Consider the following 47,960-nt stretch of genomic DNA (forward strand, 5'->3'; position numbering starts at 1 on the left):
GTGCCAACACCCCTTCCCGGGCCAGTCTACCGCCTCTTCCTTTGGCATGGCAATCGGCGCCGGCCGGCACGGCGCGCGGGCGCGTCAGGCGCAGACGCGGTCGCGGCCCTGGGCCTTGGCCCGGTACATCGCGTCATCGGCGCGCCGAATGAGGTCGGCGACCTGGTCGCTGTCGGTCAGTTCCGCCACGCCGAAGCTGATGGTGACGGGCACCTCCTGGCCGTTGCAGCCGATCGGGTGCTCCGAGATCGTGCGCCGGATCTTCTCCGCTACATCTACGGCGCCGTCGCGATCAGTGTCGGGCAGCAGCAGCAGGAACTCCTCGCCGCCCCAGCGCACCGCCAGGTCCTCGCTGCGAAGGTTGCGACGCATGCGCACGCCGACGGCGCGCAGCACGTCGTCGCCCACGCCATGCCCGTATTCGTCGTTGACGCGCTTGAAGTGATCGAGGTCGCCGATGACCACCGAAAGCGGTTGGGCGTGGCGCCGGCTTCGCGACATTTCCGCAGCAATGCGACGTTCCAGGTCGCGTCGGTTGTGCAGGCCGGTCAGCGCATCGGTGCTGGCCAGTTGTCGCAACTGGCGCTGGAGGGCGAACTGCTGGCCTCGGATCCGGTAGAACAGCTCCGAGGCGATCATGGCGATGACGAGCATCATCACCGGGTCGACCAATTGCGTGGTGGTTTCCAGCAGGTCGGCGCCACGGAAGGCAAGCCAGGCCAGGCTGCCGGCCAGCGGCAACGCGAAATGAAGCAATACCTCCCAGCCGCCCCGGAGCGAGAGCAGGGAGACCGCAAACGTGGCCATGATGATGCCCCGTGCCATGGGCTCCGGGTTGCCCTGGGCATGGAGCATGTTGGTGGTGAACAGCCCGAACATCATGATCATCACGCTGGCGGCGATCAGGCGAAGCAGCAACTTCGGCGCGCCCGAACCCGGCTGGAGCATGCACACGAGTAGGCTGGCCAGCGCCACCAGGAAGACCGGCGCTCGCCAGGCGGCGTGCAGCCACAGCAGGTCGCTCGGCGTCTGGTGCTCGAAGATCTCGATCAGCTGGTAGAGGGGCAGGACAAGCATCGCCAGAGCCGCCGCGGCGCAGGTCGTGGCGCGCGTGACCAAAAGGCTGACGTCGTTTGCGCAGTCCGTTCCATCGTGCGGCACATCGAACAACTTGATTGGAGCCACTGGCGGGGTCCCCCTGACGGCTGTCTTCGATTCAGTCTAGCGCCCTGCCCGGATGGCCGCATTGGTCAGGGTCAATATCCGGCCTGTTTATGCGATCCTCTGGGTCGGTAAAAACGCGGACTCAACGATGACGGATCGGGCAGAACTGGGCAGCCGGGCGCTCTTCGAGCTGCTCGAGACGGATGTCTACGTCAATCACGCCTCCCTGTCGCCGCCTTCAAGGCCCGTGCGCGATGCGGTGGCGGCAACGCTGGGCGGCTATGCGAGCCAGGGCATGGCCTGGTACGTCAAGGAGGTCGAGCGACGCGAAAGGCTGCGCGATCGGCTCGCGCGCCTGATCGGTGCCCCGCAGGGCAGCGTGGGGCTGGTGGCCAATACCTCGGCCGGCATCATCGACATCGCCCTGGGCCTGCCGTGGCAGCGCGGCGAGCGGGTGCTGCTCTTCGACGGCGAGTTTCCGACCAATGTCACGCCCTGGCAGCAGGCCGCCCGCCGCCACGACCTGGAACTGGTCTGGATGAGTGCCGACGATTTCCGCACCGAGCGTGAAGCGGCGCTGGCGCGCCTGGAGGCCGAGCTGGTGCGCGGCATCCGGCTGGTTGCGGTGAGCGCGGTCCAGTTCACGTCCGGACAGCGCATGCCCCTGGAAGCGATGGGCGAGTTGTGCCGCGCCCACGGCGCCGAACTGTTCGTCGACGCCATTCAGGCCGTCGGGATCGTGCCCCTGGATGTGGCGGCCATGGGCATCGACTACCTGGCCTGCGGTTCCCACAAATGGCTGATGGCGCCGGAGGGCGTCGGCTTTCTTTACGTGGCGCCGGCGCGCGCGGATGCCCTCGAGCCTTACATGGCCGGCTGGCTCAGCCACGAAGACGCCTTCGCTTTCCTCACCCGCGCGCCGGGCGAACTGCGTTACGACCGTCCGTTCCGAACCGGGGCACTGATGGCCGAGGCCGGCACGCCCAACACGATCGGCGCCGCCGGACTCGATGCGAGCCTGGACCTGATCGAGCAGATCGGCGTGGCGGCGATTCTGGAACACGTCCAGGCCTGGCACGATGCGCTCGAGCCCGCTCTCGTCGAGCGCGGTTTCGAAAGCGCACGGATGGACACGCCGTCGGGCCGTTCCGGCATTCTCAGCGTGCGCCCCGAGGACCCTTCGCAATCACCGGCCTGGGTGCAGGCGCTGGCCGCACGCGGCGTGGCCTGCGCCAGCCCCGACGGCTGGATTCGCTTTTCCCCCCACTGGCCCAATGCGCTCGACGAGACGCCCCGCGTGCTCTCGGCGATCGACGCGATTCTCGCAGACGGCGGGCCGTCGCAGGAGTGAGCGGCGGCCGGCCTTGACGGCCGTCAACGACATCGCGGCCTTCGCCGGCCATGCTGATGCGCTTTCGAACCGGACCGAAAGCGCTCGCCCATGTCCATCAAGCTCGTTTGCCCGGCCGGCTCCCTGCCGGCCCTGACCGAGGCCGTCAACAACGGTGCCGATGCCGTCTACCTGGGTTTCCGCGACGAAACCAACGCGCGCGCTTTCCCGGGGCTGAACTTCTCCGACCGCGACATCGAGCGGGCCCTGGCGCATGCGCGCGCCAGGGGCTGCCAGGTCTACGTGGCGCTCAATACCTACCCGACCTCGGACAAACTGTCGCAGTGGTACTCGGCGGTGGACCGCGCCGCCGACCTGGGCGTGGATGCGCTGATCATCGCCGAAATGGCGGTCATGGACTACGCCTTGCGCAAGCACCCGAACATCCGGCGGCACCTGTCGGTGCAAGGGTCGGCGACGACGGCCGCGGCGCTCGGTTTCTATCGTGAGTGTTTTGGCATTTCGCGGGCCGTGCTGCCGAGGGTCCTGGCCATCCAGCAGGTCGAGCACCTGGCCGAACGCTCGCCCGTGGAGCTCGAGGTCTTCGCCTTCGGCAGCCTGTGCATCATGGTCGAGGGCCGCTGCCAGCTGTCGAGCTACGTCACCGGCCGCTCGCCCAACCTGGCCGGGGTGTGTTCGCCCGCCGAGTTCGTCGCCTGGGAGGACACGGCCGAAGGCAAGACGGCCCGGCTCAACGGCGTGCTGATCGATCGCTTTGCCGACGGTGAGCCGGCCGGCTATCCGGTGGTCTGCAAGGGGCGATACCAGGTGGACGATCGGACATTTCACGCGCTCGAGGAGCCGACCAGCCTCAACACGCTCGAGTTGCTGCCCAGGCTCGCGGCTGCCGGCGTCTCGGCGGTCAAGATCGAGGGCCGGCAGCGCAGCGCGGCCTACGTGGGCACGGTCACGCGGATCTGGCGCGCGGCCATCGATCGGCTCGAGGCGAGTCCGGACAACTTCACGACCGAGGACGAATGGCGGCGGGAGCTGACCCGCCTGTCGGAAGGCAGCCAGGTCACCCTCGGTCCCTACCAGAGGGCATGGCAATGAAACTGTCGCTGGGACCGTTGCAGTACTTCTGGCCGCGCGCGAAGACGCTGGCCTTCTACGAAACGATGGCGGGGCAGCCGGTCGATATCGTCTATCTCGGCGAGACCGTTTGTTCCAAGCGACGTGAGCTCAGGCTGCCCGACTGGTTGGCACTGGGCCGTGAGCTCAAGGCCGCCGGCCACGAGGTGGTGTTGTCGACCCTGACCCTGATCGAGGCGGCCTCGGAGTTATCGGCCTGCAAGCGCATGGTCGACAACGGCGAGTTTCCGATCGAGGCAGGCGATCTCTCGGCCGTCGAGCTGTGCCGCGAGCGCGGCCTGCCATTCGTGTCCGGGCCCGGCGTGAATATCTACAACAACCGGGCCCTTGCCCTGCTGCGCGACGCGGGCCTGATCCGCATGGTCGCGCCGGTCGAGCTCGGGCGCGAGCACCTCGTCTCCCTGCGTGCGGAAGACGAGGCATCGCCCGAAATCGAGCTGCTGGCCTGGGGGCGGATTCCGCTTTCGTATTCCGCCCGCTGCTTCACGGCCCGCGCGGTCGGTCGCGGCAAGGATCAGTGCGGGTTCGAATGCATCCACTATCCCGAAGGTCAGCTGGTTCGAACGCGTGAAGACCAACCCTTCCTGAACATGAACGGCATCCAGGTGCAGTCCGGCGCCGTGCAGGATCTGAGCCCGCTCGTGGGCGAACTGGATTCCGCCGGGGTCGACGTATTGCGCCTGTCGCCCGGGGCCGGAGACATGCCGGCGGTGGTCGCGCGCTTCCGCGGCGCCCTGGCGGGCCGGCCGGTTGCGACCGCCCGGGACACGATCAGTGGTTACTGGCAGGGACGGCCCGGGATGGACTGAACCGGGCGTTCGCCGCTCGTTGTCAGGGAATGTCGAGCTTCTCGCGCACGGCCGACTCTAGGCTGGTCAGCCCGTGCGCCTTGCCGATCTCGATGGCGCGCTCCGGGCCTTCGCCCTCGATCCATGCCGCTCGCAGGGCATAGAGCGCACCGATTCGATTGCCCGATTTGCAGTGTAGCAGCGCGGGATCATCGCCGATCTCGGCCAGGATGCGGTCGAAGGCCTCGACGGCGTCGCGGTCGAGGTCGTCCGTGCTGCCGATCGGGACGCGGTGATAGGTCATGGCCAGCGAATCGACGAGCTCGCCTTCGTCCCAGGCATCGAACTCGCCGATGTCGCGGGCGTTGACCACGTGCTGCACGCCGGCTCGCTCGGCGGCGACCAGTTCGGCCGGCGTGGGTTGGCCGGAAACCATCCGGTTGGGCTCGGGCGTCATCGACCCGGTGATATCCGGCCAGCGCGTGGGCTCCGGCGTGGTCGCGCAGGCGCCGACCAGCAGGGCGAGTGTCAGCACGGCGATCAGTCGATGGCGGAATTCAATCATGGCGCTCTTCCTCGGTTCGGTTTCGGTTGGATTCCCCTTGCGCTTCGGTTTCGGCGTCGGGCCACTCCATGCCCAGCTTGCGGGCCCGGGCCTTCCACTTTTCGCGGGCGGCGTGGCGCAGGTCCTCGACCGTGTCGCTCTCGTCGACGATCTCCATGCCCAGCAGGGTCTCGAGCACGTCTTCCATGGTGACCACGCCGGCCAGCCCGCCGTATTCGTCGACCACCACGGCGAAGTGCTCCTGGCGCGCGAGCAGCTGGCTGAACAGGTTCTGCAGCGAAACGAACTCGGGCACGAACAGGACTTCGCGCCTGAGCTCGTCCAGTTCGGTCTCACCTCGCCCTTGCGCCTGGGCCAGCATGATGTCGGTCTTGAGGACGTAGCCGCGAATGTCCTCGTCTGATTCCCCGTAGACCGGGAAGCGCGAGAAGCTCATGCCGCGTTTGGAATCCATGGTCTCGGCGACTGTCTGGTCGCAGCGCATCATCACCACGGCCACGCGCGGGGTCATGATGTCCTCGACGCGGATGGCGCTGAAGCGGATCAGATTGAGAAAGATGTTCGATTCTTCCTCTTCGAACACACCCTCGCGCGTGCCGGCCTGGGCGAGCACGCGGAATTCCTCGCGGCTTACGGTCGGCGCCGACTTGTCGTGGGCCAGCCAGCGGGTGATCTGTTTCGATAGCTGCACCAGCGGCCAGGTCAGGTAGATGAGCACGATGCAGGCGCTGGCGGTGAAACCGGCCAGGGCCTTGGCGTGCGTCGCTCCGAGCGTCTTGGGGATGATCTCGGAGAAGACCAGGATCAGCAGGGTAACGATGGCCGATGTCAGGGCGAGCCAGGCCTGGCCGAAGACGATCTGCGCCTGGGCGCCGACGCCGGCCGCGCCGAAAGTGTGGGCGACGGTGTTTAGGCTGAGGATCGCCGACAGCGGCTGGTCGATGTCGCGCTTGAGGCGCCTCAAGCGCTTGCCGGTGCGGCTGCCGCGTTCGTTGAGCACGGCGATGTGGGCCGGCGTGATGCTCAGAAGCGCCGCCTCGAGAATCGAACACAGGAAGGAAACGCCGACGGCGAGGAAAAGATAGAACGCCAGTAGGGCCATGCAGGTTCGGTCCGTGAACGGAACCCGCATTGTATCGAACCCGGCGCATTGGCTTGTGCAGGACCGCCCGATCCGCTGGCGGCGTCAGAACCCGAAGATGCTGAAGCCGCCGTCGACGGCTAGCGTCTGGCCGGTAATGTAGCCGGCCGCCGGCAGGCAGAGGAAGGCAACGGTCGCGGCCACTTCCTCCGGGCGCCCGATGCGCTTCAGCGGCGTGCGCGCGAGCACTTCGGCCAGGAACTCGGGGTCGTCGAGCACCTGTCGGGCCAGGGGGGTCTCGATATACCAGGGCGCGACGGCGTTGACCCGGATGCCGTCGGCGGCCCATTCGGCGGCGAGGTTGCGCGTCATCTGGTGCATGGCCGCCTTGCTCATTGCATACGGCGCGCCGGTGCGCAGGTGCGTCAGCCCGGCCACCGAGGAGATGTTGACCAGGCTGGCCGATCCGGCCGCCTTCAGGCGCGGGTGGGCGGCGCGCGCCAGTTCGAAGGCGGCGACCAGGTTGGTGTCGAGAATGCCGCGAAGTTCCTCCTCGGTGTAGGCGAGGGCGGGCTTTCGGATGTTGTAGCCGGCGTTGTTGACGAGGATGTCGAGCGCGCCATCCACCGCCGTCAGCATCCTGCGACGCGACTCAGGGTCGGTCACGTCGGCGCTGACCGCATGGACCCGGTATCCGGCCGAAGCCAGTTCGTCGGCGGACTCGGCCAGGCGCTCCTGCCCGCGGGCGGCCATCCAGACTTCGGCGCCGCGCTGGCACAGTGCATGGGTGATCGCCAGGCCGATGCCGCGGCTCGCCCCGGTAACCAGGGCGTGCTTGCCGGCTAATGACCAGAGGTTGTCGGTTGGCTTGTGCATGGCCCCATTATTGTCGCGTGAAGCAGCCCGCTCAACATGGCGCGGTACCATGAGGTCGAGCCGTTACGTCGGAGTTGTGAATGGAAATTGAACAGATCGAGATTCGCGAGCACCTGCGCGACCACGAACCGTTCAGCTTCCTGACCGACGAAGAGCTCGAAGAAGTGGCGCGCTCGGTGGAGGTCAGCTACTTCCGGGCTGGCGCCGACATCGTCAGCCTCGGCGACGAGATTCGCGACCTGCACTACATCCGCAGTGGATCGGTCGAGTTGTTCCGGCGCAGCGGCGATCTATACAACCGCCTCGGTGAGGGCGATCTGTTCGGCCAGCTCGGACTGCTCAGCGGCCGGCCGGCGCGGTTTCCTGCACGTGCGCTCGAAGACACCCTGATCTATTTCATCCCGGGCGAGCTGTTCAAGCGCCTGTTCGACAGCAATGTCGCCTTCGCCGACTACGTCGAGGTCGAAGACCGCACGCGGCTGCGCCAGGCTGCCAAACAGCATGCCGGCGACAACCCGCTTCTGACCCTGCGTACCGGCAAGCTGGTCCGACAATCCCCGGTGACCGTCTCCGTTTCGACCGCCGTCGAGGATGCGGCCCGGCTGATGACCGAAGAGCGGGTCACTTCGGTGCTGGTGCTCGAGGACGGCGATGGCGGGGAAACGGCGGCAGCGCCCGTGCTGGCGGGGATTCTCACCGACAGCGACCTGCGGCGCAGGATCGTGGCCGAGGGCTTGCCGCCCTCGACGCCGGTCGGGGAGGTCATGTCGGGCAACGTGTCCAGCGTCCAGCGCGACCAGTTCCTGTTCGAAGCGCTTCTGGTGATGCTGCGCCAGAACGTGCACCACCTGCCCGTGCTGGATCACCGCCGCCCGGTCGGCGTGCTCGACATGGCCGATATCATCCACCACGAGACGCAGAACAGCCTGTTCGTGGTGCGCAACATCTTTCACTGCGGCAGCCACGAAGAACTGGAGGCGCTCAAGCCGTCGGTCGCTGCGAGTTTCGTCCGGATGGTCAACGAGGATGCCAACTCGCACATGATCGGCTCGGCGATGGCGACCATCGGCAGGGCCTTCAAGCAGCGCCTGCTGGAACTCGGCGAAGAGAAGCTCGGGCCGCCGCCGGTGCCGTACTGCTTCCTTGCGCTGGGCTCCATGGCTCGCGACGAGCAGTTCCTCTACACCGACCAGGACAATGCCATGATCCTGGATGACGCCTTCGATCCGAAGGTGCACGACGAGTACTTCCGCGAGTTGGCGCAGTTCGTCAGCGACGGCCTGCACCGGGCCGGCTACGTCTACTGCAGCGGTGACATCATGGCGACCAACAAGAAGTGGCGCCAGCCGCTTGCCGCCTGGAAGCAGCAGTTCACCGAGTGGATTCGCAAGCCCAGCGCCGAGCGACTCCTGCACAGTTCGATCTTCTTCGATCTCGACGGCGTGGCCGGCGTCACGAGCATGGCCGACGAGCTCAAGAGCCTGATCGCGCAGGAGGCGAGCGTCCAGCCGATCTTCCTGGGCTGCCTGGCGATCAACGCCAACAACCGCACGCCGCCGCTGGGCTTCTTTCGCGATTTCGTGCTCGAGCACGGCGGGCGCCACGAGAACTCGATCAACCTCAAGCGTCGCGGCACCGCGCCGCTGGTCGACGTTATCCGGGTGCACGCGCTGGCGGCCGGTTCCCAGTCGCAGAATTCCTTTCGCCGGCTCGAGGATACGGTGGCCGCCGGCTTCCTGACCGCCAGCATGGCCGCCGACTTGCGCGACTCCCTGGAGTTCATCGCCATGGTGCGCGCCCGGCACCAGGCCTGGGACGCCGAGCGCGGCGGCGAGGCCAACAACAACATCGACCCCGAAGTTCTATCCGCGTTCGAGCGGCGCAGCCTCAAGGATGCCTTCAAGGTGCTGGCCAACGCCCAGAAATTCATCCGTTTCCGTTACCGACCGGTTCGTGGTCGCCAGTAGATGTTTTCGCCGGATCGAAAGGAAACGCCCCCGACGCGCGACTGGCGGGAGCGCTTCGCGGAACTGGCCGCCGGGAGCCGGCAGGCGCCGCTGCGCGATTTCTACGCCCGCGGGGCGCCGAAGGCCGACACGAGCCTGTCCGAAGCGCCGCTGGTGGCGCTCGACCTGGAGACGACCGGCCTCGACCCGAAGCGGCACGGCATCGTCAGCATCGGCATGGTGCCGTTCTCGCTCCAACGCATTCGCCCGGCACAGGGCTATTACCGCGTCATCCGGCCGCGTCGGGAGATCGACGAGCACTCCATCACCATCCACCGGATCACGCACGAGGAAGTCGACGGCGCGCCGGACCTGGAGGACATCGTCGATGGCTTTCTCGAGGCGCTGTCGGGTCGCGTGGCTGTCGTTCACTATCACGCCATCGAGCGGCGGTTTCTCTACCAGGCCTTTCTCAGGCGCTTCGGCGAGGGCGTGCTGTTCCCGCTCATCGATACCCTCCAGATCGAAAAGCGGGTCAGCCAGCAACGCACGCTCAATCCGCTGACCTGGTTCGGTCGCCGGCGGGTGTCGCTGCGCCTGGCCGACGCCAGGCGCCGCTACGGCTTGCCGGAGTATTCACCACACCACGCCCTGACCGACGCGCTGGCCACGGCGGAGCTCTTCCAGGCGCAGGTCGCCCATCACGGCAGTCCCGACGACCAGCTCTCGCAATGGTGGCTGTAGGCTGCTGCGGGTTCCGGGTTCCGGGTTCCGAACCCTGAAACCTGAAACCAGGTTCCGCCCCGCCCGCGCCCTACCAGTTTCCGTTCAGCGTCAACCAGATCTTCTGCACGTCGGTGCGGCCGTCGTCGCCGTCGAATTGCGCCGCCTTGACCTCGAATGACAGGCCTGCGGGCAGCGGTCGCTTGACCATGACGCCGTACTCTCGGCCGTAGTTGATCGAGCCGCGGTCGCTGCGGAAGTCGTGCAGCTTGACCAGGCCGGTCCACCGGCCGAGTTTCGTGCCGGCGGCCGCGTAGGTGTCGACCAGGCCGTCCGCCGGCGTGGACAGGAACTGATCGGTCCAGCCGTTGTGCGCGTGCAGGGTGGCCAGCGGGGTTTGGAAAGCGTATGTCCCATCGCCGCCGAGCCGCTCGTGGCCGGCGAACCAGTGCCATGCTTCCAGCTTTTGCGCGATGCGCGCATGCAGGTAGTTCTGTCCGTCGACGTCGTCGAGCTCACGGATGCCGTCCTGGCGCGCGAATTCGAGTCGATAGCTGAAGTCCTCGCGGCCCGGAATCGTGCCGGTCAGGCGGGCACCGAGGTTGCGGTGAGAAGCCGGCCGGTCCTCGAAGGCGATGCGGTGGGCATAGAACGCCAGGGTGCTTTGGCCGATCGCGCGGGAGAAGGTCCCCATCCAGGTGTCGAGGTCGGCTTCGGCGAGCCGGTCGTTGGGGTTCGACGGCCCGAAGACGCGATGCGCCTTGTCCAGCCAGCGCAGGTCGATGCGCCACTCGGCCGCTTCCAGGCCGACCGTCACGGCGTCGAAGGTCTGCTCGAGCTGGCGAAAGCCGACGTTGCCGAGGAAGCGAACGTTGTCTTCCAGCAGGCGCTGTCGGCCCGCACGCAGGCTGAAGCGGTCGGGGCGCGAGTAGCCGATCCATGCCTCGGAGATGTTCTCGTCGTCGGGATCGGCGACCACCGGGTAGGCGGTACGGCCGTTGGCCGTGGAATTGAAGTCCTCGCTGCCGATATGACGGTTGGCGTGGGCGGTCAGGCCGAACCGCCAGCCGGACCACTCGGGGCTGATGATGCCGACGCGGGCGCGCAGGGTCGATGCGGTGGCATCGTTCACGAAGCGGTCGTCGTCCACCAGTTCGAGACGATAGCGGAGGTCGAGCGTCGGCTGCCAGGTATTGCCTTCATCGGCGATGGCGGTGGACAGGGGCAGGGCGAGGGCCAGGGCGAAGCCGAGACGGGTAAGCGTGCGCATAGGTGACTCCACAATGCATCAATTGTGGCGCCAGTATGAAGGCTGCCCGAGGTGGGCTATTTGACCCGAATCAAAGCGGGTCGATCAGCATTCGCCGATGGACTTGAGCCCTTCTCGGTCGAGGATCTTGACTTCGCGGCGGCGGACTTCAATGACGCCCATTTCCTGCAGGCGGCCGAACAGGCGGCTGACGGTCTCCAGTACCAGGCCCAGGTAGTTGGCCAGGTCGGCGCGCGACATGGTCAAGGTCAGCTGGTCGGCGCTGCGGCCCAGACGCGCCTGTCGCTTGCTCATGCTGTGCAGGAACAGGGCCAGTCGGCTGATCGCCTGGTTGCGTCCCATCATGGCCATGTGGTCGTGATCGTCGCCCATCTCGCGGCTGACCAGGCGCATGAACTGGCGCTGCAGTCCGGGAACGGACGCACTGATGCGTTCGAGTTCGGCGTACGGCAGCCGGCACACGCTGGAGGCCTCCAGGGCCTCGGCGCTGCACTGGTGGCGTTCGCCGGCCAGGGCGTCGAATCCCATGATCTCGCCGGGCAGGTGGAAGCCCAGTATCTGCAGCTCGCCGCCCTCGGACACCGCCTGCGTCTTGAGCGAGCCGGACTTGATGACGTACAGCGCGCGGAAAGGGGAGCCGGCGTGATAGAGCGTGTCGCCCGATGCCAGGCTGGTGCGGTCGGCCACCATCTGGTCGACTCGATCGACGTCGGCGCTGTCGAGTCCGGCCGGCAGGCAGAGTTCGCGCAGGTCGCAGCGCGCGCACTGGCGGCGGACCTGATCGAGATCGATGGCCGGATTATTGGCTGGCATGAAACCCCCGCAAAGCACGTCGTCGGCAACTTTCGAACTCTAGCATATGCGAGCGGCTGCTCGGCTTCGTCAACGCGCGCGTCTTCAGGGCAATCAGGGCAGGCCGAGCAGCTTGTGCGTCTGTACGCTCAGGCGCCATTTCGGGTGCTGCATGCAGTACTCGATCGATCGCCGGGTGTTGCCTTCGAGTTCGGGGCCGTCCATGGGCTGGAGCAGGAAGTGACGGAAGTCGAGCCCTTCGAAGTCGGCCGGGTCGATACCCGCCTGCGGATAGACGAGCTTGAGTTCGTCGCCGTGCTCGACCACGAGCTCGGCGCCCGCCTTCGGGCTGACGCAGAGCCAGTCGATGCCGGAGGGAGCGGGGATGGTGCCGTTGGTTTCGACGGCGATCTCGAAGCCGCGTTCGTGCAAGGCATCGATCGCGGCTCGGTCGAGCTGCAGCAGGGGTTCGCCGCCGGTGCAGACCACCAGTTTCGGACCTTGCGCGTCGTGCGGCCAGCGCCGGCTGACGGCGGCCGCCAGCGACTCACCGTCCTCGAACTTGCCGCCGCCCGGACCGCCCGTACCGACGAACTGGGTGTCGCAGAACTTGCAGATCGCCAGATGCCGGTGCTGCTCCCGTCCGGACCAGAGGTTGCAGCCGGCAAAACGCAGGAAGACTGCCGGCCGGCCGGCGTTGAGCCCCTCGCCCTGCAGCGTGTGAAAGATCTCGCGGACGGTGTAGGTCATGGCACGAGCAGGCCCCGGGTGCTTCCGCCGCGCAGTAGAAGGGCGCCGTGCCCGGGTTTTTCGAGCACATCGATACGGCTCAGCCCCGGGAGTTCGGCGGCCATCCGCGCCTCGATGTGGCGCGCGATGGCAGCCGGGTCGTTGTCCTCGAGCCCGGCCTTCTGGTGGAGCGGCTGATGGTCGAGTTCCCGGAACAGCGGATCGAAACGCTGTTTGACGTCGCCGTAGTCGTGGACCCAGCCCATCACCTCGTCGAGCCCGCCGGCCAGGTGCAGGCGCGTGGTGAACGTGTGCCCGTGGAGCAGCCTGCGGGGATCGCCCTGCGGCGCCCGCGCAAGCCGGACGGCGCTGTCGAAGGACATCGCTTTCCAGATTCGCCAGGTGCGGCCGTCGTAGTGGCAGCCGGCCGAAGCGGTTTCCAGCACCGAGATGCCGGTCAGGCCGGGCAGAACATCGGTAAGGTTCTGCCAGAGCCAGCGGGCCAGGACTTCGCTGGTGGGGTTGTCGAGGCCGGGCAGGTCGTTCAGGCAGGCGAAGTGGATCTGCTCGTGCACCGGCTGCCAGGCTTCGGCGATCCGATCCTGCGTGCGCCAGGCATCCTGCCCGGCATCGACGCGAGCATGGATGACCGCCTCGAAACCGTGACCGTGCATCCGGCCGCACTTGTGCCCCCGAGGAACGCTGGGCAGCCGGTGCGCGGACTCGAAGCGGAAGCGGCGCCAGGCCAGCGGGTGTTTTCCCGGCTCCACGACCGCGCCACGATCCGGCGCGCTCCTCAGGACGATGGCGTGCGGTTGGGCCGAAGCGGCGCGCTCCAGCAGCCATTCGGCGATGCGGGCGTCGTCCGGTGCGCCGATGAGCTCGTTGACGAGCGCGTAGTCGAGTGGCGCGACGGCCTCGTCCAGGATTGCTCCCAGCGCACGCGTTTCATCGCCGGGGAAGTCGCCGGGACAGGAGGCGGCGGCTGCGAAGATGCGGGCCTCGAAGCCGTGGCCGTGCAGGCGCTCGCCGTCGGCAACGGCCAGGCGCCGCGCCGCCTCGAAGGGCCGCAGCGCAGTCAGAAAAAGCGAGTGGGCGTTCATGCCTGGGCTTTGCCGGAAAGGAGCACGCCGGGGTCCTGGGGCGACCCCGGCGCCTGAAACGGTGGTGGCTACGGGTGGACTCGAACCACCGACCCCAGCATTATGAGTGCTGTGCTCTAACCGGCTGAGCTACGTAGCCTCAAGCGAGCCGGCTATTTTTTCCATTTTTTCCGGGGAAGTCAAGCAATTCGTGGCGTTTCGGGCGGAAATTGATCTAATGCAAGTTTGCCGGCCCCGAGTCGGGCTAGATTGCCGTCCCGAAAGTCGAATCCGTCCAGCAAGGGGAGCCCACGATGACGCGTTGCACGTTCCTGTTGATCACACTCCTGGCCGCTCCGGCGGTACTCGCCCAGTACGGCCTCGACGAGTTGCCCGATGATCTGGTCTCCGATTTCCGGGCACTGCGCGAAGAAATCGAATCCGATCCCCAAGCGCTCGAAGACGTCATCAAGGCGGGCCGGGAGCGCGCGATCTTCTGCAATACCTGTCACGGCGACGACGGCAACGCCGAACGGCCGACTTATCCCGCCCTGGCGGGTCAGAACGCCGCCTACCTGCTCGACCAGATCGAGCAGTTTGCGGCCGGTACGCGCGAGAAGAAAGTGATGAACGTTCTCGCGGCGACCTTCAGCAACGAGGAAAAAGTCACCCTGGCGCTCTACTACACGAACATGGAGCGCGAGCGGCCGGTGCTCGATGCCGATCTGGCGCAACAGGGCGCCGCCGAGTACCAGCTACGCTGCGCGCAGTGCCACGGCGCCGATGGGCGCGGCCAGCAGGGCTACGCCCGGATTGCCGGTCAGCAGCCCGGCTACATCGCCAAGGTGTTGCGCGAGTACCGCAGCGGCGAGAGTCCGCGGCGGCTCAGCCCCATGTACGGGGTCGCTGCCGCGCTCGATGAATCGGTGATCGACGCCATTGCCCACTACGCCGCGAGCCTGCGCTGAAGCCGCGGCAGTCTGTCACGGCAGCGCGCCGAAGCCGTCTCCGAAGATGAGATCGGCGTTGGGTGTGGTCACCAGGCAGGAAGCGGCGGCCACTGCGGGTTGCATCTGCTCCAGGCTGCATTGCGAGAACTCCTGGGAGCCGTTGATCGACGGATTCATGATGCCCCGGAAGGTCTCGTCGGCGCACTCGTTCTGGCCGTCGTGCGGGGCGTCGAAGTTGTGCCCCAGTTCGTGCGCGAAGACCAGGCCGTTGGTCGTTTCGTTGCCGGCGTCCCAGTCCACGCCGTAGCCGGCGAAGGAGCTGCAGAGAACGCCCAGGTAGGCAATGCCGGCGATTCCGCCGTCGCGTGAGCGACTCGTCACCAGGTGCGCCAGCCCGGCGAAGGGGATTGCGCTGCCGTCACCGCCATCCATGAAGTCACGAAACTCGCCGAGAAGGGTCGAGGCTTCGGTTGCCGTCAGTGGTCCGTCGTCGCTCAGTGCTTCGAGATGGTGGAGCACGATTCCGGTGCCGAGCTGGGAAGTGTAGATGCCGTCGACGAAGTTGATGCGTCCGGCCACGATGGCAGCGGCATTACCGCCATGGGTGGCCTGGAAGGCCGTATCGGCCACGATCGTGACCGGGAGAGACTGCGCGCCGGATGTCGATCCGCGATCGGCAGTCGACTGAGGGCGGTTCGGGACGGGTGGCACGATGGGATCGTGCCCGATGACGCCCTCCAGGCTCAAGTCCTGGCGCCGAAACACGATGTCCTGCCCGGCAGCCGGCTCGGCCCGGCCTGTCCAGTCGAAGCCGGCGGCGCGGTCGATCAGGTACAGCGCACGGCCATCGTGGAACGCGCCCCACCAGCGATGACCGGTCCAGTTGAGGCGAACCCAGCTGCCGGGTCGACCGACGACTTCTCCGCTCATGTAGCGGTGGCCTCCCCGGCTGATGCGCTCGCGAAGGTCGGCGCTGAGTTGCGCAAACGGCGCCGTATTGTCGCGAAGCGAGAGCTGCCAGCGCTGGCCGAATGCATTGACCGTCATGTGCGTCTCGACGCGGTGCGCGGGCGAGGGCAGGTCGAGAAGGGCGTAGTCGTTCAGCTTCGCGGCCGGGGCGGCGACAGCGCTCGCACAACCGGCGCAGAGCAGGAATATGAGGCAGATCAGTCGGATGGGCATGACGGCAAACCGCTGTGCGTTCGACTCCCGATCATAGGCCGGCGCCGCGGAAATTGCCGTGACCGGTTTCTCTTTTTGGAAAATTTGCTTGCTTGTCCGCCGTCACAGGCAGGTTGCGTTGGCCTGGAACGGCGATCCGGCCGGACCCGGGCGGGTCGGGCCGGATGGAGGCTTCAGCCCGGCATGGCCTTTCCGAATTCGGCCTCGAAGCGCTTACCGATTTCCGCGGGCGTGAAGTCGTGGTGCTGCGGGCCGGCTTCGGCGATCTTCATCGAGCCCAGGATCGATCCCAGGCGGCAGGCGTCGGCAGGGTCCCAGCCCTTCTCCAGGCCGAACAGCAGGCCGGCGCGGTAGGCGTCGCCGCAGCCGGTGGGGTCGGTCACTCTTTCAGGTTTGACGGCGGGGATGTGCGTGCGGCCTTCGCCGTTCCAGAGTTCCGAGCCTTCCCCGCCGTGGGTGATCACCAGCCCGCCGGACAGGCGCGAAGTGATGTCGCCGTGCTCCCAGCCGGTCTTGTTCTTGAGCATCTCCCACTCGTAGGAGTTGACCGCCAGCCAGTCGGCGTTGGTGATCATGCGCTGCAGCTCCTCGCCGGAGAAAAGCGGCAGGCCCTGGCCGGGATCGAAGATGTGCGGGATGCCGGCGGCCTTGAACTGCTCGGAATGATCGAGCATGGCCTGCTTGCCGTCCGGCGAGACGATGCCGAAGCGAATCTCGCGGTCTTCCGGGACGGGTTGGCAGTGGGCCTCGTTCATCGCGCCTGGGTGGAAGGCCGTGATCTGGTTGTCGTCGAGATCGGTCGTGATATAGGCCTGGGCCGTCCAGTGATCGCCGAGCGTGCGCACGAAATCCTGGTTGATGTCCAGCCGCTCGAGATGGCGGGCGTAGTCGTCGAAATCCGGGCCCACGGTGGCCATGGGCAGCGGGTCGCCGCCGAGCTTGCGCAGGTTGTAGGCGATGTTGCCGGCGGTGCCGCCGAAATTGCGGTGCAGTTCGGGGACCAGGAAGGCGACATTGATCATGTGGGTCTTGTCGGGAAGGATGTGATCCTTGAAGCGCTCCGGGAAGACCATGATGTTGTCGTAGGCCAGCGAGCCGCAGATGAGCACGGACATGGGGGTTCCTTGGGTTCGAGTGACAAACGGCCGCTCATTGTAATGGACCCGTGGCGGGATTCCGACCGGCCTCCAGGCCTTGAAGAAGGCGCGGTCGCGCAAACCGGGGCTTGATCACTTTTTGAACATCGTTCAAAATACGCGTTCTATTCACGCCTGCCGGGCTATCTTCGCCACCCATGGGAACCCAGGAACGCAAGGCGCGCGAGTTCGCGGCCCGGGAAGATCTCTTCCTGGACACGGCACGCCAGCTGATTCTCTCCGACGGCCTGCTCAGCCTCACCATGGCGCGCGTCGCGGCGGCCTGCGACTACGCGACCGGCACGCTCTACCAACACTTCTCTTCCAAGGAAGACCTGCTGCTGGCCCTGTCGACGCGCATGGCCGGTGACCGGGTCGCATTGTTCTGCCGCGCGGCGGCTTTCGACGGCGCGACGCGTGACCGGATGTTTGCGCTGTCGGTGGCCGATGTCCTGTTCGCAAAACAGTGTCCGGAGCATTTCCGCCTGGCCCAGTACGTCTTTACCGAAGCGGTCTGGTCGGCGACCAGTGATGCTCGGCGCCAGGCCGCACTGGAAGGCAGCCAGCCGATGTGCGAGGAGGTGCGTTCGATTATCCGCCAGGCCGTTGCCGACGGCGACCTGCCGGATCGCGGGCTGCGCAACCTCGATCTGGGCGTCGGGCCGTGGACGCTCTGCCTGGGCATGCACACCCTGGTGCACGCCGACGGGTTGCTGTCGTTTTATGACGTGAACCGCCCGTACGGCCTGTTGCTGCAGCACATCGAGTTCCTGCTCAACGGCCTGGGCTGGAAGCCGCTGGTCGATGACATCAGCGCGTCGCACGTCGCTGCCAAGGTCGAGCGGCTGTGCCGCGAAGTCTTTTCCGACGTTTGCGACCACCAGGGCCTGGAAGACCTGCTTTCCGACCCCGGGCACATCTCCCAATCCCCGATCTGATCGAGACTGACCTATGGCCAATCAACAACAAGGCGCACAGCGCAAGAAACCCTCGGTGACCAAGCGCATGATCGTGATGCTGATCGTCGTCGCCGTGGTGTTCGGTGGTGTGTTCGGATGGATCTGGTTCTCCGGCATGATGATGAACCAGTATTTCGACAGCATGCCGGCGCCGACCGCCACGGTCACCGCGACCGAAGCCAGGCAGGACACCTGGCCGCGGGAGATTCGTGCGGTGGGCAGCTTCAAGGCCACCAACGGCGTCAACCTCACGACCGAGCTCGGCGGCATCGTGCGCTCGCTCGAGTTCGATAACGGTGCCTTCGTGGAGGCCGGCGACGTGCTGGCCCGCCTGGACGTCGATGCCGATCAGGCGCAGTTGGCCGCCCTGCGCGCCGCTCGCGACCTGGCCGAATCCGAACGCGACCGCCTGCGCCGCCTGCGCGCGCAGAACAGCGTGTCGGAATCCGATCTGGACGAAGCCGAGTCCCGCTACCGGCAGGCGGTTGCCGAAGTCGAGGCCCAGCAGGCGCGCATCGAGCAGAAGGTCCTGCGCGCGCCATTCAATGGTTACCTGGGCATTCGCCGCGTCGATCTGGGCGAATACATCGCGCCGGGCACCCCGATCGTGCCGTTGCGCGCGCTCCAGCCGATATTCCTCGACTTCTCGTTGCCCGAGCGCCATCTCTCGCACATCGAAATCGGCGCCGATGTGACCGTGACCACCGACGCCTGGCCCGGGCGGACCTTCAACGGCCGCGTCACTTCGGTCGAGGGCTCGATCGACGAGCGCACGCGCAGTTTCCTGGCCCAGGCGACCTTCGAAAACGCCGACATGTCGCTTCGGCCGGGCATGTTCGCCAACGTGACCATTCGCTGGGGTGAGCCGCGCGAGGTGCTGATGGTTCCCCAGACCGCCGTGAGCTTCAATCCTTACGGCAACTCGGTCTACGTGATCCAGGGGCAGGGAGACGCCGACCTCACCGTGGAACGCCGCATCGTCCAGACGGGCGAGCGGCGGGGCGACCTCGTCGAGATCACCGAGGGCCTGGAAGCCGGCGCGCGCGTGGCGACCAGCGGCCTGCTGAAGCTTCGCAACGGCTCGAAGGTCACCATCAACAACGAGATTCGGCCCGAGGCCGACCCCGACCCGCAGCCCGCCAACGGCTGATCGACGACTGTCATGAAATTCACCGACATCTTCATCACCAAGCCGGTGCTGGCCACCGTGGTCAGCCTGTTCATCCTGTTGCTGGGCCTGCGTGCCGCCGGCGACCTCAACGTCCGACAGTACCCGGAACTGCAGAACGCGGTGATCAGCGTCTCGACCGCCTATATCGGCGCCGATGCCGACCTCGTCCAGGGTTTCATCACCACGCCCATGGAGCGCGAGGTGGCCACGGCCGAGGGCATCGACTACATCGTTTCGACAACGGTGCCGGGCGCATCCAACATCCAGGCCTACCTCGACATCGAAACCGATCCCAACGAGGCGCTCACCCAGGTTGCGGCCAAGGTCAACAAGCTCAGAGGCGAGCTGCCGGATGCCGCCGAGGATCCGATCGTCGACCTCGCCGAAGGCCAGTCCACGGCCGCGATGTACCTGAGCTTCTACAGCGAGCTGCTCGATAACAACCAGATCACCGACTACCTGGTGCGGGTGGTCGAGCCCAAGCTGTCGACCATTCCGGGCGTGCAGCGCGCGCAGATCCTGGGCGCGGAAACCTTCGCCATGCGCATCTGGCTGGACCCCGCCCGGATGACTTCCCTGGAAGTCACCGCCAGCGACGTCTACGCCGCACTGGCCAGCAACAACGTGCTCTCGGCGGTCGGCTCGACCAAGGGCCAGATGATCTCCATCGGCCTGACGGCCGAGACCGACCTGCAGACCGCCGAGCAGTTCCAGGACCTGGTCGTCAAGTCCACGCAGGACACGGTGGTGCGGCTCGAAGACATCGCCCAAGTGGAACTGGGTTCGGAAAGCTACAACTCCTCGGTGAGCTTCAACGGCGAGGAGGCGACCTTCATCGGCGTGCAGGTCTCGCCGGACGCCAATTCCCTGGACGTCATCGCCGACGTCCGCGAGGTCTGGGACAACGAAATCCTGCCGGAACTGCCGACGGGCCTGGAAGCCGACATTCCCTACGACAGCACCGAGTACATCAACAACGCCATCGACGAGGTCATCACCACGATCATCGAGGCGCTGATCATCGTCGTCATCGTCATCTTCCTGTTCCTGGGCTCCTTGCGCACGGTCATCATTCCGGCCGTCGCGGTGCCGCTGTCGCTCATCGGCGCGATGTTCCTGATGCTGTTGATGGGCTTTTCGATCAACCTGCTGACCCTGCTCGCGATGGTGCTCGCGATCGGCATCGTCGTCGACGACGCCATCATCGTGCTCGAAAACATCCACCGTCACATCGAGGAGGGCATGACGCCCAAGGATGCGGCCATCAAGGGTGCGCGCGAGCTCGCCTGGCCGGTCGTGGCGATGACCACGACCCTGGTCGCCGTCTACATTCCCATCGGTTTCATCGGCGGCCTGACGGGCACCCTGTTCGTCGAATTCGCGTTTACCCTGGCCGGCGCCGTGCTGCTGTCAGGGCTGGTGGCCCTGACGCTCTCGCCGATGATGTGCGCCAAACTGCTCAAGGCCAATGATGGCGAAAACGGCGACAGTCGCCTGGCCCACTGGCTCGACGAACGCTTCGACAGCCTGCGCCGCGCCTACCGTCGGCGCCTGCACGGTGCGCTCGAGACCAAGTCGGTCATCGCGGTGTTCGGCCTGATCGTGCTGGTCTCCTGCGGTTTCCTGTTCGTCTCGGCCCAGTCCGAACTGGCTCCCGAGGAAGACCAGGGCTTCGTGATCGCGCAGTCGACGAGCGATCCGTATTCCACGATCGAGTATCTGGAACGCTACACGCGCAGCTACGTGGACCTGATCGACGAGATCCCCGAGCTCGAGAACGTGTTCATCATCAACGGCGCCAGCGGCGGCGGGGGCGGCATGACCGAGTCGACCAACTCGGCGATTACCGGTTTCGTGCTCAAGCCCTGGAACCAGCGCGAGCGCGGCACGCGCGAGGTCATGACCGAGGCCATCCAGCCGGCCGCCCAGAACGTGGCCGGTCTCGATGTCGCCACCTTCATGCCGCCGGCCCTGCCCAGCGGCGGCTCCGGCTTCCCGGTCGAATTCGTCATCGGCTCGACCGAGCCGCTCAGCAATATCCAGGAGTTATCGGAACAGGTGATGCAGGCCGCGCGCGAGAGCGGCAAGTTCATCTTCGTCAATTCCGACCTCAATATCGACAAGCCCCGGGTGCGGATCCAGGTCGACCGCGACAAAGCCGCACTGCTGGGCGTGGACATGGCCACGCTGGGCAACGACCTGTCGGCGATGCTTGCCGGCGGTTACGTCAATCGCTTTGCGATGGACAACCGGAGCTACCGGGTGGTCCCGCAGGTGGCGCGCGAGTGGCGCCTCAATCCCGAACAGCTCGAGAACTACTACACGCGCTCGAGAAGCGGCGAGCTGATTCCGCTGTCGACCCTGGTCAGCCTCGAAGACACCGTCGAGCCGCGCCAGCTCAAGCGTTTCCAGCAGCTCAACGCCGTCACCATCTCCGGCGTGCCCCGGCCGGGTGTGCCGCTGGGTGATGCCCTGGCGGTGCTCGACGAGGCCGCGGCCGAGGTTCTGCCCCCCGGCTACAACGTCGACTACGCCGGACAGTCGCGCCAGTTCAAGACCGAGGGGTCGGCGCTCTTGCTGACCTTCGCCTTTGCGCTGACCGTGATCTTCCTGGTGCTTTCGGCCCAGTTCGAGTCCTTTCGCGATCCGCTGATCATGCTGGTCACGGTGCCGATGTCGATCTGCGGAGCGATGATCTTCGTGTCCCTGGGCCTGACCACGCTCAACATCTACACCCAGGTCGGCCTGGTCACGCTCATCGGCGTGATTTCCAAGCACGGCATCCTGATCGTCGAGTTCGCCAACAAGCTCCAGGAAGAAGGCATGAGCAAGCGCAAGGCCATCGAAGAGGCGACTTCGATTCGCCTGCGCCCGATCCTGATGACCACCGCAGCCCTGGTGCTGGCGATGGTGCCGCTGCTGATCGCTACCGGCGCCGGCGCGGCCTCGCGCTTCTCGATGGGCCTGGTGATCGCCACCGGCATGACCATCGGCACGGCTTTCACCCTGTTCGTGGTGCCGGCGATGTATCTCTATTTGGCTCGGGATCATGGGCATTCTGACGAAGCCGTTGCCTGACTCCGGGCGCCGGGGCCAGGTTCTGAGTTTTGGAGATGAGGGGTTCCGGGTTCGGGGTTCGGGGTTCCGGGGCTCCGGTGGTTGATCGGAGCGATGGGGGCTGAAGTTCGATCTCTAGGTTTCAGGGTTCAGGTTTCAGGGGCGTGGGAGGAGGCGGAGTGCGCTGCAGCGACAACCTGGGCGCAGGACACACCGCGAGCGAGAATGCCCTGCGAGCAACGGCTCAGAACGCGTTCGGCCTTCTCAAGGCCAGCCCGGCGAAGCCGGCCCCCAATGCGTCCCGCGCCGCCTGAAACCTGAAATCCTGAAACCTGAAACCCAACGCGCGAGCATTAGCCCCCACCGCTCCGATGCACCACCCAGGCCCCGGAACCCCGAACCCGGAACCCGGAACCCCAACCAGGTTCCGGGGAAACCCGGTTTTCCGCTTGCCGCTTCGGGCTGGCGTTGCTACATTAGGCGGTCTTTTCTCAACCAGCTTCCGCAGCTCCTTCTTTCATCATGTTCAAGCGCTTACGCGGCATTTTCTCGAATGACCTGTCCATCGACCTGGGCACGGCCAATACCCTGATCTTCGTGCGCGGCCAGGGCATCGTGCTCAACGAGCCCTCGGTCGTGGCCGTTCGCATGGAGCGCGGCCCCGGCGGGCCGCAGGAAGTCGCTGCCGTCGGCGCGGAGGCCAAGCAGATGCTGGGCCGCACGCCCGGCAATATCCGCACCACGCGCCCGCTCAAGGACGGCGTGATCGCGGACTTCAACATGACCGAGCAGATGCTGCAGCACTTCATCAAGAAGGTGCACTCCTCGCGATTCCTGCGACCGAGCCCGCGCGTGCTGGTCTGCGTGCCCTGTTCGTCGACCCAGGTCGAGCGCCGCGCCATCAAGGAGTCGGCCGAGGGCGCCGGTGCCCGGGAAGTGTTTCTGATCGAGGAACCGATGGCCGCCGCGATCGGCGCGGGCATCCCGATTCACGAGGCCCGCGGCTCGATGGTGCTCGACATCGGCGGCGGCACCACCGAGGTGGCCGTGCTCTCGCTCAACGGCATCGTCTACTCGAATTCCGTGCGCGTCGGCGGCGACCACTTCGACGAGGCCATCACCAACTACGTGCGCCGCTCGTACGGCACCCTGATCGGCGAGTCCACGGCCGAACGCATCAAGATGGAGATCGGCTGCGCCCACCAGCAGGACGAGCTCAACGAGATCCAGGTCTCGGGCCGCAACCTCGCCGAGGGCGTGCCCAAGATGATCACGCTCAACAACAACGAGGTGCTCGAGGCGCTTAACGAGGCGCTTTCGAGCATCGTGGGCGCGGTCAAGACTGCGCTCGAGCAGACGCCGCCCGAACTGTGTGCCGACGTGGCCGAGACGGGCATCGTCCTGACCGGCGGCGGTGCGCTGCTGCGCGGCCTCGACAAGCTGCTGATGGAAGAGACCGGCCTGCCGGTGATCATCGCCGACGACCCGCTGACCTGCGTGGCGCGCGGTGGCGGCCGGGCCCTCGAATTGATGGATGAGAACAAGGGCGACTTCTTTTTCGCGAGTTGATCGGCGCCGGCGGGTCGAGAAGTGACTCCCTCCGGCGGTTCATGGCCTGCGGCGATCGACGGCGAGGCGGCCGCGCGCATCGCCCGCCTGATGTTCTACGGTCTGCTGGCGATCGTGCTCATGACCCTCGACTATCGGGGACATTACGTGGAGTCGCTCAGGGGCCTGGCATGGCGTGCCCTGGAGCCGGTGTTCGTCGCCGTCGAAGCGCCGTTCGACCTTGGGCAGCGCCTGGGCGAGGAAATGCGCGATCGTCACGAGTTGATGGACCGCCTGGCCGTGCTGGAGCGCGAACGCCGCGAACGCGAGGCCGAGCTGGTCCTGCTCGAGGAGTTGCGCGAGGACAACCGCGAGCTCCGCGCTCTGCTGGCGGCCTCGCAGCGTATCGCACCGTCGTTCCAGTCCGCCGAGCTGATGAGCATCGATCTCAATCCCTGGTCGCACCGGGTGCTCATCAATCGCGGAAGCCGCGACGGCCTGAGTCCGGGGCAGCCGGTCATGGACATCCACGGCGTCATGGGCCAGGTCGACGAGGTCGCGCTCAATACCGCCCAGATCATCCTCATTTCCGATCCGGATCATGCGTTGCCGGTGCGGGTGCAGCGCACCGGGCTTCGCACCGTCGCCTACGGCTCGGGCCGGATCAACCAGCTGCGGCTGACCGACCTGCCGATGAATGTTGACCTTCAGCCCGGAGACATGCTCGTGACGTCCGGTCTCGGCGGCGCCTTCCCGGCGGGTCTGCCGGTGGCCGAGGTTGAATCCCTTTCCCGGCCCGTCGGCGAGGCCTTTGCGCGTGCCACCGTGCGTCCGGTCGCCCGACTGGACCGCGCCCGGCACGTGCTGGTGGTGGATTCGCCGGGCGCCTCGGCCGAGCCGGAGGAAACCGGAACGGAAGGATCCGGGCCGGATTCCGAGCAGCCGGCCGACAATGCCGCAACGGAGTCGACGCCGTGAGCAAGCGCGGCGTTGCCAACTGGACCATGGCGCTCTCGCTGATCGCGGTGCTGCCCCTGACGCTGATGCCGCTGCCCGATGCGTTCTCCGACGCGCGCCCCTACTGGGCCGCGCTGGTGATGATTTACTGGAACCTCGAAGCCGGGCGCCTGCGTCATCTGGGGCAGGCCTTCCTCGGCGGCCTGGTGCTCGACGTGCTCACTGCCTCCCTGCTCGGGCAGCACGCCCTCAGCCTCGTCATCATCAGCTATCTGGTCGAGCGATTTCGTTACCGTATCCGCTTCTTTCCGCCCTGGCAGCAGGCTGCTGTCGTCATGCTGCTGCTGTTCAACGACCGGATCGTCCAGCTCTGGATCATCGGACTGGTCGGCGATCGCTGGCCGACCTGGCAGTGGTGGCTGGCGCCGGTGATCGGCATGCTGCTGTGGCCGTGGCTGTTCCTGTTGCTCGACGCCCTTCGCCAGAAGGAGCGTCGCCGTCCGGCATGATTACCTCGACCCGTTCGGCCGGCATGGGCGATTCCCGCAGCGCGCTGGCGCAGGTGGACCGGCGTCTCCAGTTCCTGATCGTCCTGATGCTGATCGTCCTGTGCTTGTTGAGTCTGCGCCTGGGCCTGCTGCAGCTGGGTGATCATGAACAGTACGCCGCCCGCGCCGACGACAACCGGATCAGCCTGCGTGCCCTGCCGCCCAATCGCGGTCTGATCCTGGATCGGCGCGGACGGGTCCTGGCGGAGAACCTGCCCGCCTACCGCCTCGTAGTGGTTCCCGAGCGCGCCCCGGATCTCGAGGGCACGCTCGCGCGGCTGGCCGACCTGGTGCCCGTCAGCGACGACGAGCGGCGACGTTTCGACCAGCAGCGCGCCCGGTCGCGACCTTTCGAGTCGATCACGCTCAAGAGCAATCTCGACGAAGAGGAAGTCGCCAAGCTGGCCATCCATCGCCATCGCCTGCCCGGCGTCGATATCGAGCCCTACCTGACCCGGCACTACCCGCAAGGCGAGCTGTTCGCGCACCTCGTCGGTTACGTGGGGCGAATGGACGACCGCGACCGAGCGCGCCTTGATCCGGACCGCTATCGGGCGACCACGCACGTCGGCAAGACGGGCATCGAGCGTCAGTACGAGGAAGAACTGCACGGCCGTTCGGGTTTCGAGCGGGTCGAGACCAATGCCCAGGGACGAATCCTCAGGGTCCTCGAGCGCAACGATCCGCAACCCGGCGAGGATCTCAGGCTGAACGTCGACCTCGATGTCCAGCGCGCGGCCTACGAGGCGCTCGGCGACTATGCGGGCGCCGTCGTGGTGCTGCAGGTCGCCACCGGCGAGGTGCTGGCCCTGGTCAGCAAGCCCGGCTTCGATCCCAATCTCTTCGTGCACGGCATCAGTCACGCCGACTACAACCGGCTGCTCGATCACCGGCAGAGACCGCTTTTCAATCGCGTGCTCTCCGGTGGCTACGAGCCCGGCTCGACGGTCAAGCCCTTCATCGCACTGGCCGGCCTCGAGGCGGGCGTGGTCACGCCGAGCACCGAGGTGGTTTCCACCGGGCAATACCGGCTCCCGGGCCACAGCCGCACCTACGGTGACTGGAAGGCCGGCGGGCACGGCCGGGTCAACCTGGAGCTGGCGCTTGCCGAGTCGGTCAATGTCTATTTCTACAGGCTGGCCGTGGAGTTGGGCATCGACCGGATCTCGCGCGAGCTCGCGCTGTTCGGATTCGGTCGGACCACCGGGCTGGACCTGCCGGGTGAGAACAGCGGCATCCTGCCGACCCGTTCATGGAAACGGGCGACTTTCAACCAGCCCTGGTTTCCCGGTGAGACGGTCATTACCGGCATCGGCCAGGGGTTCACGGTGGTCACGCCTGTGCAACTGGCTCACGCCACCGCCGCCCTGGCCGGCCGCGGCCAAACGGCGGCTCCGGCCCTGGTCGGTCAGCGCGAGCCGGTCCAGATGGTGCGCCACGACGATGCCGACTGGCAGGCCGTGCACCGGGGAATGGAGGCCGTCGTGCACGGCGCGAGCGGAACGGCTCGCGCCATCGAGTCGGAGCTGGTCGTGCGCATGGCCGGCAAGACCGGTACCGCCCAGGTTTTCGGGCGGCCGGACGAGGATGAAGAAGCCGACGAACGAGAGCAGGACGAGTTGCCCGAGTTCCTCCGCAACCACGCCCTGTTCACCGGGTTCGCGCCGATCGATGAACCGCGCCTGGTGGTGTCGGTGGTGGCCGAACACGGCGGTGGCGGTGCCAGCGTGGCCGCGCCGATTGCCGCGACGGTCATGAACGCGGCGCTGGAGGCCGGTTTGTGAGCGGCTCGCCCGGTTCCCTCATCGCCGTGGGGCTGCAGCGGCTCCGGCTCGACCCCTGGCTGTTCGGGCTGCTTGTCGTGCTGGTCGCCTTCGGCAGCATGGTGCTCTACTCGGCCGGTGAGCAGAGCATGGCCCTGGTCTGGCGGCAGTGGGTCCGCCTGGGCGTGGGCCTGGCGGTGATGCTGTTCGTCGCCCAGATTCCTCCCCGCCTGCTCAAGGCCTGGGCGCCCTTCCTGTTTCTCGCGGCCCTGCTGATGCTGGTGGCCGTGGTGTTCTTCGGCGTGGGGCGCGGTGCGCAGCGCTGGCTGGACCTGGGGCTGCTGCGTTTCCAGCCCTCGGAAGCGATGAAGCTGGCGCTACCTCTGGCGCTGGCGGCCATGCTCGACCGCAAGCCGCTGCCGCCGGACTGGCGGACCGTGATTGCGGCGGCCACCCTGATCGCCGTGCCCGTGGGGCTGATCGTGATCCAGCCGGATCTGGGTACGGCCGTGCTGGTCGGCTTGAGCGGCGCCTGCGTTCTATTCCTGGCCGGACTCCGCTGGCGGCTGATCCTCGGCGTTTCAGCGGCCCTGGCTGCGGCCGCCCCGCTGATCTGGCTGAACCTGCACGAGTACCAGCAGGATCGCATCCGCACCTTCCTCGATCCCGAATCGGATCCGCTGGGCGAGGGCTGGAACATCATCCAGTCGAAGATCGCCGTCGGCTCCGGCGGGCTGTCCGGCAAGGGCTGGCTCGAGGGCAGTCAGTCGCACCTGGAGTTTCTGCCCGAACCGCACACCGATTTCATTTTCTCCGTCCTGGCCGAGGAGTTCGGTTTTATCGGCGTCGTGGCCGTGCTGGCGCTTTACGTCGCCATCATCCTGCGCGGGATGTTCCTGGCCGGTCAGTGCCGCGATGCCTTCGGCCGCCTGCTGGCCGGCGCCATGATCTTCATGTTCTTCGTCTACCTGGCCGTCAATGTCGGCATGGTCTCCGGTGCCCTGCCGGTCGTCGGCGTCCCGCTGCCGCTGGTGAGCTACGGGGGTACCTCCGCGGTGACCCTGCTGGCAGGGTTCGGCCTGGTCATGGGGCTGTACAGCCGCCGCAGATTCATGGGATAGAATGCCAGCCCGGCAAACGGGGCCAAACTTTTTCTTTACCGTGCCCTCTATATCCTCGACACAATCCCAGGAGTGAACCCGAGCGATGCTGCGATTTTCCTTGTTAGTGATGACCCTGATGACGACTGCGGCGGTTGTCGCCAGCGAGGAGCCGCATCCGGGCGCGGCGGCTTTCGTCGATCGCGTCGTGGCCGAGTACGGGCTCGACCCCGAGCATGTCCAGGGTGTTCTGGCCGAGGCGCGCTACCAGCAGTCGATCATCGACGCCATTACGCGCCCGGCGGAAAGCAAGCCCTGGCACGAGTACCGCAAGATTTTCATTACACCCACCCGGATCAGTTCCGGCGTGGAGTTCTGGCGAGCGAACGCCGACCTGCTCGGTCAGGTGTCGGATCGGTTCGGTGTCCCTGTCGAGGTGGTCGTCGCCATTGTCGGTGTGGAGACCAGCTACGGCCTGAACACCGGCAGTTACCGGGTGATCGACGCCCTGGCCACGCTGGGCTTCTACTACCCCAAGCGAGGCGCCTTCTTCGCCGACGAACTGGGTCAGTTCCTGCGCCTGGCCGAGGAAGAGGCGCTGCCGCTGACCGAAGTCCGCGGCTCCTACGCCGGCGCCATGGGCGTTGGCCAGTTCATTCCCTCCAGCTATCGGGCCTATGCCGTCGACATGGACGAGACCGGCAAACGCGACCTGTGGCGCTCGCTGCCCGACGCCATGGGATCGGTGGCGAACTACCTGGCCACGCACGGCTGGCGCGACGACGAGCCCATCGCCTTGCCTGCTGATCTGTCCGTTGATTTGCCCGAGGGAGCCGATTTTCCGTTGAAGCCCGAGCACACCCTCGCCGAGCTGGCGGAAATGGGGGTCGAGTTCGATGCCGGAGAGCTGCCCGGCGATACCGAGGCCACGCTGATCGAACTCGAGCAGGCCGATGGTCGCGACTACTGGGTCGGCCTGAACAACTTCTATGTCATTACGCGCTACAACCGCTCGCCGCTCTATGCCATGGCCGTCACCCAGCTGGCCAAAGAGATCCGGGAGCAGCGGCAATGAATCTGGCGCGCTTGCTCGGCCTGCTGGCCTGCACGCTCCTGCTGGCCGCCTGCGGCCGGGAAGCCGTGCGTGAGGTCAGCGACGGCCCGCCCGGCGATCGGTTCGATCCGACGCTGATCGAGCGTCCCGAGCCCCGCCCCGAACCGCGCAGCGCCTACGGCAACCACAGTCCTTACGAGGTGCTCGGCCGAACCTATCGCGTCATGGAAAGCGCAACGGGTTATCACGAGCGAGGCGTCGCTTCCTGGTACGGCACGAAGTTCCACGGCCGCCTGACCTCCTCGGGCGAACCTTATGATCTCTACCAGTTGACCGCGGCCCATCGCACGCTGCCGTTGCCGACCTGGGTCGAAGTCACCCGGCTCGATACCGGCAAGACCATCGTCGTGCGCGTCAACGACCGCGGTCCCTTTCATCCCGACCGCATCATCGACCTGTCCTGGGCGGCCGCCAGCAAGCTCGGCATGACGGAGCTAGGCACCGCACCGGTGGAGGTTCGCGCCATTACCTTCGAGGACGGACCGGGTGATACGCCGCGCCCGGCGCGCGTGCCCGTCTACGTCCAGGTGGGCGCGTTTTCCGAGCGCCAGCGGGCACACCGCGTGGTCCAAGACCTTGAACGGGCCGGAATCGGACCCATTGAATCCGAATCGGCCCGGACGGATGTCGGTCACGTCTGGCGCGTGCGCCTGGGGCCGATCGACGAAGTCTCGCGCGCCATCGCGCTTGTCGATCGAGTCGCCGAGCTCGGCCTGGGCCGGGCGCGCTATGTGTACCCTTGAAAATCCGATACCGCCTGCAATCATTTCCGAACTGACTCCAGACTCATGAACTTCGCCCCCAGAATCTTCCTGTCGTCGCTGATCGCCGCCGTTGTGCTGGCGGCCAGCCCGCTCACTTCCGCGCAGTCGCCCGTGCCGGCCGCACCGTCCGTCGGGGCGACCAGTTATGTTCTGGTCGATTACCACAGCGACACGGTGGTGGCCGAACTCGACGCCGATTCGCAGGTCGAGCCGGCCTCGATCACGAAACTGATGACGTCCTACGTGGTGTTCTCGGAAATCGCCGACGGCAACATGTCGCTCTCCGACGAGGTGCTGATCTCGGAGAAGGCCTGGCGCACCGAGGGGTCGAGGATGTTCATCGAGGTCGGCGACCGGGTAACCGTGGAGGAGCTGCTCAAGGGCGTGATCATCCAGTCCGGCAACGACGCTTCGGTTGCGCTGGCCGAGTATGTCGGCGGCACCGAGGAAGTCTTTGCGGACATGATGAACGAAGCGGCCCGCAATCTCGGCATGAGCAACACGCATTTCGTCAATGCGACCGGTCTGCCGCACCCGGAACACTACACCACCGCGCGCGACATCGCCCGCCTGGCCGACGCGCTGATCCGGGAGTTTCCGGATTTCTACGGCTGGTATTCCGAGCGCGAGTACACCTACAACGGCATCCGCCAGCACAATCGCAACCGCCTGCTGTGGCGCGATCCCTCGGTCGACGGCCTCAAGACGGGCCACACCGAGTCGGCCGGGTATTGCCTGGTGACCTCGGCAATGCGAGACGGCATGCGCCTGATCAGCGTGGTCATGGGGACCGACGGCGAAGATGCCCGTGCCACGGCCAGCCAGGCCCTGCTCAACTACGGTTTCCGGTTCTTCGAGACCTACCAGCTCTACGAGGCCGGCGACGAGATCAGCGTGGAGCCGATCTGGAAAGGCGCGGCCGACGAAGTCACGCTCGGCGTCCACAGCGACCTGTTCGTGACCATTCCTCGCGGCCGCTACGATGCGCTGGAAGCGAGGCTGGAAGTCGAAGATACCCTCACGGCACCCATTGCATCCGGGGAGAATGTGGGGCGCCTGGTCGTCTCGCTGGACGACGCCGACCTGGCCGATCGCCCGCTGGTGGCACTCGAGGGCGTGGAGCAGGCCGGCTTCTTCGGACGCAGCATCGACGGCTTCCGGCTCTGGGTCGGAGGGCTGTTCGGCGGCGACTGATGACCGGACCGACCGAAGTTCCACTGGAGTTTCCCTGCCAATGGCCGGTCAAGGCCATGGTCGAGGCGGGCGAGGATTCCCTGCGCGAGGTGCTCGGCGTGATTGCCCGGCACGCCGAGCTGCCCGACGAGAGCGACGTCAAGATACGGCCCAGCCGGCACGGTCGCTACGAGAGCATCACCGTGGTCGTCGAGGCGCAGTCGCGCCGACACCTGGAGATCATCTACACCGAAATTCGGGCGCTCGACGCGGTGAAGATGACGCTATGACCGAAAACAAGGGTTCAGGTTTCAGGTTTCAGGGTTCAGGAACGGCGCCCGGGCGCCGCGGCGGCCCGGCCGAAGTTCCCGGCTCCGATCTGACCGTGCGGCATCTGGGGCGGCAGCCCTACGAGCCGGTCTGGGCGGCGATGCGGGATTTCACCGATTCGCGCGACGAGGCCACCGGCGACGAGCTCTGGCTGGTCGAGCACGATCCCGTGTTCACCCAGGGGCTGGCCGGCAAGCCCGAGCATTTGCTCAATCCGGGCGATATCCCCATCGTCCAGACCGACCGCGGCGGCCAGGTGACCTACCACGGCCCCGGCCAGGTCGTTGCCTATCCGCTGCTCGACCTGGAGCGCAAGGGCGTGAGCGTGCGCTGCCTGGTCGATCGGCTCGAACAGGCCGTGATCGACGTGCTGGCCGGGCTCGACGTGGCGGGCGGCCGACAGGAGGGCGCGCCGGGCGTGTTCGTCGGGGCATCCAAGATCGCCTCGATCGGGCTGAAGGTTCGCCGGGGTCGCACCTACCACGGCCTGGCATTCAACATCGATATGGACCTGGCGCCGTTTTCGCTGATCAATCCCTGTGGGTTCAGCGGCCTGACGATGACGCAGGTCGTCGATCAGGTGGGCCGCGCCGACTGGGACGACATGGCCGGAAGGCTGCTGACGGCGTTCTGCAAACTGATGGGTTACCATGCGGTGAAAGGTGAGCGGCCCGCAATCGACGCGCGCCAAACTTCCACCGCCCGATCCGGTCATAGCTGACATGAATATCAATTCGATCAGACTCTTCCTCGTCTCCCTGCTCGCTGTGCTGGTGGTGCCGGCCCTGCTGCTGCAGCAGCCGGCAGGCCAGGCCAGCGCGGCCGCGGAAACGGCCGTCTCGCTCAGCCCGGAGCCCAAGCACCGCTTCGCCAGCCGGCTGGCATCGCGGTTCATGACCAGCTATCACTACCGCAGCCCCGAGCTCGACACCGAGTTTTCCCGGCGCGTGTTCGATCAGTACCTGTCGGTGCTCGATCCCAACCGCATGTATTTCACCTCCGCCGATATCGAGGCGCTGTCGGAGTACAGCGACTTCATGGCCGACGCCGTGCGCACCGCCGATCTCGAGCCGGCCTACGAGATCTTCAATCGCTACGTGCAGCGCTCCGACGAGCGCATTGCCCACGCCCTGAAGCTTCTCGAGGAGGGCTTCGATTTCAGCATCGACGAGGACTACCAGTTCGACCGTAGCGAGGAGCCCTGGGCGATGTCGGCTGAAGAGCTCGACGAGCTCTGGCGCAAGCGCGTCAAGAACGACTGGCTGCGGCTGAAGCTCGCCGACCAGTCCGACGAGGAAATCGTCGAGACCCTGAGCGAACGTTACGAGAACTTGCGCCGCCGCATCCACGAGTTCAACAGCGAGGAAGTGTTCTCGTTCTTCATGAACGCCTTCACCCGCTCGATCGAGCCGCATTCGGCCTACATGTCGCCGCGCACCTCCGAGAACTTCGAAATCTCGATGCGCCTGTCGCTCGAGGGCATCGGCGCCATGCTCCAGCGCGAGACCGAGTACACCACGGTCATGGAAATCGTGCCGGGCGGTCCCGCCGACCTCGACGGCCGTCTGCAGTCCGGCGACCGCATCGTCGGCGTCGGGCAGGGCGACGACGGCGAGATCGTCGACGTCGTGGGCTGGCGGCTCGACGACGTCGTCGACAAGATTCGCGGTGAGCGCGACACCGTCGTCCGCCTGGAGGTCCTGCCGGCCGACACCGGCCTGAGCGGTCCGTCCAAGGTCATCCGCATCGTTCGCAACGAGGTCAAGCTCGAAGAGCAGGCTGCCAGCAGCGAAGTGATCGAACTGCCGGCCGGGGACGATACGCGCCGTATTGGCGTGATCCGGGTGCCGGTGTTCTACGTCGATTTCGAGGGCCGTTCGCGCAATGAGCCGAACTACCGTTCGAGCACCCGCGACGTGCGCAAACTGATCAACGAGCTCAAGGGCCAGGACATCGACGGTCTGATCATGGACCTTCGCGGCAATGGCGGCGGGGCCCTGGTCGAGGCGACCACGATGACCGGCCTGTTCATCGACACCGGGCCCGTCGTCCAGGTGCGCGATTCACGCGGAAAGGTCGAGCTCAAGACCGACAACGAGCCGGGCATGGCCTGGGAAGGGCCGCTTGGCGTGCTGGTCGATCGTCGCAGCGCGTCCGCTTCGGAGATCTTCGCCGCCGCCATCCAGGACTACGGCCGCGGTGTGATCATCGGCGAGCCGACCTTCGGCAAGGGCACCGTCCAGAACCTGATCAATCTGGACAACATGGCCCGGAGCGAAGACACGCAGCTCGGCCAGCTCAAGCTGACCATGGCGCAGTTCTACCGCGTTGTCGGCGGTTCGACGCAGAACAAGGGCGTGATTCCCGATATTCGCCTGCCCACCGCCGGCGACCCGGACGAGTACGGCGAGAGCGCGCTCGACTTCGCGATGCCCTGGGCGCAGATCGATCCCACCGAGTACGAGCCGGTCGCCGACCTCGAACCGCTGATCGACCTGGCCCGCCACCGTCACGAAGTGCGCCTGGAGTCCGACGAAGAACTGGTCGCGCTGGTCGAGGACCTCGCCGAGTGGGAGGCCGACAGCCATCGCGAGAGCATTTCCCTGCTGGAGTCCGAGCGCCGACAGGAGATGGAAGAGGCCGAGGCCCGCCGGGCCGAGCGCTTCGGCGCCGACGACGGCATGGCGATGGCCGATGACGCCGGTCAGGATGACGGCGAAACCGGGCCCGATTCCGCCGAGGGCGACAACGTGCAGGACGAAGAGCGTTCGGGTGAAGACGAGCAGAATGAAGATGAGGACCTCTACCTCGAGGAAACCGCCCGAATCCTCAGCGACCTCATCGACCTCGACCAGGAGCGCCTGCTGGCTCATCGCCAGACGCCCTGAACGCCGGTGGGCTTCGGGCAGCGCCACCCTCGATTGCGGACGTCCTGAATGAGCGCGCCGCCCCAGACGGTGGCGCGCGTGGCGGTTCCGGTTCCGCTGCCGCGCCTGTTCGACTACCTGCCTGTTCCCGACCAGCAACTACCTCCCCCGGGTAGCCGCGTTCTCGTCCCCTTCGGCCGGCGACGGCTCGTCGGCCTGGTCATCGAGCACGGCGAACCCGAAGGGCAGGCGCCGAAGGGGCTGCGGCCGATCGAGCGGGTGCTCGATGAGGCCCTTATCGACACCGAGTTGCTCGAGTTGATCGGCTGGTGTGCCCGCTACTATGTCTTTCCGCCGGGCGAGGCGGTCAACCTGCTGCTTCCCGGAGCGCTGCGACGCAGCCGCGAGTTCCGGGCGCCGCCGCCCGCTGCCTTCGAGTTGACCGAAGCGGGTCGCCAGGCCGACCTGGCCCGCGCGCCGCGCCAGGTGGAAGTGCGTGAACTCCTGCTCGAAGGGCCCCTGACGCGCGAGGAGCTGATGACGCGCAGCGGCGCCGGCGCCGAGGTGCTGCGGCGCATGAGCGAAGGCGGCCTGCTGCGATCACTCGAGCGGCCGCCGCCCCCGCCGCCAAACGCGGGCCCGCGGCTCAATGCCGAGCAGCGGTCGGCCCTGGCCGCCGTCCTCCGCGCCCGGCGTCGTTTCGAAGCCTTCCTGCTTGCCGGCGTGACGGGTTCGGGCAAGACCGAGGTCTACCTGCAGGCCGCCCGCCGCGTGCTCGCCGCCGGGCGGCAGGTGCTGATCCTGGCGCCCGAGATCGGCCTCACGCCCCAGCTCGTCCGCCGCATCGAATCGAGGCTGGGCGAGCCGGCTTACCTCTACCACTCCGGACTGAGCGAGGGCGAACGACTGGCCTGCTGGCAGGCCGCCCGATCGGGCAGGGCGCGCGTGGTCGTGGGCACGCGTTCGGCCGTGTTCCTGCCGCTCGCCCGGCCGGGCATGTTCATCGTCGACGAAGAACACGACGCCTCGTTCAAGCAGGGCGACGGCGCCCGCTATCACGGCCGCGACGTCGCCGTCCTGCGGGCGCGTTCGGCGCGGGTTCCGGTGGTGCTCGGCTCGGCGACGCCTTCTCTCGAGAGCCTGTTCAACGTCGAGCAGGATCGCTACCGGATGCTGCGCCTGTCGCAGCGTGCCGGCGAGGCCCGCCAGCCGCGCTGGCGCATCGTCGACCAGCGCGGATCGCGGAGCAGCCTGTCGCCGGAACTCGTCGAAGCGATGGGTCGCCACCTGGGCGAGGGCGGGCAGGTACTGATCTACCGGAACCGGCGCGGCTATGCGCCCGTGCTGATGTGTTCGGAATGCGGCTGGCAGGCCGACTGCCAGCGGTGCAGCGCGCACATGACCTTCCACCAGGCCGTCCACAGCCTGCAATGCCACCATTGCGGCAGCCAGCGGCCCGAGCCCAGGCGTTGCCCGGATTGCGGATCACCCGCGCTGGTTGCGCTGGGCGCCGGCACCGAGCGCCTGGAAGAGGAGGTTGCCGAGCGTTTTCCCGACGTGCCCGTGCATCGCGTCGATCGAGACGCCATGGGCGGCAAGCACCAATTCCGCCGATTGCTCGAGCGGGTTGGCCAGGGTGAGCCCTGCGTGCTGGTGGGAACGCAGATGCTGGCCAAGGGGCACCACCTGCCCGGTGTCACGCTGGCGGCCGTTCTCGACGTTGACCAGGCCCTGTTCAGTGCCGACTTTCGCTCACCCGAAAGGCTGGGGCAGACCGTGGCGCAGGTGGCGGGCCGGGCCGGGCGCGGCGACCGCGGGGGGGAATTCCTGTTATTGACCCGGCACCCTGAGCATCCGTTGCTCGAGTCGTTGGGGCGGGGGGATTACCTCTCCTACGCGGCCCCCCTTCTGGAAGAGCGACGGCAGGCCCGGTTGCCGCCGGCCAGTGCACTGGCCCTGCTGCGCGCCGAGGCGCACGATGCCCAGCCGGCGCGCCGCTTTCTGGCCGATGCGGCCGGTCTGCTGGGCGGTCGGGAAATCGAAACGATCGGACCGCTGCCGGCCATCCTGACGCGACGCAGCGGCTACTGGCGCTTCCAGTTGTGGCTGCAGTGCGACAGCCGCGCTGTGCTGTCCAATCACATCAGCGCGCGCCTGGCGGCAATTCACGAGCTGAAGAGCGCTCGCCGCGTGCGCTGGCACGTGGACGTCGATCCACTCGATCTCTAGATTCGGCGGCGCAATAAGGCTCCTGAACGCCGCTCGGGGCGTCGAGCAAGCCTTGCGTCCGACTTCGGCTGGTCCGTCAGCCTTCTTCGTCGGTTGTTCGGTTCCGGCGAGGCGGGTTGACCCACTGCACGTCGACGCCGGACAGCCGGGCCTGGCTTTCGACGGCCCCGACGTAATCCTTGTCGACTTCGGTGGGCGCGCGCTTTTCGGAAACGCTGGCGCAGGCGGAAACGGCGAGGGCCGCGGTGACGATGAGCAGAAGAGTGAGTGTCCTCATCTCAAACCTCCCGTGCGGGTGGACTTTCACAATACATCAGACCTTGTCAAGGGCGCCAGTGTTCCCCGGACCCCTGTCAGCCTTGCATTTGCCGGCGTGATCCGTGACAATACCCGGCTATTTTCGTCAGATCGACCCAGGAACCGAGTGCCATGAAATCCGAAATCCATCCCGAGTACCGCGAAGTGGTGTTCCAGGACCTGTCCAGCGACCTCGTCTTCAAGACCCGCTCGACCGTCCAGACCAAGGAAACCATCGAGTGGGAAGACGGCAACGAGTACCCGCTGGTCAAGGTGGAAGTCTCGAGCAAGTCGCACCCCTTCTATACCGGCAAGCACAAGATCATGGATTCCGGCGGCCGCGTCGACCGCTTCAAGCAGCGCTACGGCAAGGGCAAGAAGTAAGCCACAGCCGCGCCGCCACGGCGCGCTGAATCCCGCGAAAGCCACCGGCCGCCCCGCGCGGCCGGTGGCTTTCTGCGTTCCTGGAGGCGGTCCGACCGCTGATCTGGATTCCGGCCCCGCTCGTCGCCTGGCCCTTTCCCCGCCTGTTGCGCGGCAGTAATGTAGCCCTGAGTCAAAGCAATCGGGGCGCGCGCTGTCGTGAACTCAAGATCCCAACGCGGTTTCACCATTCTGGAACTGCTGATCACAATCGCATTGCTGGCGATCCTGTTATCGGTAGCGGTGCCCAGTTTCCTGAGTGCCATCCAGAACAGCCGGATGACCGCCAGCGCGAACGACCTGGTTACGGCCTTCCAGCTGGCGCGCTCGGAAGCGCTCAAGCGCAAGCGGCCCATCTCGGTCTGCTCGAGTTCCGACGGCGCCACCTGCGGCGGCAGCTGGGAACAAGGCTGGATCGTCGTGATCGACGACGAAGATGCCGCGGGCGAGGCGACGGTATCCGAAGAAGAGGTTCTGCGCGTGTGGGGTTCGCTCGGCGGCGGTGCAACCATTGCCGGCGATGACGCCGCCGATTTCGTGCGCTACCTGCCCGACGGCCAGATCGACATCGCGCCGGGGGTCACACCGCCCGAGTACGAAATGCGCATCCCGGATTGCACCGGCGACAAGCAGCGCAACATTTCCATCGGCCGCACCGGCCGCGCCAGTGCCGAAAGAGTGGAGTGCAGTTGATCATGGGTCATCGCAGGCATCAATTCCCGGCCCGCCAGGGCGGCACCAGCATGATCGAGGTGCTGGTCACGATTCTCGTCATGTCCGTGGGCCTGCTGGGTCTCGCCGCTCTCCAGGGTTTTTCCCTCCAGGCCGGACAGAGCGCCTACTACCGCACCCAGGCAACCAACCTGGCTTATGAAGTGACCGACTTCGCACGAGTCAACCGTTCTGCGGCGATCGACTCCTGCAGTCTGCCCGTTCTTGAGTCCTGGGACAATTTCGTCGAGACCCAGCTGCCCGGCGGTGAATTGGCAATCCAGTTCACGAACTGTGATGCCGGTCAGATCACCGTCACCGTTACCTGGGACGAAGCGCGCATCGAAGACGCGGTCAGCGACGGGGAATCCCTCGTCATGACGACGCGCATCTGATTCGGGAGCCAAGCATCCATGACACCTTTTCGCACCATAAGAAACCGCCAGCGAGGCCTGAGCCTGATCGAGCTCATGATTGCCATGGTTCTCGGCCTGCTGGTTGTCGGAGCCATTCTCCAGTTGTTCATCGGTAGCCGCGCCACGCAGATGTCCAACGAGGCGCTTGCAAGAGTCCAGGAGAACGGCCGCTTCAGCATAGAATTGCTCAAGCGCGAGTTTCGCGAGGTGGGCACCCATGGGTTCTGTGCCGCCGACATGGAGATTCGTAATCACCTTCGATCCGATTGCGACAACTACGTCAATTCCATCTACAACCCCAACCGGGCCTTCGTGGGTTGGGAATACGCCAGTACCGGCCGGGGTGAGGCCTACACGCTTGACGAAGCCGACATCGAACCGGCCAGCGGCAGCGCCTCCAGCTGGCAGTCGGCCGACGGCGCCGGCACCATCGACCTGCCGGATATCCTCGACGGCGAAGTCGTACCGGGCAGCGATGTGGTCGTTGTTCGCCAGCCGGTCGTGATCCCCGGCTTGACCGCAGACGGCAACCAGCCCGCCAACGCAAACGCCATCACCCTTAATAATCCCAATACCCTGGCCAAGAATGAAATCGTGCTGATCACCAACTGCACGACCGGTGCCGACCTCTTCCAGAATCGTTCGAATGGCAACGCCAGCGCCGTTTCCGCTGGGTCGGGTAATTGCGCCAGTCCGGGCCCCGGCAACCAGAATGGCCTGGATTGGAGTACTGCTTATGACGAGAGCATGCAGATGTTCCGAATCCGCGTCCTCGCCTACTACATCGGCTATAACGCCGACACGCAGGAACCGGGATTGTATCGGGCGAATCTCAGCGAAGGTACGGATAGCATCGTTACAGAAGAGCTGGTCCAGGGTGTAGAGACCATGCAGGTTCTCTACGGCTACAGCCTGCCGGTGGAGCAGGGAGGCGACGGACAGACAGTCGATTTCTGGCTGCCGGCCGACGAGGTGCCCGACTGGCAGTTTGTCATCGGCGTTCGCTTGAGTATGCTGATGCGCTCGCCCGACACCATGGCGGATGGTCAGGTGCAAAGAACTTTCGACCTTGCCAGCACGCAGTTCACGCACCCTGAAGACGGGCGCCTGCGTCAGCCGTTTTTCGCGTCGATCAGCTTGCGCAACCGTCAGATCGTGATGTGAGGCCGGAAATGACTGTAAACATGCCTTCCATGAAAAAACAATCCGGCGCCACGCTGTTCATCGGCCTGATGTTCCTTCTCCTGTTGACCATCATCGGCCTGAGTTCCAGCAACACGGCCATCATGCAAGAGCGGATGGCGGGCAACGTCGCCGATTCCAATATTGCCTTCCAGGAGGCCGAGCGAACCCTGCGCGAAATCGAGGATCGCCTGACCCAGTACGTTATGGGCGGATCGGGCGGCCTCGGCTACGTGCCGCCGACCTGGGAAGAGACGGGGCTCAACCGAAATGATTGCACCATGTCCGGCTACAACTGGGATAACCCGGGGTGGCGCGACGCGCCCAATACCGACGGTGAATTCCTGGTGGTAGATCTGAGCGACTATACGGTTGGAGAAACGCCTTACGGCTCGAGCTGCCGCCCGGTTTCAGAGGCCGACATGAATACGGCCGGTGAATACTTTCTCGTGGTCGCGAGAGCCGTCAGCCCGACGGGTACTTCCGAATCCATCGTACAGAGCATTTTCTTCTGGCCGCAGTGATTGCGGCCGCAGGAGCAAGCAATGATGATTAACAAGATCAAGATTCTGGTTCTGACCGTGGTGATCGCCGGCTCGGTCGGCGTTTCGAATTCCGCTCAGGCCACCCTGAATATCTCGGATTCGCCGATGTTCGTCGCCGTTTCGATTGACCCCAATATCAAGTTCCTCCTTGACGATTCCGGGTCAATGAGGTTTGGCTTCATGCCTGGAGAGCTGGACCGGGTCTTTGCGTCAGGTTCTTCCCTGGTTGACGACCTGATACGCAACTGCTCCGATGAGGAGTGGGAGGGGAGAGACTATGAAATGTGTGCCATTGGTGCTGATGGCAGAGAGTTGGCCTTTCTTGTCTCGAGTTATCTGAACAAGATCTATTTTGATCCCGACACCAGGTATGTGCCCCCAATTAAGCCCAATGGCGATCGCTATCCGGATATGAAGTTTGACGATGCAAGGCTGAATGGCTACGGAGCCGGGGATTGCTCTGACTTTCGGGTTAGGTGCGTGGACCTCAATAGCAACTATCGGGCGGTCATGGATGACTATTATTATGGCAATCAATCCAATGAGGGGTTTGCGGTCAGCCCGTATGGAAGAGCGGGAGCAGCTTTCTATTACCGATACAATCCTCGATTGAATGGTTGTGACCATGCGTTTGATAACGACTGCTATGAGTATGTGAATGTCAGCACGCAAAGCAAGGAGGTGCAGCAAAATTTTGCTAACTGGTTCTCCTATTACCGAACACGCATGATGGTGGCCAAGGTCGGCGTTAGTCAGGCCTTTCATGAGCAATCTACCCGAATGCGGGTTGGTTATGGGTTAATTAACTCCCAGAATGACTACTCGGGCGTTCGTTCGTTCAGTGACGAGCACAGAGTTGCGTTCTTCGATTGGCTTGATGATCAGGATGGGACTGTCAACGGGAGCACTCCGCTCCGCACAGCGCTGGAGGAAGCGGGTGAATACTTCGAAACGGCAGAGCCTTGGCGAGAAGACCCCGAAGATAATACTTCCCGACTTCTAAGTTGTCGCCAAAGCTACTCGATTCTGATGACTGACGGTTACTGGAGTGGTGGTGATCCGAGCGTCGCCGACGAAGACGGTGATGGTGAGTCGAAGACGCTTGCCGATGTAGCCTACAAGTACTACGACACGGATCTTCGGGACGATATCGACAACAACGTGCCCACGTCTGAGGAAGACCAGAATCAGCGCCAGCATATGGTGACTTTCGGTGTCGGTCTCGGGGTGACGGGTACGATCCAGGATACGGAGGCTGCTTTTGCGTGGCCGCCCGAAGACGATCGCTGGCCCGATCCGGACGACGGCGATCCGGAGAAGATCGATGATCTCTTGCATGCGGCGGTCAACAGCAAGGGGGGCTTCTTTAGTGCGGCTGACCCGGTCGAGTTTGCGCGGGAGCTGTCCGCGATCCTCTCAGAAGTGGTGGCCCGTGCGAATGCCACCACCAGTGTCGCTGTCAGTGCCACACGCCTGACGACGGAGTCGTTGGTCTATGCTGCGGCATTCGATAGTGCCGACTGGAGTGGCGAACTGTTTGCGTTGAACGCCGAAGATGGTTCGGTGGAGAGCCTGGCGACCGAGCAGCTCGAGTCTCAGGGAGCCAATGGACGCAAGATTTTCTCCTACGATCCCGTAGAAGAAGAAGGCCTTGTTTTCGACACCACAGCCGCTGACGCGCTCCGCTCGCGCCTGACCTGGAGTGCGCCGGAAGGCGAGGCCTGGACTGCCGAGAATATCATCAACTACATTCGCGGAAACGACACGCCGGACGGCGATCATCCCGAGGCTTTCCGTGAGCGTAGCGTCATGCTCGGCGACATCGTCAATTCTCGCCCGTTCTTCTCCGGCTCAGGCAACGAAGGCTGGGGTCGACTGGACCAGGATTACCTCGACTACATCGACGGCCACAAGAACGATCCTGACCGGTGCGACGAAGTCGAAGGCGCCTGCGATTATGCCCGTGAAGACACCCTGTTCATCGGCGCCAATGACGGCATGCTGCATGCCTTCGATGCGGAAACGCTCGAGGAGCTTTTCGCTTACGTGCCGTCCACTGTTCACCACAAGCTTCATGAGCTTGCCGACCCCGAGTACAGTCACAAGTTCTTCGTCGACGGACAGATCGCCGTGGCCGACGCCAAGATCGGCGGTAGCTGGGGCACCTATCTCGTCGGTACACTCGGTGCCGGCGGGCGCGGTGTGTTTGCGCTCGATGTCACCGATCCTGAGAGCTTCTCCCAGGACGATGTTCTGTGGGAGTTCCAGGATTTCGACCTGGGTTACACGTTCGGCGAGCCCATCATTACGCGAATCGGTGACGAGGACTCCGGTAAATGGGTGGCGGTATTCGGAAACGGCTACAACTCAGGAAGCGAGCAGGCGCGTCTCTTCGTGGTTGATCTCGAGAATGGTCCTGGAGAGAACGGCGAAGGCGTCATGGAGATTGAGCTTGGTGATTATGGTGACAACGGCCTGTCCGGTGTTGTCGGCTGGCGCGATCCGGCGACCAGAACGCATCTCAGCCGCGTCTATGCCGGTGACCTGAAGGGCAACATGTGGCGTATCGATTTCGACGGCACCACGGCTTCCGTGCCATACGAGGACGGCCTGTTCACCGATCCGGATGGACGCGCCATCACATCGACGCCCAATGTTGCGGCTCACCCGAGCGGCGGCTTGATGGTTTACTTCGGTACCGGGAAGCTGATCGAAGATAGTGATCGCCTGGAAACCGAAATGGACCGCTTCTACGCCGTCCGCGATCTGGGTGAACCCGTCAGCAACAATTTCAACGGTAACGGTGCACTGGCCGAAGTCGAGATCGCGGTGGCTGAGACCGAGGACGGCGAGCCGCCCATGCGCACCCTTGAAAGCGGCGGTGTTTCCCAGAACGGCTGGTACATGGACCTTGCCGTGAGCGACAGCTCCAATGGCGAACGCACGCTCGCCAAGCCCCGTGTGGTCTTCGGGACGGTCATCATTTCCACGTATCAGCCGGTCGAGGACCCGTGTACTCCGGGTGGCATTCAGCGAACCTACGCGATGGATGCACTTTCCGGTAACGGTGCGTTGCCGTATTGCAGCAATTGTGGTGCAATCGAAGTCGGTGCAGGCGCGCCGTTCTCACCGCCGGTGGCCATCAAGCAGCGCCAGCCCGGAGAAGTGGGTGACGTGACCTTCCCGGGTAACAGCGATCCATCGGATCCGTCCGATCCGGACGACTTCCCCGGCGCGCCGCCTGCCAACGGCGGAGAGCCTCAGGGTTGGTGTTCGGAATTTGGTATCCCGCCACTGTTTGAAGGCGGCTCGTTCCTTCCGCTGGGAACCATCTGCGAAGGCCGACAGGTGTGGCGGCAGGTCAAGTGAGGCGTTGCGACGTCGGTAAAAACGAGGATTCTGCAATGAAGATTGTGACCAGAGTGGGAATGTTTCTGCTCCCTGCGTTGATTGCATTGAGTGCGGTCGCCCAGGCGCCTGGGGATTTTCCGGATCGTCCCAAGGGAACGCAAGAGATAATGATGATCGAGAGTGTGGATCTGGCTCGGGGTACCGTGACGCTCAGCGGAGAGGCTTACCGCCTTCCCGAGGGATTCCGCTCTGATTACGAATCTGCACGTCGGGAAGGGCGTGGTGGGCATTCAGACTGGTTGAAGGCGGGTGCCCGGGTCATTGTCCGTAGCGACGGAGATACCATCATCTCGATATCTCCGCAGGAGGCGCGATAATGAGCCGGCCTGTAAATCCAGTTGGGCGTGGCATGGGCTTTACGCTGATTGAACTCTTGGTGGCTATGGCCATTCTCGCAATCGTCATGGCCATTGCCATACCGAGTTACACGACCTACGTCACCCGCAGCAACCGCACCGAAGGCAAAGCCATCCTGATGAATACGGCCCAGGCACTGGAGCGCTGTTTTACGCGGTACAACGCGTACGACTCCGACGAGTGCAACGTCAGTTTTCCGGTTGATTCGGAGAACGACCACTATCAGATGGCCGCCGGCAACCAGACGATTGACGCGGCGACCTACACCCTCACGGCCGTGCCGCAGGGCTCGCAGGCGACTAACGACACCGAGTGCGCCAACTTCACTCTGACGCACAACGGGACGCGTGGTGTCAGCGGCAGCGGAGACGTCGAGGATTGCTGGTAGCCCTGGCGGCACTCTGCAGCTGGTTTCATGTGCAACCCCGCCCGCTGTGGCGGGGTTTTTTTCGCTCTGCTATCGTGACAATTCGCCCGTAACGGCCGCATGTCTCCAAAGTGAACAATCAACGCCAACGGCCTTCCGGGCAGCTGATGCCCGCCGACCTCCCCGACCTGTGTACCCCATCGAGCATTCTCCTGCTGGTTCTCGTGGGCACGGTTGTCGCTTTGATTTTCGCGCTGGCAGGTACGGCGAACCCGGAGTCGTTCTGGCTGAACTTCGGTTTGTCGATGCTGTTCGTGCAATGGGTCGTACTGGTTTCCGCGGCGCTGATCTGTGGATTCAGGCGCTTCTTGGCCGACAGGGCCGGCAGGATCATGGGATGGGCCCTTTTTCTCGTGATTCCCGTGGTGAGCCTCTTGGCCAGCTTTATCGTGGTCAATTTCCTGCCCCTGGGGGATGCTCGAGGCGGTTTCTGGTTTGTGCTTCGCAATGTCCTCGTCAGTCTCCTGGCCTCCATGGCGCTGGTCAGATACCTGGTGTTGCAGCAGCGGTGGAAGCAGCAGGTAGCCGCCGAGGCTCGCGCAAGGCTCGACGCCCTGCAGGCCAGCATCCGGCCCCACTTCCTGTTCAACTCACTGAACACCATAGCCAGCCTGGTTCACGACAAGCCAGACGAGGCGGAGCAGGCGACGCTCGATCTCTCCGATCTGCTTCGGACGGGTTTGCGTTCGGGCGCTACGCAATCGCTGGGCGAGGAGCTCGAGCTGGTTCGGGGTTATCTCCGTCTCGAGGCGCTGCGCCTGGGAGAGCGCCTTCAGGTCGACTGGAGGCTTTCTGATGATTTGCCCTTGTCGCAGGAGCTGCCCGCATTGCTTATCCAGCCACTGGTGGAGAATGCAGTCGTCCACGGCATTGCGCGCTTGCCCGAGGGTGGACGATTGTCCATTCGCGGCGAGCGCGCCTCGCGAAACCGCCTGCGCTTCGAGGTCGTCAATCCCCTGCCTGCCGACTCGGCGCGACCGGCGGAGAGCAATCGCATGGCGCTCGATAACATCCGCCAGCGTCTTGCGCTCGCCTACGAGGAAGGGGCGCGCTTGAAGACGCGGCGAGAGGCTGGCTGTTTTCGGGTGGAGTTGACGGTGCCCGCGTAGGTCGGGGATGCGACCCCGACCCACGCGGCGATCAGCGCGTTTCGTCGGCGGGCTGCTCGGTCGAGACAGCGTCGGACTCGTCTTCTTCTTCCGCCTCCGGATACATCTCCAGCGCTGCTGGCGAAGTCGCGAACTGCGGCACCCAGTCGCCCTGTTCGTCGAGCGGCACCGGTGGGCGCACCCACATGCGCCATCGCGCGAACCCGGCGGGAACCAGGGCGGCAACGCCCATGAAGGCGAGCAAGGTGGTTGGGCCGAACCACTCCATCAGGAAGCCCGCGAACAGCGGGCCGGCAATCGCGCCGGAACCGTAGAGCAGCTGCAGGCTCGAGGTCGCCTCGAGCATGTGTTCGGATGCGATGTGGTCGTTCGTGTGCGAGGCCGACAGCGAGTACATGCTGAATCCCGTCGCGCCGTAGAGCAGGCCGGCGACCAGGATCAGTCGCGAATCCCAGGTGATCAGCCACAGGGCGCCGAGCGCCGCGATGCCGGTCGCCAGGCAGACCCAGGCAAGCACCTTCCGGCGGTCCAGCCGGTCGGAGAGCAGGCCGATGGGCCACATCACGATGGCGCCGCCGAGGATGCTCAGGCTCATGAAGCCGGAAATGCCCGACGGGTTGAGACCGATACCCGCCGCCATGACCGGCGCCAGGCCCCAGAAGGCCCCGGTGCCGACACCGGCAAACAGCGCGCCCACCACGCCGAGCGGCGAGGCTTCGTAGAGCTTGCGCAGGCCGAGTCGATGGGCCTCGACGATCGGCGGCTCTTTCACGCGGGTGAGCGCGACCGGTACCAGGCCGATCGACATGAGTACCGAGGCCAGCGCGAAGAGCTGCAGCGTATTGATATCACCGGCCAGCAGCAGTACCTGGCCGATGCCCAGCCCGATGAGCGTCGTGGTCATGTAGGCCGAGAAGATGTGTCCACGCTGCTCGTTGGTCGTCTGTTCGTTGAGCCAGCTCTCGATGACGATGTAGATGCCGACGATGCACACCCCCGCCACCGCGCGCGCGACGAACCAGACCAGTGGGTTGGGATAGAGACCGTGCAGCAGGACCGTCACGGAGCAGATGGAAGCCAGCGCGGCGAAGGTGCGCACATGGCCCGTGCCTCGGATCATGCGCGGCACGATGAAGGTGCCGGCGACGAAACCGCTGAAGTAGCCGGCCATCACCATGCCCAGGATCGTGCTCGAGAAGCCCTCGAGGCCGCCGCGCACGCCGAGCAAGGTGCCGATCAGGCCGTTGCCCGCCAGCATCAGCGCGATACCGACCAGCAGGGTGGTGATTGAGACGATGCTGCGCATGCCGGAAGCTCCCGAAATCCGTGGCCGATTATGGCAGAGGAAACGATCTGTGACAGGCCCGTGGAAGCCGGGTTCCCCGGCCTGTTCGGAATCGTGCTACAGGAACAGCGCCTGCAGGTCGTTAAGGAAGCGCTGCCCCCTTTCGGTGCGGCGCAGCGTCGCCTCGGGAGGCGGCTCCCCGCCCCGATCGCCCGCGCGGATGCCGTCGGTGGCGATCAGGCCGAGTTCCCGGGCGCGATCGAGCGGGCCGGCGATGCTGTCGAGCGACAGGCCGGTGCGGGACGAGAACTCCGCGAGCGGAATCGTCTCGTCGAGACGAAGACGATTGAGGAAGTACTCGAAGGCCAGTTCGGCTTCCGCGATCGGCTTTTCCTCGGCAATGAAGCTGCCGTCTTCGGCGGCACTGAGGTAGGGCCGCGGGTGGGATTTGCGGCGGGTGCGAACGATGTGTTCTTCGGCCGGCAGGGTGATCTTGCCGTGGGCGCCCGCGCCGATGCCCAGGTAGTCGCCGAAACGCCAGTAGTTGAGGTTGTGGATGCTCTCCTGCCCCGGCTGGGCCCAGGCGGAGACCTCGTAGTCGCGAAGCCCGGCGGCCGTCAGGCGTTCGGCGCAGGCGTCCTGCATGTCGATGACGGTGTCCTCCGGCGGCAGCGGCGGCGGGTGCTTGGCGAACACGGTGTTGGGCTCGAGGGTGAGCTGGTAGTGCGACAGGTGGCGCGGCCCGAACGACAGCGCGCGTTCGACGTCGGCAACGGCTTCGTCGATCGTCTGCCCGGGCAGGGCCCGCATCAGGTCCAGGTTGAAGCGCTCGAAGCCGGCGGCCTTGACCGCCTCGATGGCGCTGGCCGCCTCATCGGCAGAGTGAATGCGCCCCAGTTTCTTGAGCTGCGCGTCGTCGAAGGTCTGGATGCCCAGGCTGATCCGGTTGACGCCGGCGGCCCGGTAGGCCTCGAAGCGATCGTGCTCGACCGTGCCCGGGTTGGCTTCCATGGTGACCTCCGCGCCCGGCGCCAGCGGCACCCGGGCGCGCACGCCGGCGAGCAGCCGGTCGATGGCGGCCGCCGAAAACAGGCTGGGCGTGCCGCCGCCGAGAAAGACGCTGACCACCGGGCGGCCCCACACGCGTGGCAGGTCCACCTCGAGATCTGCCAGCAGCGCGTCGATATAGCGCTCTTCGGGCAATTCATCCTTCAGCGCGTGCGAGTTGAAGTCGCAATACGGGCATTTGGCTACGCACCAGGGCAGGTGGATGTAGAGCGATAGGGGTGGGGTGGATAGCATCGGACGCTTGCGTGGGTGTTGGGGCGAGGTGGCTCTTGGACTCGAATATTGGTTTCAGGTTTCAGGTTTCAGGAATACAAGCGACTTCGTCGCCCCGGCCTTGAGCCGGGGCCTTCCATCGGTTGGCGCCTTCGGTGGGGAGGTCCCGG

At 65.4% G+C, this 47,960-nt stretch carries 43 protein-coding genes and 1 tRNA gene; 30 read left to right on the forward strand and 14 right to left on the reverse strand.

Annotation, left to right across the window (positions count from 1 at the left end):
* Window positions 1–84: 84 nt before the first annotated feature.
* Entirely contained in the window at window positions 85–1,185 is a 1,101-nt protein-coding gene (locus DZC52_RS05620) for a GGDEF domain-containing protein (protein ID WP_147307617.1), read from the reverse strand.
* Between the two features lie 127 nt (window positions 1,186–1,312).
* Here DZC52_RS05620 and DZC52_RS05625 point away from each other — a divergent pair, with 127 nt between their 5' ends.
* The 3 genes from DZC52_RS05625 to DZC52_RS05635 all read left to right on the forward strand — a co-directional run bounded on the left by DZC52_RS05625 (window position 1,313) and on the right by DZC52_RS05635 (window position 4,455).
* A complete protein-coding gene (locus DZC52_RS05625; RefSeq protein ID WP_116650150.1) occupies window positions 1,313–2,515 on the forward strand; it encodes an aminotransferase class V-fold PLP-dependent enzyme in 1,203 nt (400 codons plus the stop codon).
* Window positions 2,516–2,611: 96 nt separating this feature from the next.
* Window positions 2,612–3,607, forward strand: a complete 996-nt coding sequence (gene ubiU, locus DZC52_RS05630) for a ubiquinone anaerobic biosynthesis protein UbiU (RefSeq protein WP_116650185.1) — start codon at window positions 2,612–2,614, stop codon at window positions 3,605–3,607.
* Window positions 3,604–4,455, forward strand: coding sequence for a U32 family peptidase (locus DZC52_RS05635; RefSeq protein WP_116650151.1), 852 nt, complete (start codon window positions 3,604–3,606; stop codon window positions 4,453–4,455). The genes ubiU and DZC52_RS05635 overlap by 4 nt, the downstream gene beginning before the upstream one ends.
* Window positions 4,456–4,477: 22 nt before the next feature.
* Here the strand turns inward: DZC52_RS05635 and DZC52_RS05640 are convergent, their stop codons facing one another.
* The 3 genes from DZC52_RS05640 to DZC52_RS05650 form a co-directional block, all read right to left on the reverse strand.
* A complete protein-coding gene (locus tag DZC52_RS05640; RefSeq protein WP_116650152.1) occupies window positions 4,478–4,999 on the reverse strand; it encodes a protein tyrosine phosphatase family protein in 522 nt (173 codons plus the stop codon).
* The gene (locus tag DZC52_RS05645; RefSeq protein WP_116650186.1) at window positions 4,992–6,101 is read right to left on the reverse strand and encodes a hemolysin family protein; all 1,110 of its coding nucleotides are present in this window, start codon (window positions 6,099–6,101) and stop codon (window positions 4,992–4,994) included. Before DZC52_RS05645 ends, DZC52_RS05640 begins: the two co-directional genes overlap by 8 nt.
* 84 nt (window positions 6,102–6,185) lie before the next feature.
* A complete protein-coding gene (locus DZC52_RS05650; protein ID WP_116650153.1) occupies window positions 6,186–6,956 on the reverse strand; it encodes an SDR family oxidoreductase in 771 nt (256 codons plus the stop codon).
* Window positions 6,957–7,036: 80 nt separating this feature from the next.
* On the opposite strand from DZC52_RS05650, the gene DZC52_RS05655 reads away from it, so the two are divergent.
* Complete coding sequence (locus tag DZC52_RS05655; protein WP_116650154.1) at window positions 7,037–8,923, forward strand: DUF294 nucleotidyltransferase-like domain-containing protein; 1,887 nt, start codon at window positions 7,037–7,039, stop codon at window positions 8,921–8,923.
* A complete protein-coding gene (locus DZC52_RS05660) occupies window positions 8,924–9,646 on the forward strand; it encodes a 3'-5' exonuclease (protein WP_116650155.1) in 723 nt (240 codons plus the stop codon).
* 70 nt (window positions 9,647–9,716) lie between these two features.
* Here DZC52_RS05660 and DZC52_RS05665 read toward each other — a convergent pair whose 3' ends face one another.
* The 5 genes from DZC52_RS05665 to DZC52_RS05685 all read right to left on the reverse strand — a co-directional run bounded on the left by DZC52_RS05665 (window position 9,717) and on the right by DZC52_RS05685 (window position 13,658).
* Window positions 9,717–10,895 carry an alginate export family protein gene (locus DZC52_RS05665; protein ID WP_116650156.1) on the reverse strand — a complete coding sequence of 393 codons (1,179 nt, stop codon included), beginning with the start codon at window positions 10,893–10,895 and terminating at the stop codon, window positions 9,717–9,719.
* An 84-nt stretch (window positions 10,896–10,979) separates the two neighbouring features.
* Complete coding sequence (locus DZC52_RS05670; protein WP_116650157.1) at window positions 10,980–11,708, reverse strand: helix-turn-helix domain-containing protein; 729 nt, start codon at window positions 11,706–11,708, stop codon at window positions 10,980–10,982.
* Window positions 11,709–11,801: 93 nt separating this feature from the next.
* Window positions 11,802–12,437, reverse strand: coding sequence for a 7-carboxy-7-deazaguanine synthase (gene queE, locus DZC52_RS05675; protein WP_116650158.1), 636 nt, complete (start codon window positions 12,435–12,437; stop codon window positions 11,802–11,804).
* Window positions 12,434–13,519, reverse strand: a complete 1,086-nt coding sequence (locus DZC52_RS05680) for a 6-carboxytetrahydropterin synthase (protein WP_116650159.1) — start codon at window positions 13,517–13,519, stop codon at window positions 12,434–12,436. The genes queE and DZC52_RS05680 overlap by 4 nt, the downstream gene beginning before the upstream one ends.
* A gap of 62 nt (window positions 13,520–13,581) precedes the next feature.
* Window positions 13,582–13,658, reverse strand: a tRNA-Met gene (locus tag DZC52_RS05685).
* A gap of 154 nt (window positions 13,659–13,812) precedes the next feature.
* Between DZC52_RS05685 and DZC52_RS05690 the strand changes: the two genes are divergently transcribed.
* Window positions 13,813–14,466: a c-type cytochrome gene (locus DZC52_RS05690; protein WP_116650160.1), complete on the forward strand. Its 654-nt coding sequence runs from the start codon at window positions 13,813–13,815 to the stop codon at window positions 14,464–14,466.
* 15 nt (window positions 14,467–14,481) lie between these two features.
* Here DZC52_RS05690 and DZC52_RS05695 read toward each other — a convergent pair whose 3' ends face one another.
* Together DZC52_RS05695 and DZC52_RS05700 are read right to left on the reverse strand one after the other, a co-directional pair.
* On the reverse strand, window positions 14,482–15,630 hold the full coding sequence (locus DZC52_RS05695) for a M12 family metallo-peptidase (protein WP_116650161.1): 1,149 nt from the start codon (window positions 15,628–15,630) through the stop codon (window positions 14,482–14,484).
* 173 nt (window positions 15,631–15,803) lie between these two features.
* A complete protein-coding gene (locus tag DZC52_RS05700) occupies window positions 15,804–16,745 on the reverse strand; it encodes a carbohydrate kinase family protein (protein ID WP_116650162.1) in 942 nt (313 codons plus the stop codon).
* A 179-nt stretch (window positions 16,746–16,924) separates the two neighbouring features.
* Here DZC52_RS05700 and DZC52_RS05705 point away from each other — a divergent pair, with 179 nt between their 5' ends.
* The 15 genes from DZC52_RS05705 (at window position 16,925) to DZC52_RS05775 (ending at window position 36,346) form a co-directional block, all read left to right on the forward strand.
* Window positions 16,925–17,704, forward strand: a complete 780-nt coding sequence (locus DZC52_RS05705) for a TetR/AcrR family transcriptional regulator (RefSeq protein ID WP_116650163.1) — start codon at window positions 16,925–16,927, stop codon at window positions 17,702–17,704.
* A gap of 13 nt (window positions 17,705–17,717) precedes the next feature.
* Window positions 17,718–18,875 (forward strand): efflux RND transporter periplasmic adaptor subunit, encoded by a 1,158-nt coding sequence (locus DZC52_RS05710; protein ID WP_245960769.1) that lies wholly within the window; start codon window positions 17,718–17,720, stop codon window positions 18,873–18,875.
* Window positions 18,876–18,887: 12 nt separating this feature from the next.
* Window positions 18,888–21,974 (forward strand): efflux RND transporter permease subunit, encoded by a 3,087-nt coding sequence (locus tag DZC52_RS05715; RefSeq protein WP_116650164.1) that lies wholly within the window; start codon window positions 18,888–18,890, stop codon window positions 21,972–21,974.
* Window positions 21,975–22,475: 501 nt separating this feature from the next.
* Window positions 22,476–23,522, forward strand: coding sequence for a rod shape-determining protein (locus DZC52_RS05720; protein WP_116650165.1), 1,047 nt, complete (start codon window positions 22,476–22,478; stop codon window positions 23,520–23,522).
* A gap of 21 nt (window positions 23,523–23,543) precedes the next feature.
* A complete protein-coding gene (gene mreC, locus DZC52_RS05725) occupies window positions 23,544–24,479 on the forward strand; it encodes a rod shape-determining protein MreC (protein ID WP_116650166.1) in 936 nt (311 codons plus the stop codon).
* Window positions 24,476–24,967: a rod shape-determining protein MreD gene (mreD, locus tag DZC52_RS05730; RefSeq protein WP_116650167.1), complete on the forward strand. Its 492-nt coding sequence runs from the start codon at window positions 24,476–24,478 to the stop codon at window positions 24,965–24,967. The genes mreC and mreD overlap by 4 nt, the downstream gene beginning before the upstream one ends.
* Complete coding sequence (mrdA, locus tag DZC52_RS05735; RefSeq protein WP_245960770.1) at window positions 24,964–26,790, forward strand: penicillin-binding protein 2; 1,827 nt, start codon at window positions 24,964–24,966, stop codon at window positions 26,788–26,790. Before mreD ends, mrdA begins: the two co-directional genes overlap by 4 nt.
* Entirely contained in the window at window positions 26,787–27,890 is a 1,104-nt protein-coding gene (rodA, locus tag DZC52_RS05740; RefSeq protein ID WP_116650168.1) for a rod shape-determining protein RodA, read from the forward strand. The genes mrdA and rodA overlap by 4 nt, the downstream gene beginning before the upstream one ends.
* A gap of 109 nt (window positions 27,891–27,999) precedes the next feature.
* Window positions 28,000–28,944: a lytic murein transglycosylase B gene (gene mltB, locus DZC52_RS05745; protein WP_245960771.1), complete on the forward strand. Its 945-nt coding sequence runs from the start codon at window positions 28,000–28,002 to the stop codon at window positions 28,942–28,944.
* Complete coding sequence (locus DZC52_RS05750) at window positions 28,941–29,726, forward strand: septal ring lytic transglycosylase RlpA family protein (RefSeq protein ID WP_116650169.1); 786 nt, start codon at window positions 28,941–28,943, stop codon at window positions 29,724–29,726. Before mltB ends, DZC52_RS05750 begins: the two co-directional genes overlap by 4 nt.
* Window positions 29,727–29,771: 45 nt before the next feature.
* A complete protein-coding gene (locus DZC52_RS05755) occupies window positions 29,772–30,941 on the forward strand; it encodes a D-alanyl-D-alanine carboxypeptidase family protein (RefSeq protein ID WP_116650170.1) in 1,170 nt (389 codons plus the stop codon).
* Window positions 30,941–31,210, forward strand: a complete 270-nt coding sequence (locus DZC52_RS05760; protein WP_116650171.1) for a YbeD family protein — start codon at window positions 30,941–30,943, stop codon at window positions 31,208–31,210. Before DZC52_RS05755 ends, DZC52_RS05760 begins: the two co-directional genes overlap by 1 nt.
* Complete coding sequence (lipB, locus tag DZC52_RS05765) at window positions 31,207–31,971, forward strand: lipoyl(octanoyl) transferase LipB (RefSeq protein WP_116650172.1); 765 nt, start codon at window positions 31,207–31,209, stop codon at window positions 31,969–31,971. Before DZC52_RS05760 ends, lipB begins: the two co-directional genes overlap by 4 nt.
* Before the next feature lies 1 nt (window position 31,972).
* Entirely contained in the window at window positions 31,973–34,138 is a 2,166-nt protein-coding gene (locus DZC52_RS05770) for a carboxy terminal-processing peptidase (RefSeq protein WP_116650173.1), read from the forward strand.
* 48 nt (window positions 34,139–34,186) lie between these two features.
* Window positions 34,187–36,346 carry a primosomal protein N' gene (locus tag DZC52_RS05775; RefSeq protein WP_116650174.1) on the forward strand — a complete coding sequence of 720 codons (2,160 nt, stop codon included), beginning with the start codon at window positions 34,187–34,189 and terminating at the stop codon, window positions 36,344–36,346.
* Between the two features lie 76 nt (window positions 36,347–36,422).
* Here the strand turns inward: DZC52_RS05775 and DZC52_RS05780 are convergent, their stop codons facing one another.
* Entirely contained in the window at window positions 36,423–36,623 is a 201-nt protein-coding gene (locus DZC52_RS05780) for a hypothetical protein (protein ID WP_116650175.1), read from the reverse strand.
* Between the two features lie 152 nt (window positions 36,624–36,775).
* Between DZC52_RS05780 and DZC52_RS05785 the strand changes: the two genes are divergently transcribed.
* From DZC52_RS05785 to DZC52_RS05825, 9 genes are all read left to right on the forward strand, one after another.
* Window positions 36,776–37,027 (forward strand): type B 50S ribosomal protein L31, encoded by a 252-nt coding sequence (locus DZC52_RS05785; protein ID WP_116650176.1) that lies wholly within the window; start codon window positions 36,776–36,778, stop codon window positions 37,025–37,027.
* A 198-nt stretch (window positions 37,028–37,225) separates the two neighbouring features.
* Window positions 37,226–37,759, forward strand: coding sequence for a GspH/FimT family pseudopilin (locus tag DZC52_RS05790; protein ID WP_116650177.1), 534 nt, complete (start codon window positions 37,226–37,228; stop codon window positions 37,757–37,759).
* Between the two features lie 2 nt (window positions 37,760–37,761).
* Window positions 37,762–38,172: a type IV pilus modification protein PilV gene (gene pilV, locus DZC52_RS05795; RefSeq protein ID WP_116650178.1), complete on the forward strand. Its 411-nt coding sequence runs from the start codon at window positions 37,762–37,764 to the stop codon at window positions 38,170–38,172.
* An 18-nt stretch (window positions 38,173–38,190) separates the two neighbouring features.
* Window positions 38,191–39,357 carry a PilW family protein gene (locus DZC52_RS05800; RefSeq protein WP_116650190.1) on the forward strand — a complete coding sequence of 389 codons (1,167 nt, stop codon included), beginning with the start codon at window positions 38,191–38,193 and terminating at the stop codon, window positions 39,355–39,357.
* A 29-nt stretch (window positions 39,358–39,386) separates the two neighbouring features.
* Window positions 39,387–39,899: a pilus assembly PilX family protein gene (locus DZC52_RS05805; protein WP_181918799.1), complete on the forward strand. Its 513-nt coding sequence runs from the start codon at window positions 39,387–39,389 to the stop codon at window positions 39,897–39,899.
* 21 nt (window positions 39,900–39,920) lie between these two features.
* Entirely contained in the window at window positions 39,921–43,289 is a 3,369-nt protein-coding gene (locus DZC52_RS05810) for a pilus assembly protein (RefSeq protein WP_147307619.1), read from the forward strand.
* Between the two features lie 35 nt (window positions 43,290–43,324).
* Entirely contained in the window at window positions 43,325–43,648 is a 324-nt protein-coding gene (locus DZC52_RS05815) for a hypothetical protein (protein WP_116650181.1), read from the forward strand.
* The gene (locus tag DZC52_RS15835; protein ID WP_116650191.1) at window positions 43,648–44,076 is read left to right on the forward strand and encodes a type IV pilin protein; all 429 of its coding nucleotides are present in this window, start codon (window positions 43,648–43,650) and stop codon (window positions 44,074–44,076) included. Before DZC52_RS05815 ends, DZC52_RS15835 begins: the two co-directional genes overlap by 1 nt.
* Before the next feature lie 146 nt (window positions 44,077–44,222).
* Entirely contained in the window at window positions 44,223–45,224 is a 1,002-nt protein-coding gene (locus tag DZC52_RS05825) for a sensor histidine kinase (protein ID WP_116650182.1), read from the forward strand.
* A gap of 31 nt (window positions 45,225–45,255) precedes the next feature.
* On the opposite strand, the gene DZC52_RS05830 is transcribed toward DZC52_RS05825, so the two are convergent.
* Window positions 45,256–46,530 carry an MFS transporter gene (locus DZC52_RS05830; protein ID WP_116650183.1) on the reverse strand — a complete coding sequence of 425 codons (1,275 nt, stop codon included), beginning with the start codon at window positions 46,528–46,530 and terminating at the stop codon, window positions 45,256–45,258.
* Window positions 46,531–46,626: 96 nt separating this feature from the next.
* Window positions 46,627–47,811, reverse strand: coding sequence for a radical SAM family heme chaperone HemW (gene hemW / locus DZC52_RS05835; protein WP_116650184.1), 1,185 nt, complete (start codon window positions 47,809–47,811; stop codon window positions 46,627–46,629).
* Window positions 47,812–47,960: the final 149 nt, after the last annotated feature.

The sequence above is a fragment of the Wenzhouxiangella sediminis genome, from assembly GCF_003410055.1.
Lineage (GTDB): Bacteria > Pseudomonadota > Gammaproteobacteria > Xanthomonadales > Wenzhouxiangellaceae > Wenzhouxiangella > Wenzhouxiangella sediminis.

What these genes read in the sequence shown, in the direction of transcription:
- DZC52_RS05650 (WP_116650153.1), bottom strand. Translation starts at nt 6,956, where the DNA reads ATGCACAAGCCAACCGACAACCTCTGGTCATTAGCCGGCAAGCACGCC.
- mltB (WP_245960771.1), top strand. Translation starts at nt 28,000, where the DNA reads ATGACCCTGATGACGACTGCGGCGGTTGTCGCCAGCGAGGAGCCGCAT.
- DZC52_RS05710 (WP_245960769.1), top strand. Translation starts at nt 17,718, where the DNA reads ATGGCCAATCAACAACAAGGCGCACAGCGCAAGAAACCCTCGGTGACC.
- DZC52_RS05695 (WP_116650161.1), bottom strand. Translation starts at nt 15,630, where the DNA reads ATGCCCATCCGACTGATCTGCCTCATATTCCTGCTCTGCGCCGGTTGT.
- DZC52_RS05680 (WP_116650159.1), bottom strand. Translation starts at nt 13,519, where the DNA reads ATGAACGCCCACTCGCTTTTTCTGACTGCGCTGCGGCCCTTCGAGGCG.
- DZC52_RS05660 (WP_116650155.1), top strand. Translation starts at nt 8,924, where the DNA reads ATGTTTTCGCCGGATCGAAAGGAAACGCCCCCGACGCGCGACTGGCGG.
- DZC52_RS05825 (WP_116650182.1), top strand. Translation starts at nt 44,223, where the DNA reads ATGCCCGCCGACCTCCCCGACCTGTGTACCCCATCGAGCATTCTCCTG.
- DZC52_RS05625 (WP_116650150.1), top strand. Translation starts at nt 1,313, where the DNA reads ATGACGGATCGGGCAGAACTGGGCAGCCGGGCGCTCTTCGAGCTGCTC.
- DZC52_RS05800 (WP_116650190.1), top strand. Translation starts at nt 38,191, where the DNA reads ATGACACCTTTTCGCACCATAAGAAACCGCCAGCGAGGCCTGAGCCTG.
- mrdA (WP_245960770.1), top strand. Translation starts at nt 24,964, where the DNA reads ATGATTACCTCGACCCGTTCGGCCGGCATGGGCGATTCCCGCAGCGCG.
- DZC52_RS05645 (WP_116650186.1), bottom strand. Translation starts at nt 6,101, where the DNA reads ATGGCCCTACTGGCGTTCTATCTTTTCCTCGCCGTCGGCGTTTCCTTC.
- DZC52_RS05715 (WP_116650164.1), top strand. Translation starts at nt 18,888, where the DNA reads ATGAAATTCACCGACATCTTCATCACCAAGCCGGTGCTGGCCACCGTG.
- DZC52_RS05655 (WP_116650154.1), top strand. Translation starts at nt 7,037, where the DNA reads ATGGAAATTGAACAGATCGAGATTCGCGAGCACCTGCGCGACCACGAA.
- DZC52_RS05690 (WP_116650160.1), top strand. Translation starts at nt 13,813, where the DNA reads ATGACGCGTTGCACGTTCCTGTTGATCACACTCCTGGCCGCTCCGGCG.
- DZC52_RS05670 (WP_116650157.1), bottom strand. Translation starts at nt 11,708, where the DNA reads ATGCCAGCCAATAATCCGGCCATCGATCTCGATCAGGTCCGCCGCCAG.
- lipB (WP_116650172.1), top strand. Translation starts at nt 31,207, where the DNA reads ATGACCGAAAACAAGGGTTCAGGTTTCAGGTTTCAGGGTTCAGGAACG.
- queE (WP_116650158.1), bottom strand. Translation starts at nt 12,437, where the DNA reads ATGACCTACACCGTCCGCGAGATCTTTCACACGCTGCAGGGCGAGGGG.
- DZC52_RS05810 (WP_147307619.1), top strand. Translation starts at nt 39,921, where the DNA reads ATGATGATTAACAAGATCAAGATTCTGGTTCTGACCGTGGTGATCGCC.
- DZC52_RS05760 (WP_116650171.1), top strand. Translation starts at nt 30,941, where the DNA reads ATGACCGGACCGACCGAAGTTCCACTGGAGTTTCCCTGCCAATGGCCG.
- DZC52_RS05705 (WP_116650163.1), top strand. Translation starts at nt 16,925, where the DNA reads ATGGGAACCCAGGAACGCAAGGCGCGCGAGTTCGCGGCCCGGGAAGAT.
- DZC52_RS05785 (WP_116650176.1), top strand. Translation starts at nt 36,776, where the DNA reads ATGAAATCCGAAATCCATCCCGAGTACCGCGAAGTGGTGTTCCAGGAC.
- DZC52_RS05755 (WP_116650170.1), top strand. Translation starts at nt 29,772, where the DNA reads ATGAACTTCGCCCCCAGAATCTTCCTGTCGTCGCTGATCGCCGCCGTT.
- DZC52_RS05750 (WP_116650169.1), top strand. Translation starts at nt 28,941, where the DNA reads ATGAATCTGGCGCGCTTGCTCGGCCTGCTGGCCTGCACGCTCCTGCTG.
- DZC52_RS05635 (WP_116650151.1), top strand. Translation starts at nt 3,604, where the DNA reads ATGAAACTGTCGCTGGGACCGTTGCAGTACTTCTGGCCGCGCGCGAAG.
- DZC52_RS05640 (WP_116650152.1), bottom strand. Translation starts at nt 4,999, where the DNA reads ATGATTGAATTCCGCCATCGACTGATCGCCGTGCTGACACTCGCCCTG.
- DZC52_RS05665 (WP_116650156.1), bottom strand. Translation starts at nt 10,895, where the DNA reads ATGCGCACGCTTACCCGTCTCGGCTTCGCCCTGGCCCTCGCCCTGCCC.
- DZC52_RS05700 (WP_116650162.1), bottom strand. Translation starts at nt 16,745, where the DNA reads ATGTCCGTGCTCATCTGCGGCTCGCTGGCCTACGACAACATCATGGTC.
- DZC52_RS05780 (WP_116650175.1), bottom strand. Translation starts at nt 36,623, where the DNA reads ATGAGGACACTCACTCTTCTGCTCATCGTCACCGCGGCCCTCGCCGTT.
- hemW (WP_116650184.1), bottom strand. Translation starts at nt 47,811, where the DNA reads ATGCTATCCACCCCACCCCTATCGCTCTACATCCACCTGCCCTGGTGC.
- DZC52_RS05720 (WP_116650165.1), top strand. Translation starts at nt 22,476, where the DNA reads ATGTTCAAGCGCTTACGCGGCATTTTCTCGAATGACCTGTCCATCGAC.
- DZC52_RS05775 (WP_116650174.1), top strand. Translation starts at nt 34,187, where the DNA reads ATGAGCGCGCCGCCCCAGACGGTGGCGCGCGTGGCGGTTCCGGTTCCG.
- DZC52_RS05805 (WP_181918799.1), top strand. Translation starts at nt 39,387, where the DNA reads ATGAAAAAACAATCCGGCGCCACGCTGTTCATCGGCCTGATGTTCCTT.
- DZC52_RS05830 (WP_116650183.1), bottom strand. Translation starts at nt 46,530, where the DNA reads ATGCGCAGCATCGTCTCAATCACCACCCTGCTGGTCGGTATCGCGCTG.
- DZC52_RS05770 (WP_116650173.1), top strand. Translation starts at nt 31,973, where the DNA reads ATGAATATCAATTCGATCAGACTCTTCCTCGTCTCCCTGCTCGCTGTG.
- pilV (WP_116650178.1), top strand. Translation starts at nt 37,762, where the DNA reads ATGGGTCATCGCAGGCATCAATTCCCGGCCCGCCAGGGCGGCACCAGC.
- DZC52_RS15835 (WP_116650191.1), top strand. Translation starts at nt 43,648, where the DNA reads ATGAGCCGGCCTGTAAATCCAGTTGGGCGTGGCATGGGCTTTACGCTG.
- DZC52_RS05815 (WP_116650181.1), top strand. Translation starts at nt 43,325, where the DNA reads ATGAAGATTGTGACCAGAGTGGGAATGTTTCTGCTCCCTGCGTTGATT.